Origin of the sequence: Mucilaginibacter polytrichastri (assembly GCF_001911425.1) — a bacterium.
Taxonomy (GTDB): Bacteria; Bacteroidota; Bacteroidia; order Sphingobacteriales; family Sphingobacteriaceae; genus Mucilaginibacter; species Mucilaginibacter polytrichastri.
This window is the reverse complement of record NZ_MPPL01000001.1, coordinates 982,131-1,035,868: the sequence shown is the minus strand read 5'-3', so window position 1 is coordinate 1,035,868 and position 53,738 is coordinate 982,131. Positions and strand designations below refer to the sequence as shown.

Below are 53,738 nucleotides of genomic sequence, written 5' to 3'. Positions count from 1 at the left end.
TCCGCACCGTGCCACGGTGATTGGGCTGGACAATCAGGTTAAATTGCGTGGCATCTCCATGACTTCGCCAGATATCCGTGCAGGAGTATCATTATTAATTGCTGCGCTGTCGGCACAAGGCCAATCAACCATCTACAACATCGAACAAATAGAACGTGGCTATCAGCATATCGATACCCGCTTAAAGGCATTAGGTGCAGATATTACACGCATTTAAGAAATCATATTATAAATAAGAAAAGCGTCCCGATGCAAGCCGGGACGCTTTTCTTATTTAAAGAACTCTCTGTTACATCATACTGGCCAGCATTAAGCCGCTCATCACAATCATTAAACCATCTTCAATAATGGTAACAGTGCTCATCGGCAAGTTAAATACCGAGCCTAGGCAAGCACAGCGGATAACCTTTTTATTAAGCACACTTTGCAGCACACCGATAATGCTTACCGTCATCACCACAATAGTAACCAAATTGGTAATAACAGGGTTTAAATCCATTGCGTAGGCCAAACCCAATGCCAATTCTATTAGTGCATAAATGTAACCCCAGCTTTTAAACTTGCGGGCAACCACATCGTACATGGCGTAGCTTTCGGCAAAACCGTCCAAGTCAAGCATTTTAAAGAAAGAGAAGATCAAAAAGAAGCCGGCCATAAATACCCGCATGGCCAGTAACTCATCAAAACCCAATACGGTTGAACCCGCTATCAGTGAAATTGTCAGGATATACCCAAAAATCAGCAGGATTGGCTTGTAAGTAGCGGCCCAGCTTTTGAGCTGTTCTTCTGCTATACCCGGGGCAGGCATGGCAACATTTGATTCTGTTAGCTGGTATTTTTGATAATCCTTGAGCGCACTTTGCAATGCAGAAGTTGTTACATGCTGATCCATCGCAATGCGGGCCTCTCCTGCCATTAAGTCGACATCTACTGTAGTTACACCGGGAACGCCCGAAAGTAGTGTTTGTACTTTATATTGGCAGCCGGCGCAAGTCATGCCAGTTACGTTATAGGTATGTTCCATTGTTAAATTTTAATTTGATTACAAATTTAAGCTACACGCAGTCCCGTAGTATTATAAAATTTGTGGATTGATTTATAACATTTACAGTTCTTCGATATTGCGCCGCTTGTTTGATCTGATAGCTTTGAAATAGCCCGGCGTCAGTCCGGTCACTTTTTTAAACTGGCTCGAGAGGTAGGCGGTACTGCTATAACCCATCCGGTGCGCAATATCGTTGATCGAAAGTTCATCATAGATCAACAGTTCTTTAATCTTTTCTATCTTTTGATTAATATAGAATTTCTCAATAGTACTACCCACTGCTTCAGAGAACAGATTGCTGAGGTAATTATATTCATAGGGCAGTTCGCGCGTGAGATGGTCAGACAAATTAATTTCCAGCGGCCCCTCACTGTAATGCACCAACTGAACAATGAGGTTTTTAACCTTCTCTACCAGTCGGCCTTTGCGATCGTCTATCAGTTCGAATCCTAAGTGGTGCAAGTGTTTATCCAACGAGGCTAATTTATCAGCATCCGGCTTTTCTGCTATTTCTACCTCACCTAATTCGATATGGGTAACATGGTAACCTTCGGTTTGAAGTAAATTATTGACTGCCGTAATGCAGCGTTTACAAACCATATTCTTAATATGCAGCGTACTCATAAATCTTAGTAAAGGTACAATTATCTAAATACGGATTTCTTATTTAACTTTAGCTCGAACCAATAACACCAGATGCCATATAGAAACCGCAAGCCTACCTACGGAAATTTTATTTTAATTTTTGTGGGGATCAAGATCCTCTTCAACCTGCTTGCTATTTCGCACTTTGGCTTTCACCGGGATGAGCTGCTGCACCTTGCTCTGGGCGACCACCTGGCCTGGGGTTACAAAGAGGTTCCGCCTTTCATTGCTTTCCTGGCGGGCATCATCAACCATGTATTCGGCAGTTCTGTAGCGGCTACACGTATTTTTCCTACCCTGTTTGCCGCCATGATGGTTTGGTTTACCGGCAAATTGGTGGTAGAGTTTGGCGGCCGGCGGTTAGCCATTACTATAGCTTGTTTAACATTGATCTTCTCTCCCGCCTTTGCAGGCAGTGATTATTTGTTTCAGCCGGTTGTATTTGATCAGTTTTGGTGGCTGGTAACCGTATGCTTGCTGGTTAAATATTTAAACACCCGTAATGTAAACTACATGTATTTGGTGGGGGCGGCGGTTGGCCTGGGTATACTAACTAAATACACCATGCTGTTTTTTGTAGTGGCCTTAGTTATTGGTTTACTGATTAGCAAGCAACGTAAAGTACTTTGGAGCAAACCATTTTTAATTAGTGCGCTAATAGCCTTTGTAATTGTACTGCCTAACTTTATATGGCAGATAACCCATCACATGCCGGTATTTACCCACATGTCGATGCTACAAAAACAACAGCTTGAGTATAACAATCCGGCTGATTTTATAGAACAGCAATTCTTATTGAATGGTGTAGGATTATTTGTATGGGTTATCGGTTTGATTTTTTTATTTGCATCTTACAAGCTACGCAAATACATTTTTTTAGGAATAGCCTATTTGCTCGTCTTTTTATTTTTATTAAAGATGAATGGAAAAAGCTATTACCTTTTCCCTGCCTACCCCATGTTGTTTGCTGCCGGTGCATATATGTTGGAACGCTGGATAAAAACCAGCTGGCGTTTTCTGCGCGGTGCAATTATTATATTGCTGACGCTGCCTAATCTGGTGTTTTTTCCGTTGGCTTTACCGTTTCTTACATTAACAGAAACACTGGCTTACACCAAATGGACTGTAGAGAAAATGCCTGTCACCAAATTCATTGTTACTTGGGAAGATAAAAAACAACACCCGCTCACCCAAGATTATGCCGACATGCTGAGCTGGGAAGAAATGGTAGCCAAAACTGCCAAAATATACTTCAGCTTATCGCCCGAAGAACAAGCACACACCATAATATTTGCCGATAACTACGGTGAAGCAGGTGCGTTTCAGCACTTTGGACCGAAATATCATTTGCCGGCCATTGTTTGTTTAAGCAGCAGTTTTGCGTTATGGGCTCCTGCTACCATAGCTCCGCAAAACCTGATTTATGTAAGCGATGATAAAGATGTAAGCGACCTAAAACCGGTATCGGCAAGTATTGAGTTGAAAGATGAAATAACCAATCCATTAGCACGCGAATATGGCACTGGTATTTTCCTACTTAGGGGCATGAAACCAGCTATTACTAAAATTTATGAGAAAAGCTTGAAAGAAAAGCTATCGAAATAGATTTGTTAATTAGATAATTTGTTAATTGTTTACCTGCTTGTCATTCTGAGTGCCAACGAAGAATCTTCTTCGCCCTGTTGAGTATTGATGCAAATCGAAGAAGATCCTTCACTACGTTCAGGATGACAAAAAGGGAATTTTGCCGCGTCTTTACGCTCCTTACAGCAATGACACAAAGCATAATAACTCAAAAAAGGTGTCATACTTCCGTATAACACCTTTTCTTAAATCATTTGTACATCTGCACATTCAACAACCTATCCGGCCATTGCGTTAATAATATCATACTGGGTAATAATCTCAATCTTACCGTTGTCATCTTCTACCAGTACGGCTATGTTTTCGCGGTTGATCATGGATGATATTTTATCGATCGATGTATTCAGATCCACAAACGGAAACGGCGTTGTGGTAATGGTTTTTACCGGGGCCGATTTTAATGCTCCGTTTTCTAACAGGGCATCCAAAATATCACTTTCGGTTATCTTACCTATTACCATACCTTGCTGGGTTACCGGAATCTGTGAGATATTGAGCGTTTTAATGGTATTTATAGCCTCCAAAACAGTTTTCTCGGAGTCGATGGTCACAATCTCTGAGGTTTCTTTTTTCTTCAGGATATCGCGTGCAGTCAGCTTTTCGTCTTTCAGGAAACCGCGCTCACGCAACCAGTCTTCATTATACATTTTGCCCAGGTAACGGGTACCATGGTCAGGGAAAATGATGACAACTACATCGCTCTCCTTAAACATATCCTTCATTTGCAATACACCCGCAACTGCCGAACCTGTAGAGTTACCTCCAAAAATACCTTCGCGTAAAGCAATTTCACGGGTCATTAAGGCGGCGTCCTTATCGCTTACTTTCTCAAAGTGATCGATCAGGCTGAAATCAACATTCTGTGGTAAAAAATCTTCGCCAATACCTTCGGTGATGTATGGATAAATCTCGTCTTTATCGAAAATACCGGTCTCTTTGTACTTTTTAAATACCGATCCGTAAGTATCAATACCCAAAACCTTAATATCAGGGTTCTTTTCTTTTAAGTATTTAGCCGTACCGGATATGGTACCTCCTGTACCCACACCTGCTACCAGGTGGGTAATTTTGCCTTCGGTTTGCTCCCAGATCTCGGGGCCGGTTTGCTCGTAATGTGCCTGTGAGTTAGACAAATTATCATATTGATTTGGTTTCCACGAGTTAGGCACCTCACGCTCTAAACGCGACGATACCGAGTAATACGACCGTGGATCTTCGGGCTCAACATTCGTTGGACACACAATAACTTCGGCACCAAAGGCACGCAAGGCATCAAATTTTTCTTTAGATTGCTTATCCGTACTGGTAAAAATACACTTGTAACCCTTAATTACAGCAGCTATAGCCAGGCCCATACCGGTATTGCCGGATGTACCTTCAATAATAGTACCTCCTGGTTTCAGGCGACCATCGCGCTCGGCATCCTCTATCATTTTAAGGGCCATACGGTCCTTAATAGAATTGCCGGGGTTGGTTGTTTCGATTTTAGCCAAAACGGTAGCCGGTATATCCTTTGTAATTCTATTTAGTTTAACCAGCGGCGTATTGCCAATAGTTTCGAGTATATTATTGTACCACATATAAGTGCAAAGGTGCAAATAGGCATTGAATAATCAATACCTATTTGACTAAAAGTATATTAAAATGATAGACTTTTTATCCTAAAATCTAAGGTGTTTAACGGTAAGCCCGTTGTTAATCAGTTGCTTTAATGATTCGATACCAATCTTTAAATGTGTTTCCACATAGCTTTCTGTTACCTTCGAGTCACTCTCGGCAGTCTTAACGCCTTCCGGAATCATCGGTTGGTCTGATACCAGTAACAATGCCCCTGTAGGGATCTTGTTGGCAAAACCCGTAGTAAAAATAGTTGCAGTTTCCATATCCACAGCCATGGCACGCAGGGTTTTCAGGTATTTTTTAAACTCTTTATCATGCTCCCAAACACGGCGATTGGTGGTGTAGCAGGTACCCGTCCAGTAATCCTTACCAAAATCGCGCATGGTGGTTGATATGGCCTTTTGCAATGCAAATGATGGCAGTGCAGGTACTTCTGGCGGCAGATAGTCGTTTGATGTACCTTCGCCCCTGATGGCCGCTATTGGCAAGATCAGGTCACCTACATTGTTCTTCTTTTTCAGGCCGCCGCATTTACCTAAAAATATTACGGCTTTAGGTTTAATGGCGGTTAGCAGATCCATTACTGTAGCTGCTACCGAACTACCCATACCAAAGTTGATAATGGTAATGCCATCGGCAGTTACGCTTTGCATAGGTTTATCTAAACCCATTATCGGCGCATCATTGTGCCAGGTAGAAAATAGTTGTAAGTACTTTGAAAAGTTAGTCAGGATAATGTACTGACCAAAGTTATCCAGCGTACGGCCGGTGTAGCGCGGTAGCCAGTTGACCACAATTGCTTCCTTAGTTTTTAGTCCGGATTTAACGGGTGATTGAACTTCTTTAACCTGGTTGGTTTGTTCAACAATTGGATTCTTTTTTGCTTCGATTTCTTCGTTCATAATGCCTCTTTTAACGTTGCCTCTCACCATGAGAGGGCTTTTAACCTACAATGCCCTCTCTGGGTAGAGAAGGCTATTTATCAATAAAGATAAGTTTATTTTGAGCGCCCTAAGGGCCTTGTTTGAAAAGTTAATTTGTGGGAAACACAAACTTTTTATACAACAAACCCCGGTGTCTTGCGGCACCAGGGCTATTTTTGAATGAGACAAATATACTAAATATATTCGATATTTTTTAGCTTAAGCTACTTTTAACTTTTTAAGATCTGATTTTTCAAACTGCTCATGCGCATAATCTAACGTTACGTTCAGGCGTTTCACATCCTTTTGAGACGGGAACTCGAACATGGCATCAATCATTATCGCTTCGCAAATTGAACGTAAGCCACGTGCGCCTAATTTAAACTCCATTGCTTTATCAACAATAAAATCCAGCACATCTGCTTCAAAATCCAGCTTTACGCCTTCGTAATCAAACAGCTTTTTATATTGTTTTAACAACGAGTTTTTAGGCTCAGTTAAAATATTATGCAATGCTTCGCGATCAAGCGGATTTAAATAAGTAAGGATAGGCAAACGGCCAATCAGCTCGGGTATCAAACCAAAAGATTTAAGATCCTGTGGGGTGATATACTTATAAAGGTTTTTCATATCAACCTCACCGCCATCGTGCTTCAACTTGTAACCCACTGTTTGGGTACGCAAACGGTTAGCAATTTTCCGGTCGATACCATCAAAAGCGCCACCGCATATAAACAAGATGTTGCTGGTATTCACCGTAATCATTTTCTGATCCGGGTGTTTACGGCCACCTTGCGGCGGTACGTTAACCATAGTACCTTCCAATATCTTTAGAAGCGCCTGTTGTACGCCTTCTCCAGATACATCACGGGTAATAGAGGCATTATCGCTTTTGCGTGCAATTTTATCAACCTCATCTATATATACAATGCCTTTTTCGGCAGCGGTAACGTCATAATCTGCAGCTTGCAGTAAACGGGTAAGGATGCTTTCTACATCTTCGCCAACGTAACCTGCTTCTGTTAATACGGTAGCATCACAAATACAAAACGGAACGTTTAATACTTTGGCTATAGTTTTTGCAAGTAAGGTTTTACCTGTACCGGTTTCACCAACCATAATGATGTTTGATTTTTCAATCTCAACTTCATCTTTTTCTACGCGTTGGTTTAAGCGTTTGTAGTGGTTATAAACCGCTACTGCTAATATCTTTTTAGCATCGTCCTGCCCTATTACATACTCGTCCAGGTGCGATTTTAACTCGGCTGGTTTAAGCATGGTTGGTGCCGAAGGAGATGCCTTTACTTTACGTACTTTCAGTTCCTCGGCTAAAATCTCATTGGCCTGGTTAACGCATTTATCACAAATGTGTGCATCAAGCCCCGCTATCAGCATCAGGGAATCCTGTTTACCGGCGCCACAAAATGAACACCTGATTTCCTTGCTGTTCTTATTCATCTGAAAATGGTTTTATATCAAAAATAATAATTCTGCGCTACAAACGCAACTTCACATATCAATAACAATAAACTGCAAAAGCAGCTTATTGTTATTGTTTATTTGATTTTATTTTTCGTGTGCGCCACGTAAAATCTCATCAACCATACCAAATTCTTTTGCTTCTTCAGCAATCATCCAATGGTCACGGTCTGATGCATCCCAAACTTTTTGGTAAGGTGCGCCACTGTGTTTAGAGATAATTTCATACAATTCAACCTTCAGTTTCTGGATCTCACGTGCAGTGATCTCGATATCTGAAGCTTGGCCTTGTGCGCCACCCAACGGTTGGTGAATCATTACGCGTGAGTGTGGTAATGCTGCACGTTTGCCATCGGCACCGGCACATAATAATACAGCTGCCATAGAAGCTGCCATACCTGTACAAATGGTAGCTACATCGTTAGATACAAATTGCATGGTATCATAGATACCTAAACCTGCATATACCGAGCCACCCGGAGAGTTAATGTAGATCTGGATATCGCGTTTAGCATCGGCCGATTGTAAAAACAGTAATTGCGCCTGGATAATGTTGGCAATGTTTTCATAAATGGCATCACCTAAAAAGATGATACGGTCCATCATTAAACGAGAGAAAACGTCCATTTGTGCTACGTTTAACTGGCGCTCCTCGATAATGTAAGGCGTCATATCAACCGGGCGATGAATAGCGGTGGGCATCATTTTGTGCTCAACACTCGAAATAAATTTATCTACAAACAGGCTGTTTATGCGGTGATGTTTAACGGCATATTTTCTGAACTCGTCTTTATTAATATTATTCATAAAATCTGTGATTAAGTAATTACTGTTAATAGTGGTAAATATAGTTTTTAGGCTGACAGTTTTTTAACTCCCGGCCTATTTTTACATAATTGTTAAGTGCCTGTTTGTATTTGTGCCACTCGGGCTAAATCGAACTATTAACGCGGCGCTTATAACTAAGTTTTTTATAAAAAATAAAAGCAACCAGATTGCTCTGGTTGCTTTTATGGTGTTTAGCTATTTTTTAACGTTTGCTTATGCTTCTGCAAGCTCAGAAAACGCTTTAAAAGTGATCTCTTTTTTGTTTAGCGTAATTATTCCTTTCAGATAATCTAACACTTTAATAGCTTTTGCTTCTTCGAACATGCGGTTAGCATTTTCTTTATCCTGCAAAAACTGTACAGTGTATTGTGCTAATTGCTCCTCGGCCAAAGGCTGAGGGCTATACATACGGAACTGTGCATCAAGCTGACGTTTTGCTTGTTCAAAAACTTCTTTGTACTCAATCTTTAGATCGTTGTTGGTTACCACTTTATTGGTAATCAAAGTCCATTTCAGGTTTTTAGCAAAATCATCGTAACCACCGGCTAATTCTTCGTCGGTTAGTTTTTCGTTGGTTGCTTTCAACCAGCGTTTTAAAAACTCGTCTGGCAATTCGAACTTAATTTTTTCAACACTGTAATTATAAAGGTCGTTCTGCAGTTTACGATCTGCATCCTGTACCATCATGCTTTCCAGCTCTTCGGTAATTTTAGTCCTAAACTGCTCTTCGGTAGTTACATCAGTACCTTCACCAAATATTTTATCAAAGAACGCCTGATCAAGGTCGCTTTCGTCTAAACGGTTAACATTTTTAACAGTTAAACGGAAGTTAGATTTAAGATCAGCAGCTGCATCTTCTTCGATCTTTAACAGACCGGCAATTTTAGCAGCATCATTGTTGTATGCTTTTTGAATATCAAATTCAACAACATCATCTTTCTTTAAACCGATTAATGATGCTTTTATTTTTTCATCCAGAATCTGCTCTATCCGAACAGAAGCCGTCTGCGTAATACCATCTTCAAAAACAGAACCATCTGGCGAAAGTTGAACTAATTCGCCATAAAGAACGTCACCATCTGCCGATACGTCAGGGTTTGTCATTTTTCCGTAGCTGCGACGCAGATTTTTAATACGAGAGGCTAACGTTTCGTCATCTACCTTAATCACGTACTGGTCTAGCTTATCATCTTTAGAAAACTCAACACTAAACTCGGGAGCCAAGCCTACTTCGTAGTTAAACTCAAAATTATCGTTAAAATCCCAATTGTATTGCGGGGTACCATCTACTTTAGGTAGCGGCTGGCCTAATACTTCCAGTTTTTCTTCGGCAAGGTATTTATTTAATGTATCTGATAACAGGTTGTTAACTTCATCAAGCAAAATGCTTTTACCATACATCCTTTTTACGTGAGAGGTTGGTACCATACCCGGGCGGAAACCAGGCACTTTAGCCTTCTTGGCCTGTTCTTTTATCGCTTTATCAACACGTGGCTGGTAATCTTCAGGATTAAGGTTAATGGAGATAATAGCATTAAGCTTACCTGTTTTTTCCTGTGAGATGTTCATCTTATTTAACGGAGTTATGTTTTTAATTTATTGCCAACTGCCAAATGCAGCCAGATTTTCGAGGCGCAAAAATAAGGATTTTTTTTGATAGATGGGATTGTGGAAAATATTTCGATTTTGGATTTACTTACCGTTTGTCATATTGAGCGGCAGCGAAATATCTTATTCGGTTTGTAAGCCGAATAAGATATTTAAGAAAATTCTTCCTTCGTCAGCATGACAATCTACAAACCAGTGCTAAAAAAGCATTCTCTCATTCGTGCCATCACTTCTTCGTGAGGTCTTCCTTGCCCTTTAGCTTTTTCAATGGCTTGCTTTACTTCATCAGGGAGTTGGTTCCAAAAGTCTTCTTAAGTAGTCGTTAACATAAGGCAGTTTTTACTATAACTTAAGATGGAATGATAATGGTTAAATATGCATATACACTATATAAGATCAACATGGCCGCACACAACAAAAAAATCAAATGTATAATAGTATCAGCTCCTTTAATTTTGAACTGAGTGTGATCTTCTAATGAATATTGAATTTTAACTTCCTTTTTAACAGCATATTTTTGAGGATAATAGCCATCACGACTTTTAGAAGTAATCCATTCTCCTTCTGTAGTTTTAAATTTTACTACAGGGTAATAATATTCATTCCCTTCAATTCCTTTCTCCAATTCTTCGTCAATAACTAATCCGTTTGTTTCTACAGAAATAGAAAACATTTTATTGTCATTCCATTTTCTGGCCAACACAAACACAATTAGAAAAACCCCACCTAAAAAGGAATACAAAATGTTAGAATCAACGTTAAATTTCATCAGTTAGTTTGTCATCCGATTTTAATCAACCTTAGTCACCTTCGAAGCACCCGATTTATCATTCTGAATATTGGCTGGATTACCTTTGTATTTAACGTCTGACGCACCCATTGTATTAATTTTAAGATCTTTCAACACGTTAATTTCACTATGGCTGGCGCCTGCGGTTTTGATGCTGTAATCGCCTACCACAAAATCAAAAGCGTGGAGTTTGCTGCTACCCGTTAGCGATACCTTGTAAGCTGCAGCCTGGCCCGATATAAACAACTCGTTAGCGCCGCTTGCATCTGTAGACACATTGGCTGCACTCAAATCTAGTGTTACTTTATTAGCACCGGCCAGGTTTAATTTAAGGTCTTTTACATTTAAGCGGCCTTCGCTTTGCAGTTCAACAGCGCCATCTGCTTCAATAGCACTTAGGTCACGCACGCCAACATTGACAATTATGGCCGCACTGGCGCAAAAATTCTTTTTAGCATAAATATGCAAACTGCCATCACTTACACCCACCTTAATATACTTAAGCAGGTTATCATCAGCCGTAACGGTAACGCCCATGCTGCTATCCTGTTTAAGGTTTACTTTAAAAGCGCCTTCTATATTTATTTTACTAAAATCGCCCATTTGGCGGGTTTCTGTTTTTTGGTTACCCGAGCCTTGTATACACCTGTTCATGCATGATTGCAATACGCATGTTAAAGCAAGTACGGCTATAAATGAGGAGGTGATTAATATCTTTTTCATGATTGATTGTTTTATATGTTTTAGACCACTGATTGCAAGCCTAAGTTACACCAAAAATAAAAAAAGCCATCAATAATTGATGGCTATGAACATATATGATGAACTTTTTGCAAAGTGTGTTAGCTTATAAACCGGCTACCTGTTCTGCTTTTGCAAAACCATCGTAGCTAACTTTACGGCTTAAGTTGGTAGCTACCAAATTGGCGCTGTTAACTGTGGCAGATTGATTATATTTTAAGTTAAAATCGTTAACGGTACCTGTTAAGTTGGCAGTTGCCTGGTCGTTTACATTAATATTGGCGCTGTAAGCTTCCATATTAAGGTTAGCTGCTGCGTGGTTGTAAAGATTTACATCCAGGTTAATGCCAGATAATTTACCGAATGATTTAATTGATGCATTATCGTAAGCGCTGATGCTTTGTAATTCTGCTGCGGTTACCCAAACTACTAGTTTTTCGTTTTTGTAAGACGAAATGCGCAATACACCATTTTGGTTTTGTACCAAAGCGCTTTCGCTGTAATATTTATCGTATACCTTAACGTTGTCTGTTGCGCCGTCTGATACGTATAGTTCAACGTTACCGCGAACTTCAATTTTGCTGATGTGTTTTACATCTGTTAATACGGTACTAACGTTGTTGCTGTGGTTGGCGGCGAATGTGTTGGTGCTGGTTGCTAATGCTAATGATAACACTGTTGCAATGGTTAAAATTTGAGTTTTCATATGATTGTAATGTTTTGATGATCTTTTAATTTGTAATAGCCTCTGTGCTAATTACGATAATAAGACGTGCTCACTCTCAAAACGTTACAGCCAATTTATCCAAAAGGGCGTATAATATGTAAACGGGCAGATTTACCCGGTGAACGGGTTAAATTTATCGGCGAAATCCCCTATAAATAATACACATCGCCGTTGGTTTTTACCTTTCCGGCATCTAAGAGCAGCCTAACGGCATCTAATTTTTCGTTTGGATGGTTCCCGCTGATGGCATTAATGAGTTGATCGAGGGTTAAGGGGGCCGAACTTAATTGCTGAATGATCTCTGTGGTGAGTTTTTCGGCTATTTCCTGTTTGTTGTTCTGGCGTTTCTCTTGCAGGCAAATATCACACAGGCCGCATTTTGGGGCATCATCCTCATCAAAATAGATTAAAAGCATTTGGCTTCGGCACTTTTTAGCTTCGGTATAATTAAATACGGCCTCCATTTTTTCGCGGTACAATTGTTTACGCTCATTAATATAGTTAATGCTGATGAGCATATTGGCGCCGTTTTGCCTTGGTTTTAAATAGGTGATCTGTGGCTTATCTGTTTGGGGCAAATAATTAAGTATGCCAAACTCCTGTAGTTGATTTAAATTATCGATGATCATTTGCACAGTTGTACCCGTTCGTTTGGCAAGATCAAATTCGCGGATATTAATATAGTGATCAAACGCTCCGCCGTACGAGCGCAGTAATACTTTGATAAAGGGATCCCAGCCCGGGTTCTGGATCTGGAAATTATATAACTGCTCGTTCATTACCTCGAACCTGAAACGCGAGGGCAAAAATACACTCTCGTTAACAGACAGGTATTCGTCCTGCTCTAAAAACTTCAGGGCATTCAAAGTTTTAATCGCATCCAGTTTAAAGCGGGTGCAAAAATCCTTCAAATCAAAATCGAAGCTTAAGCCTGCCCCTGCCCCGTAGGCCAGCTGAAAGTAATTGGCCAGGTAATGGTACACCTGCTTCATTTCTTCGAGGGTTGGGTAGCTGGCCTCGAATTTCTTTTCCATCAATATCCGGTCGGCTATATTATATAGGAGTACCGCATAGGCTCGCTTTTCGTCTCTACCGGCACGCCCGGCTTCCTGGTAATAGGCTTCTAGGCTCTCAGGCAAATCGCGGTGAATCACAAACCTAACGTCCGGCTTATCAATCCCCATCCCGAAGGCATTGGTGGCTACCATAATATCGGTGACATTGTTTTTCCAGTTCTCTTGCTTGGACGACCGCAAATCGGACGACAATCCGGCATGATAGTAATCGGCCCGCAAACCGTTTTCGTTTAAAAACCTGGCCAGCTCGAAGGTATCCTTGCGGCTGCGTACATAGATAATACCACTGCCCCTGGCACCGCGCGCCACCTGTAACATGCGGCGAAGTTTGTTTTCCTCGTACTCTACCAGGTAGCTGATGTTTTTACGCTCGAAACTTTGCAGAAATACCTGTGGCTGTTTCAGTTGCAGCTTTTCGATAATATCAACCCGTACATTGGCAGTAGCTGTAGCCGTTAACGCCAGGATAGGCACCTGTGGATGCAGATTACGCAGTTCGGCAATGTGCAGGTACGACGGGCGAAAATCATATCCCCATTGAGAGATACAGTGCGCCTCATCAACCGCAATCAAATTTACCTTCATGTATTTGATACGCTCCTGTACCAATTCGGACAGTAAACGCTCGGGAGACATATACAGAAACTTCACCTCACCGTAGATACAATTATCTAAAGCAATATCTATTTCGCGCCTGCTCATACCCGATACGATCGACATGGCGTTGATCCCTTTAGCCTGCAGGTTCTCCACCTGGTCTTTCATCAGGGCAATTAATGGCGAAATAACCAAACATATGCCCGGCATAGCTAAAGCCGGCACCTGGAAACAAACCGACTTACCGCCGCCGGTAGGTAACAATGCCAGTGCATCTTTCCCCTCCAATACAGCAGAGATGATCTCCTCCTGCAACGGGCGAAAGTATTGATGGTTCCAGTATTGTTTTAAAATTTCTTGTATGGTCATTAAGCAGGGTCAGCGGCAAAGCTACCAATAGGTGCTAATATCGCAATTTATCGGGTCTTAATTAAAGCCTTTGATAAACCAGCTACAAAACGCCGGAAAATCACCATTCTAATGCTTCTTATTATGCTGTTGTTACTTGTTTGTTAAGTATTGTGATTAATGATGCATCTGTAATGTTCTAATGGTTAAAGCGGTTGCTAAATCAAGGCCTTCTGCCCTTCCATTTTTACTAGCAGTAACATGTATTTTAAATACCACTTTTGGCTGCGCCATATCCAAATAAATTTGAACAAAAAGCAAAAACGCGCAGAAAAAATATTTTTTTTTCATTATTAATTGTCTATTACACATTTAATGTATCGGGAACGTTCCCGGTAACGTTTACGTAAAAGTAAAAATATTAAATGTGTAATTTTTACACCAGTTTTTTTCATAATCCTTATTCTACTGAAACTAAGCGACAAAATGATAGCCTATCTACTCAACTTAGCACATACTGCATGTTTCCTTAAAGTTAAATTTGAATCATAAAATGCATTGATAATTATCTTATATATAAAATTTGCAAATATTAGTTCTTGCTGTAAATTAGTCGCATGCTGTTTAAGCATAAAATAAATAAACCAATTACGGCAATCAATAGCCTTAATTTTTAACAGAAAAAACTAAATTAAATGGGAAAAACCTACTCAAAAAAGTATGTGCTTCTTTGTGCGTTCCTAATGCTTTCAATTATGGCATTTGCACAATCCGGAAGCATTAGCGGTAAGATTGTAGATGAACACAATCAGCCCCTACCCGGTGCAACAGTAACTATTAATGGTACCACCATTGGAGCAGCTACAGACGCCGACGGTAATTACGTAATTAAAAACGTTAAACCCGGTTCATATACTTTAACAGCAAAATTTGTTGGTTATGAAGTTTTATCAAAAACAGTATCGGTAAACGGTACTTTAACACTGTCGTTTAATTTATTGCCCAGCACCAAATCTTTAAACGAGGTTGTGGTTATTGGTTACGGTACACAAACCCGTAAAGAAGTAACAGGCGCTATCTCAACAGTAGGTGCTAAAGATTTCCAGAAAGGAACAGTTACCTCGCCCGAGCAATTAATACAAGGTAAGGTAGCGGGTGTGTCTATCACAACCAACGGCGGCCAGCCAGGCTCTGGTAGTACTATCCGCGTACGCCAGGGTGCTTCATTAAACGCCAGCAACGAGCCATTGATCGTAATTGACGGTGTACCATTAGCACCGGGCAGAAACCCCGACGGTACTTCTAAAATATCAGGCGTGGGCGACCCGATCAGCTTAATTAACCCCGATGATATCGAAAGCTTTACCATCCTTAAGGATGCGGCTTCAACAGCTATCTATGGTTCGCGTGCTTCTAACGGTGTAATTATCATTACCACCAAAAAAGGCACCAGCGGCACACCTACAGTAAACTTCAGTTCACAAAACTCGGTTGCTACGGTGGCCAGTAAATTAGATCTGCTGTCTGCAGACCAGGTTAGGGCTTATGTAAATGCAAATGGCAACGCCACACAAAAAGCGCTTTTAGGTACAGCAAGTACCAACTGGCAAGACGAAATTTACCACAATGCCCTGGCCAGTAACAATAACTTAAGCATCTCTGGTTCTACCAAACACATGCCTTACCGCGTTTCTGTTGGTTACCTTAGCCAGGATGGTACTTTAAAAACAGACCACATTAACCGTACCTCTGGTGCATTGAGGTTAAGCCCACGTTTTTTTAACGATGATCTGAAAATTGACCTGAATTTAAACGGTACCTACCAGGCCAGTCGTTTTGCTAACCAGGATGCCATATACGCAGCTGCACAGTTCGATCCAACACATCCTGTTTATAATACAGCATCAAAATACAACGGTTACACCGAATATTATGACCCTACAACCTTAAACCTAAACCCAAATGCCCCGCGCAACCCGGTTGGTTTATTAGAAGATAAACATAACGAAGGTGATGCATACAGAAGCTATGGCAACTTTACTGCAGATTACCGTTTCCATTTTTTACCGCAGTTGCATGCTAACGCTAACTTAGGTTATGACCTGGCAAAAGGTGGCGGCAGTACTTTTGTACCTGCCAATGCAGCACAATCTTTTACCAACGGTAACCCAAATAATCTTTTTGATACCGGCGGTACTAACACAGAGTATCACCAAAAAACTTATAATACCGTAGGTGAGTTCTATTTAAACTACAACAATACTTTTAAAGATATTAAGAGTAATATTAATGCTACCGCCGGTTATGGTTATTACGATTTCCGTACGGTTAACCGTGGTGCTACAAATTATGCAAATTATACAGCTAATGGTACTTTAGTAGCAGGCTCTATTCCAGCTTATCCTTATGGCGAAAATCGCTATACACTGGAGTCTGTGTACGGTCGTTTAATTTACACTTTCGATAGCAAATACATTTTAGCAGGTTCCATCCGTAGAGATGGGTCCTCGAGATTTGCCGAAAAAAACCGTTATGGTGTATTCCCTTCTGCCGCGTTTACCTGGCGCATGAGCGATGAAGACTTTTTGAAAGGTTCAAAAACTTTGTCTGACTTAAAAATGCGCTTAAGCTATGGTGTAACAGGCCAGCAAGATGGTATTGATTATTACCGCTACATCGCTTCTTATTACCTGAGCGACAATACATCTAAATATCAGTTTGGCAATGGTGCTAACAATTTTTACAACATGTACACGCCAAACGCCTATGATACTACCTTAAAGTGGGAACAAACCAGTTCTTATAACGCAGGTTTTGATTATGGTTTCTTAAACCAGCGCATTAGCGGTAGCATCGATGTATACTACAAAAAAACTAAAAATCTGCTTTCAACAGTGTTTCTGCCTGTAGGTACCAACTTTACCAACCAGCTTGTTACCAACGTGGGTAATACAGAAACAAAAGGTGTTGAGTTTACTTTGAATGCTATACCAATTAAAACAAAAGATTTTAGCTGGAGCTTTAATTATAACGTTGCTTATAATAATAACAAGATCACTAACCTAAGCTTAGTACCGGGTGTGCAAAATGTAACCGTTGCTGTTGGTAATATTACAGGCGCTACAGGTACGACCATACAAGAACATGCTGTTGGTTACGCACCTTACTCTTTTTATGTTTACAAACAAGTATACGGTGCTAATGGCAAACCACTGGAAGGTGTTTATGCCGACTTAAACCACGATGGTATTATTAATGATAATGACCGCTACCTGTACAAAAGCCCTGCGCCTAAAGTAACCATGGGTTTCTCCACACAGTTTGATTATAAAAAATGGAGCTTAAGTACGGTATTACGTGCCAACCTGGGCAATTACGTATACAACAATACCGCAGCTAACCTGGGTACCAGCCGTAATATTATTACCACAGTGGGTACTATTGGTAATGCAAGCTCAGATTATTTAAATACTTCATTTACCAACAACCAGTTTCAATCAGATTATTACGTGCAAAATGCATCGTTTTTACGTATGGATAATGCAGGCCTGGGTTACAACTTCGGCCACATTACCAGCAATAAGCATTTAACATTACGTGTAAATGCCAACGTACAAAACGTTTTTGTGATCACTAAATACAAAGGCATAGATCCTGAGATCTACAGCGGTATTGACAATAAATTCTATCCACGCCCACGTACCTACACTTTAGGCTTTAACCTGGGCTTTTAATTTAACGACATAAGAGAGATGAAAAATAATCTGATTAAAACTTTTATACTCGCAGCTCTGCTTACAGGTGGCCTGGCTTCCTGCAAAAAAGAGCTGAACCGTAACCCCATCAACACGGCTACTGCCGATGTTGTTTACAGCACTGCTGTGGGTTACAAAGAGGCTTTAGCTAAAGTGTATGGCGCTTATGCCTTAACAGGAAGCACCGGTTCTTCAAGCTCCGATTTGGGTGGCATTGATGCCGGTACGTCCGACTTTTTACGCTTGTACTGGAACGCACAGGAATTACCTACTGACGAGGCTATTTGTGCCTGGGGCGATGTAGGCCTGCATGATTTCCATGACATGAACTGGACATCGAGCAACACCTTCCTGAATGGTTTATATACCCGTTGTGTGTACCAGATCACGGTTGCCAACTCGTTTATTGCCCAATCTACCGATGATAAACTGGCCAGCCGTGGTATTACAGGAGCCGACGCAGATAATGTACGCCATTACCGTGCAGAAGCCCGTTTTTTACGTGCTTACCAATATTGGGTGCTGATGGACCTTTTTGCTTCTCCCCCGTTTGTTGACGAGAATTCGCCGATTGGTAAAGTTTACCCTACACAAATAAGCCGTGCTGATTTGTTCGCTTATGTTGAATCTGAATTAAAAGCGATAGACGCATCATTAGTTGCGCCAAGAGCTAATGAATACGGTCGTGCCGACCAGGCCGCAGACTGGGCTTTATTATCACGTTTGTACCTAAACGCCGAAGTTTACCTGGGTTCTGGCAAAGGCCGTTACACCGATGCTGCAACTTACGCCGCAAAAGTTATTGGCTCTGGTTATACTTTAAATACCAGCTACGCCAACCTGTTTAAGGGTGATAACAACTTAAACAACCCCGAAACAATTCTGTCTATCAATTACGATGGTGTTAACTCGCAAACCTATGGTGGTACAACCTTCCTTATCAACTCCTGCTTAAACTCGGCGTTAAACCCTGCAGCTTATGGCGTTGCCAGCGGTGGCTGGGGTGGTAACCGTGCGGTAAGCACATTACCTGCAACCATATTTGGCGACTATAGCGGTAATACCGATAAACGCGCCATGTTTGCCGGACCAAAGATTACGAATGATGACGAGTCGACCTTTACAGATGGGCTTGCTGTGGTTAAGTTTACCAACATGACCTCTGCCGGTGTAGCCGCAGCATCACCTAATGGTGTATTCTGCTCAACCGATTTCCCTATTTTCCGCCTGGCAGAAATGTATTTAACGTACTCTGAAGCCCTTTTACGTGGCGGTACAGGTACCGCAGGCAGTGCATTACAATATTTTAATCTGATACGCACACGTGCTTATGGCAACACAAGCGGTAACGTTAGCTCTATTACATTAAATGATATATTGAACGAGCGCGGCCGTGAGTTTTATTTTGAGGCAGCCAGGCGTACAGACCTGATCCGTTTCGGTCTGTTTAATAGCAGCAGCTATGTTTGGCCATGGAAAGGTGGTGTTATTGCCGGTAAAGGTGTCGAATCTTTCCGTACCATATACCCTATCCCGGCACCAGATTTAAGTGCTAACCCTAACTTAAAACAAAATACAGGATATTAATTATTGCAGGCCCTGCGGTTTAAACTGCAGGGCTGCTAAATGATAAATAAGTAATTATGAAAAAACTTTTAAACATTATAGCTGCCTTTAGTGCCCTTGCCATTATGGTACTAACATCATGTAAAAAGGATGAAACACGCCTTACTGCATCAATGGGGAGCCCCGGCACACTTACGGCCTCAACTACCGCCCCTGCCCTGTCTTTAAGCACAGCAAGTAGCACAGCAGTAACCTTTACATGGCCTGCAACACCAGTTACAGGTTACAACGCGCCTATAACCTATACCATACAAGTTGCGGTTAAAGGCACAAATTTCGCCAATGTACAGGAAATTGCGACAAGCTCACTTAGCCAGGCGGTAACCGGAAGCGACTTTAATAAAGCATTATTAGCTTTAAACTTAACTACAGGCACATCTGCGCAGGTTGATGTAAGAATCAAATCTTATATTGCACCAAATGCTGCTGTAGCTTATTCTAACACGCTTACCTTAACAGTTACCCCGTTCTCATTAACATCTTATATTTATGTACCGGGCGACTACCAAGGCTGGGACCCAACAACAGCCCCTACTTTAAGTTCGCCTACAAGCAATGGCGTTTATGAAGGTAAAATAACTTTTATAAGCACTAAAAGCTTTGAATTTAAAATTACACCTGCCCCAAGCTGGGCTGTAAGCTATGGTGGTGCAAACGGCGTGCTTAGTACAAGCGGCGCCAATTTGGTAGCTCCTTCAGCAGGTACATATTTAATTCATGTTGATATGAATGCCCTCACTTATACCCTAACTAAACAATAGAGATATTGATTTAGCTTGTTGATTTATTGATTGATTTTAAAACCGCCTCCTTAAAAGAGGCGGTTTTTTTATGGGGATATTTCCAGTCACAAGCGGACACTTACGTCAGATCGGATATCTTGTACGTCTTGTACACCGTCGTGCCGAACTTGTTTCGGCATCCCACTTGCTAAGCATAAACGATATGTACACATAAATGTAAGACCTATTCTGTGAGATGCCGAAACAAGTTCGGCAAGACGAGGATAATAAAAAGCACAAAAAAAACCCGCTTAAAGCGAGTTCCTATATTTTATCAATCAACAGCTAATTATCTGCTGCTGATTTCTTTATAATCTCTGTCACTTGCACCAACGTAAATTTGACGGGGACGACCGATTGGCTCTTTGTTAGCCTTCATCTCTTTCCACTGTGCAATCCAGCCCGGTAAGCGGCCCAAGGCAAATAGTACGGTAAACATTTCTGTTGGGAAACCTAAAGCGCGGTAAATGATCCCTGAGTAAAAATCTACGTTAGGGTAAAGTTTGCGCTCAACAAAATAAGGGTCTTGCAGGGCTACTTCTTCCAATTTTTTGGCTATCTCCAGCACCTCATCGTTAACACCTAATTTCTCTAAAATATCATCACATGCTTTTTTAATGATTTTGGCACGTGGATCGAAGTTCTTGTAAACGCGGTGACCAAATCCCATTAAACGGAACGGATCGTTTTTATCTTTCGCTTTGGCTATCCATTTATCGGTATCGCCGCCATCAGCTTTAATTTTTTCCAGCATCTCTATCACAGCCTGGTTGGCACCGCCATGCAGCGGGCCCCAAAGTGCAGAGATCCCTGCAGAGATAGAAGCATATAAATTAGCGTCTGACGAACCTACGATACGTACTGTAGATGTAGAGCAGTTTTGCTCATGGTCTGCATGCAGGATTAGCAACTTATTCATAGCATCAACCACAACCGGGTCTACCACATACTCTTCGGTAAGTTCACCAAAGGTCATCTGCATAAAGTTGGTTACGTAGTCGAGCTTATTTTGCGGGTAAATTACCGGGTGGCCCAATGATTTTTTGTGAATCCACGAAACCAGGGTACTCATTTTAGCAATCAGCTTAATGATCTCCAGGTTTACTTCTTCAGTAGTCAGTCCTTGCTTAAGCGATTCGGGGTTAAAAGCCGCTAAAGCACCAATTAATGAAGATAGCTGACCCATTGGGTGAGATTTTGATGGGAAACCATCAAAAAACTTCTTCATATCCTCATGCACCAACGTGTGGCGGTTAATCTGGTACTGAAAATCAGAAAGTTGCTCTTTGGTAGGCAATTCACCGTAAATCAATAAATAAGCTACTTCAATAAAGGTTGATTTTTCGGCTAATTGCTCAATCGGGTAACCACGGTATTTAAGTATCCCCAGTTCACCATCTAAAAAAGTAATAGCGCTTTTGGTAGCACCAGTATTTTTATAACCAATATCTAATGTAACATAACCTGTTTGGTCCCTAAGCTTCGAAATATCAATCCCCTTTTCGTGCTCGGTACCTTCTATAACAGGTAGATCAATAACCTGATCACCAATTTTTAGCTGTGCGTTTTCTGACATAGAAGTATAATTGTATCTACGCAAATGTAATTAAATCTGCGTATTCTAAGCCGCTAAGGTAAGGCGTGTTTGTAAATTGTTTATGTATTTAACAACATTTTTTTACATACAGTTGGCGGTTGTGTGTTATCTGTTGTGAGCAATGCTGTTTAAACATAGATTTTGATCATCTGTTATCCAATTTTAAAAAATCAGACAACAGATAACGGACATGCGCCAAATTAATTTGACCGTATTGCCTCTACAGGATCGAGCCTTGATGCAAAGTATGCCGGCACAATGCCCGAAATGATACCAATAGCTACCGAAGTACCAATACCAACGATGATATTTTTCATATCGAGCACTATTTTCATCCCTATAATAGCCTTAATAGCCAGCGTGCCCAGGTAAACAAGGCCCAGCCCTATGATGCCCCCAAGTAAACAAAGCACAATAGCCTCTATTAAAAACTGAAGTAAGATGAAGTAATTTTTAGCACCCAGCGATTTTTGGATACCAATGATGGGTGTGCGCTCTTTAACAGATACGAACATAATATTGGCAATACCGAAGCCGCCAACCAGTATAGAAAAGCTACCGATAATTATCCCGGCAATATTCACCACTGCAAAAAGGGTATCGAGCTGATTTGATAAAATAGTGGTTTTGTTAAGCGAAAAATTATCTTCCTGCTGTGGCTGTAAGCGATGTATCGAGCGCATTAAACCTTTCAGTTCACTCTCTACCTCTACGTCTGTAAGACCTTCTTTGCCCTTTACAACAATTTGCGGATTATACTTATCGTTTTGAATATCAATTACATTGCGGGCAAAGTTTAGGGGCACCAGAATCACTTTATCATCCGAGATGCCTAGAATATCATCTCCCTCTTTACTAAACACGCCAATTACGGTAACAAAGCGGCCCATAATCTTAATCTTTTTACCCAAGCCATTACCACCGGGGAAAAGGTTATCGGCCACATCTGCGCCAATTAAAGCAACAGGTGCGCCCGTTTTCGATTCCATATCGGTAAAATAACGCCCACCGGCAAAATCAAAGTTCCAGGTTTTGTCGTGGTCTTGCGATGCTGCAGAGATACTGACACCCTGTATGGTATTACTACCGTATTTAACAGTGCGGCCATCAACACTCACTTCGTATGATATGCCGTATGCTGTTTGGCTACGCCTTTGCAGTTCGGCAAAATCGCGCAGGTTAGGCACAGGGCGTTGTAAATACTTCCACCAGGGGAAATCTTCGCCGCCTATCCAAGGCCACTTTTGTATATAGATACTATTGCTGCCCAGCTTATTAACACTCTGCTGCAAATTATTACGCAGGGTATCAACAGCAGAAAACACGGCAATAATGGTAAAAATACCAATTGTTACCCCCAGCAACGAGAGCAGGGTGCGCAGTTTATTTTGCCTGAGTGCATCAAAAGCAAATAAAAAGCTTTCTCTTAAAAGTTTTAAAAATATCATACTTTGTAACATTTAGACGGTGGCGCTGTTGATAGGTTACAAACTTTAAAAAATTTATTATCAGGCCTAAATCCTTGTAAAACAATGCTTTTTTTTAACATATAATATTAGTTAATTATTTGTAAATTTGCGCGCTTAATTTATACCCGTATAAAATGAAATTATCCCAGTTTAAATTTAATTTACCAGAATCATTAATTGCACATACACCCGCAAGCACTCGCGATGAGGCTCGCTTAATGGTTTTACACCGCGATTCTGGAAAAATTGAACATAAAATATTTAAAGACGTTCTGGATTACTTCGATAACAAAGACGTAATGATTTTGAACAACACCAAGGTTTTCCCTGCCCGTATGTATGGTAACAAGGAAAAAACAGGTGCCACTATCGAAGTTTTCTTATTACGTGAACTAAACAAAGAGCTGAGGTTATGGGATGTATTGGTTGACCCGGCACGTAAAATACGTGTAGGCAACAAACTTTACTTTGGCGAAGATGACCTTTTAGTTGCCGAAGTTGTTGATAACACCACATCTCGTGGCCGTACCATCCGTTTCTTATTTGATGGTACAGACGAAGAATTCCGTCGTAATATTGAGATCCTGGGCGAAACCCCGCTTCCAAAGTACATTAAACGTAAAGCTACTGCCGAAGATAAAGAGCGCTACCAAACTATTTTCGCTAAAAACGAAGGTGCGGTTGCTGCTCCTACCGCTGGTTTACACTTTAGCCGCGAGCTGATGAAACGCCTTGAATTAAAAGGTATTGAATTTGCCGAAGTTACGCTGCACGTTGGTTTAGGTACCTTCCGCCCGGTAGAGGTTGAAGATTTAACCAAACACAAAATGGATTCTGAGCAATTCATTATCGAAGAAAAACAAGCTGCCATTGTAAATAGGGCCATTGAAAGCAAACATCGTGTTTGCGCTGTAGGTACAACATCTATGCGTACTATCGAATCTGCAGTATCAGCTAACAAAACGCTAAAATCTGCTAACGATTGGACTAGCAAGTTCATATTCCCTCCTTACGAGTTTAGCATTGCCAATTCCATGATCACTAACTTCCACACACCAGAATCAACCCTGTTGATGATGGTTTCGGCATTTGGTGGTTACGAACATATCATGAACGCATACGAAGTTGCTGTAAAAGAGAAATACCGTTTCTACAGCTATGGTGATGCCATGCTGATCATCTAAGTTGATTTGAGATATTAGATGTGAGATTTAAGAACCTTGCATTTTTGAAACCGCCATTGTGAATGCAATGGCGGTTTTTTGTTTACTATTAATTCTACCTCCGTCATGCCGAACTTGTTTCGGCACCCCACAGGACAGGTGTAAATCTTGCAAAGTTCGCCTTGCATATGGGTTCCCGAAACAAGTTCGGGATGACGGTAGTGTTAGATGAAAGTAGATTTTCCTAAATTAGCACCCTAATGCCGACAACAGACAACTCACAACAGATAGCTGAAAATGCCTACGCCATTATTGTAGCCGGTGGCACCGGTTCGCGCATGCAAAGCAGTTTACCCAAGCAATTCCTGTTACTTAATGGCAAGCCGGTAATGATGCATACAATAGAGGCATTTTACAACAGTACTTATCATCCTAAAATAATCATAATACTACATGCAGATTTTCATGAATACTGGAAAACGCTTTGTACCAAACATCAATTTAATATCCCTCATCAATTAGTTAATGGTGGCGAAACCCGCTTCCATTCTGTAAAAAACGGATTGGATACTATAAAGGATAATGATGCACTGGTTGCTGTACAGGACGCCGTGCGCCCGCTTACCCCTATAGAGGTTATTAACAAAGCCTACAGCCAAGCCAATGCACATGGCAACGCAATTGTCGCCGTTAAAAGCCGCGACTCTATCAGGCAGCTTAAAAACGGTATTTCACAACACCTGCACCGCGAAGAGATTTACCTGGTGCAAACCCCGCAAACATTTAAGATGGCTTTACTGCAAAAAGCCTATGAACAACCTTTTGATGATACCTTTACAGATGATGCCAGCGTGGTTGAACGCTCTGGTGTTAAAATAAACCTGGTTGAGGGCAGCCACGCTAATATTAAAATAACCTTTCCCGAAGATATTGCCATAGCCGAACTGATACAAAAAAAGCCGCTTAATACTAAGCAGCTTTAACTATTAATCAGTTTTAAAAGTTTATCAGGCCCTGCGGATAACGCCTAGTAGTAATGCTATAATTGCAATAACAAGCAATACGTGGATTAATCCTGTTGCCGAATAAATAAATACGCCTAATGCCCATCCTATAATCAGGATCACGGCGATGATGTAAAGTAAGCCTCTCATGGGTTAAAGTTTTAGTTTGACAGATAAAATGTTACCTCATCATAACCAAAACCATTCCAAAAGGTTGTCACAAAATAAAAAAACCTTGCTTTCACAAGGTTTTTTATCTAAAGGCAATTAATATTCGTCTTCGTTAAAAAAGAAGTCATCTTTTGTTGGGTAATCAGGCCATATTTCTTCTATATTTTCATACGGCTCGCCATCGTCTTCAAGTGCCTGTAAGTTTTCAATAACTTCCACAGGTGCTCCCGAGCGGATAGCATAATCAATTAATTCGTCTTTGGTTGCAGGCCATGGTGCATCTTCTAAATGTGATGCTAGTTCGAGTGTCCAATACATATGCTATATTTTAGGTATCTATTTGAATTTTAATTTTTCGCAAAAGTATAATAATTTCGTTGGGATTATCAAATTATTTTTACAGTAATTTTTAAACCCTTGGTATCCACTTGTTTTCGGGTATTTTATGTTCGTATCCTACCTTGCGGGCCAGCGTAAACAGGTAATCACTCAGCCTGTTTAAATAAATGGTCACCTTTTCATCTACCGGGCTGTCTGCTGCCAGTTGCACCGTCAATCTTTCGGCTCTGCGGCATACACAACGGGCCAAATGGCAAAAGGATACGGCATTACTACCACCGGGGAGTATAAAATGTTTAAGCTCGGGCAAAATTTTATTCATTTCATCCATTTCATGTTCCAAAAGCTCCACATCTGCCATATCAAGATCGGGTATCACCATTTTAGACCGCTCCGGGTCTGCAGCTAATGAGGAGCCAATGGTAAACAACCTGTCCTGTATTTCCTTCAGTATGTCTATATCATGCTGCGCAATATCCTGGTCGCGTATTAAACCGATGTAAGAGTTTAATTCATCAACCGTGCCATAGCTCTCTATGCGGATATGATGCTTGGGTACCCGGGTACCTCCTATCAATGATGTAAAACCTTTATCGCCGGTTTTAGTATATATCTTCATAGTGTATGCAATTAAATAATTTTAATGCTGTTTTTAGCAGATGTGAATAATTATTTAAATGTTTACACTTTAAACTTAACACCGGGACTACCATCCTACTTAAAACTATTAGTTATGAAACCATTTGCTTTAGCTGTTAAATTTAATTCGCTGGTTATAGGCGCCCTGTTAGTTACAATCGTAAGCTGTGGCTACACGGATAAAAAAGACAAGGCTTCAAACTCGGCACCGGCCACTGTGCAGGCAAGGCCATCCATTTCAACCATAATCTCCGAGAAACAATTTAATGATCTTTTTCCGCAGCGTGATAAATTTTATAGCTATGCTGCATTTATTAAAGCGGCCAATGAGCTGGCCAATATTAAAGTAAAGGTAACCCGCCGTGCCGTATCGGTTTATCAACTAATGCGTACCGATAAGGCAACGGGTAAAACCACCACCGTACGCCAGGACCCCGACTGGAATGAAGCCTGGGCCAAAGTAAAACCCGATAGTACTTACACCATTGATTATGGTGCCTTTTGCAGCGAAAAAGATATAGCAACCAATAAAAAAGAGTTAGCAGCCTTTTTTGCCCAGATAGGTCACGAAACACGCCACGGCGAAACAGGGGCTTTTAATGATGGCTTAATGCTGATACATGAAAACAATACAACACTGCCATACATTGCAGAAAACGACGAATATCCGCCAGCAAAAGGGCAGAAATATTACGGCCGGGGCCCTTTACAAATAAGTTACAACGGTAATTATGGCTACGCATCAGACTGTATTTTTGGAGACCATAAAATATTGCTCAATAACCCCGCACTGGTAGAAACAGACCCGGTAATTGCTTTTAAAACGGCTATTTATTTTTGGATGACACCACAAACCAAAAAACCATCGGCCCATGATGTTATGGCCGGTAAATGGCAGCCCAATGCTGCTGATATAGCTAAAGGCCGTAAACCGGGCTTTGGCATGGTGATTAATATTGTAAACGGTGAAATAGAGTGTAACCATGGCGACAACATGTATAACATGACCGACCGGATAGGCTTCTACCAGTTTTTTTTAAAGAAATTGGGTGTAACAGATGCTAATTGCGTTTGCTCTTGCGCTACCATGCAGCCGTACCAGTAAAATATCTAATACATAATTGGCCATTGCGGTACAAAGCGATAACCAATTATTAATTCTAAATAAGCCTGCTAAAATTTATAAGCCTTTGTAAACAGCACTTTATAATCGCTACTGCTGTTGTAAAGCTGAAACGTAACGTCTGCAGCATCATAAGCGCTAATAGTAGTTGTTGCAAATGTGCTAAATGCTGTTTGGTTTACATGAAACCCTTTATAATCGGCCGTTTTAAGAACTACGTTGGCAAATTTAGCCACATACTTTACACTATCTGATGTAGTATACACATTGCGGCCGATGTAAAAATACTTGTAAGCCGGCGTTGTTGGCATATTTATTTCGAAATACGGATCGCCGGGTGTTTTGGCTACAGCAAAAGTAATGTTGTAAGTTTTGTCGTAAAAATATAAACTGGGCGACCATTGATCGTATATTTTATTGGTAGGGCCGGTTAATGAAGTAGTACTTGTTGTAACTATACTGGTTGAGTAACGGAACATATATTGGCTGCCTGCTGTATCAGCAGTAGTTTTAAGTTGGCTGGTATAAATTTTAGATAATGCCTGGTAAGTCCCGGCCGGAAGCCCGGTAAAGGGCACACTGTAAAAAGCGCCGATCTTTACTCCTTTTTTACGAATAGTATCCGCGCCGCTGGTAAAATAGGTGATCATAGAATCTACTGAACCAATGGCGATACCTGCGCTTGAAAAAGAAACGATCAACTGATTTTCATTAGCTGAAGGGCTGGGCTCGTCCCGTTTTGCACAGGAAGAAAATAAACTAACTAATAATAACAGCAAAAAAGAATAATTAATCCGGGTACACGTGTTCATATCAATATTTGGGCGCCTAATAGTATCTGTAACAAGCTTATACCACAAAAATATATAAAATTACAGAGATTTTAATGAATGATGAGGGCAGAAATTAGCCCTTTATTAAGGCTACCCATAACAGATTTGGTTTTCCTCCGCTCGTTATTGCGCGGAGGTACGACAAAGCAATTCCCGGTTGTGCAGTTCTAAATCTACAGAGCGGCTCTGCATATTAGGGATTGTCGCGCTATCACAATCACGGGCTTTTATGCTTCAGTTGGGTCTTTCGGAGAGTACCCTGCATTGCGAGCGGACTAAATGATGTACTGATCTATTCTCGATTCTTGGCTCTTGATTCTTTCTAAACTACCGCCCGCTCTACCTTCGCAATATGCTCATTCAGGTAATCTTTCTCAATTAAACCATCGCGCATACGTACAATACGGTGAGCGTGCAGGGCAATATCCTCTTCGTGGGTTACCAGGATAATGGTATTGCCCTTGGAGTGGATATCTTCTAACAGGCCCATAATTTCTACCGAAGTTTTGGTATCCAGGTTACCCGTGGGTTCATCGGCCAATATGATGGATGGATTATTAATCAGTGCACGGGCAACAGCCACACGCTGGCGCTGGCCGCCCGAAAGCTCATTGGGTTTATGATCTACACGGTGGCCAAGGCCTACATTTTCTAACGCCTGCTTAGCCCGCAATTCGCGGTTTGCTTTGTTTACGCCCGAATATACCAGCGGCAAAGCCACATTATCCAGCGCACTGTTACGGGGCAATAAATTAAAAGTTTGAAAAACGAAACCAATCTCTTTGTTACGCACCTCAGCCAGGTCATCATCGGTCATGTGGCTTACATCGATATTGTTAAGCACATATTTACCTTTGGTTGGGGTATCCAAACAGCCTAAAATATTCATCAGGGTTGATTTACCCGAGCCAGATGGGCCCATTAAAGCCACAAATTCGCCCTTATTAATGGTTAATGATACCGACTTTAACGCATGAATTACTTCTGCGCCTATAACATATTTACGTCCGATATCATCAATAGTAATTAGTGGCTCCATGTATGGTTTTTTGTTTTTGGACTGTGTATGGCTACCAAATGTTACAACGGTTATACACTTTTATCTGCTTTGCCATCTGCATGGCTGCGGGTTTCAATTACTTTGGGTATCATAAAGTAATTTTCGTCGTGCTCGGGCGCATTTTGCAAAGCCTCTTCATGCGTTATCACTTCTTTAATTACATCCTCGCGAAAGGTATTCACCTCATCGGTCATGTAAACAAGCGGCTCTACATTACTGGTGTCAACCTCGTTCAGCTTGTCCATAAAAGAAAGAATGCGGCTCATATCGGCCATCAATTGTTCCTTTTCCTCAGCGTTAACTTCCAGTCGTGCCAGGTGCGCTATCTTATCTACGGTATCTTCGGTAATTTTCATTGTTGTTCAAACTTTTGTTGCATCAGGCTATACACTTCCTCGCGCAGTATATCGGCGTCATCCAATGTTAAATGGGCAGTTTCTATCGGCTTATGTACAAATACATGGCTTATACCAGGTTTACTGCCATATTTAAAGCCGGTATCCCAAAGCATCTGCCATGTGTTTAACGAAGTTACGGGAATAATCGGTATTTTAAATTCAATAGCCAGCCTGAAGGGGCCGTTTTTAAATTCGTGCAAACGGGGCGGATAATCGTCGGCTATCTTTCCTTCCGGGAAAATAACGAGGCTCATCCCGTCTTGTAAGCGCTCCGAAGCTTTTTTAAACGCCCTGAACGACGACATTTTGCTGTCGCGATTTACCGGAATATCTATCGTTTTAAAAAACAGTTTAGTTACAAAACCATCCAGCAATTCCTCTTTCCCCATAAAGCAGTAGTTGTTATTTTTAATGAGGAGATTTGCGCTGGTAATATCAAGATTTGAGGTATGGTTGGGGCAAATGATATAGGTTCTGCTCCAGTCAATCGGCGCTTCATAGTTGATATCATAAATAAAGCCAGCCAGTAAAGAAGATGTATACGCCCACATTTTGCGAAAAAAATTAATGCGCCCATAAAGCGATGGTTTACGTGAGCAGAAATATACAAAAGGCCATATTAAGCAATAAACAAAAGCTACAATAGCTACATAAAAGCAGGTATGGGCTTTCTTCAATATCAATTTCATCAACACCAAAAATAGAAAAATTCCTTACTTTCGCAGCCTATGGAAACTGTTGTTAGCGGTATTCGGTCTACAGGTAAATTACACCTGGGCAATTATTACGGAGCCATCCAAAACTTCGTAAAAATGCAGCACGAATACAATTGTTATTTTTTTATTGCCGATTTGCACTCTTTAACCACACACCCTACACCCGGCGATTTGCACGGCAATGTAAAAAGTGTGCTGGTTGAATATTTAGCATCAGGCATCGATCCTGAAAAATCTACCATATACATCCAGAGCGATGTACCCGAGGTTGCCGAGCTATACCTTTATTTAAACATGAACGCTTATTTAGGCGAGCTGGAGCGTGCCACATCTTTTAAAGATAAGGTACGCGCCAACCCCGATAACGTTAATGCGGGCCTGCTTACCTACCCGGTATTAATGGCTGCTGATATATTAATACACCGTGCTACTAAAGTGCCTGTGGGTAAAGACCAGGAGCAACACCTAGAAATGGCGCGCACCTTTGGCAACCGCTTTAACCGTTTATACAATAACGAATATTTCCCCGAGCCATATGCGTTTAGCTTTACAGAAAGCCTGGTAAAAATACCCGGACTGGATGGCAAGGGCAAAATGGGTAAATCTGAAGGTGAAGCCAACGCAGTTTACCTGGCAGATTCGCCGGAAGTGATCCGTAAGAAGGTAATGAAGGCAGTGACCGATGCCGGCCCAACTGCAGAACACCAGGCAAAAGCACCGGAAATTCAGAATTTATTTGATTTGATGAAAGTGGTATCAACCCCGGATACTTACCAGCATTTCGACGATCTGTTTAACAAAATGCAGATCCGCTATGGTGACTTTAAAAAGCAAATTGCCGAAGATATGATCATTGCCACTGCACCTATGCGAGACAGAATCAACGATATTGCAGCCGATAGCGATTACCTGCGCAAGGTAGCCCGCCACGGCGCAGATAAAGCCCGCGAAAGCGCACAGCGTACCATTAAAGAGGTAAGAGAAATTATAGGGTTCAGGAATTTTTAAAAAGTTCATAGTTGATAGATCATCGTTCATGGTGTATATTAGCTGAAGTTGATATGCGGTTAAAAGAAGAACTATGATCTATAAACCATGAACTATTAACTACATAAACATGCACATTGCCGTTGTTGGAAATATAGGAGCCGGAAAAACCACTTTAACCGAGTTACTGGCTAAAAATTATGGTTGGGACCCACTTTACGAGGCTGTTGATAACAACCCCTATCTGGAAGATTTTTACAGCGATATGAAACGCTGGAGCTTTAATCTCCAGATCTATTTTCTGAACAGCCGCTTCCGCCAGATCGTTGATATCCAAAATAGCGGCAAGGACGTAATACAGGATCGTACCATTTATGAGGATGCCTTTATCTTCGCCGAAAACCTGCACGATATGGGCCTGATGGCTGGCCGCGATTTTGAGAATTACAACAATATTTTCGAAAACATTACCTCATTCATCAAACCGCCAGATCTGCTAATTTATCTCAAAGCTTCGGTACCTACACTGGTGAACAACATCCAGCGTCGTGGCCGTGAATATGAGATCGGTATCCGCCTGGATTATTTATCCAAACTGAACGAGAAGTACCAGAAATGGATAGAAGGTTACAATTTAGGCAAACTGCTTATCATCGATAAAGACAATCTCGACTTTGCCAACAAAACCGAAGACCTGGCCAGCATCATAGACAAAATAGAACGCGAAATACACGGATTGTTTTAGTTATCGGCTGTCAGTTGTGAGTTGTCAGTAAACTCCAACCAAACAAACAACCGATACTCACAACTGATAACACTCATCCCATGCAAATACTTGGTATCATCCCTGCTCGCTACGCTTCTACCCGCTTTCCGGGCAAACCGCTAGTTGATATTGGCGGTAAAAGCATGATACAGCGGGTATATGAGCAGGCTAAAAAATGTGTGTCCATTAGTGAAGTTGTGGTTGCTACTGATGATGACCGCATATTCGACCACGTACATGCCTTTGGCGGTAAAGCGGTAATGACTTCTGCAGAGCACCAAAGCGGTACCGACCGTTGTGCCGAAGTTGCCATCTTACATCCCGAATATGATGTGATCATCAATATACAGGGCGATGAACCTTATATCGACCCCGAACAGCTAACCAAAGTGGCAACTTGCTTCACCGACCCGGAAACTCAGCTGGCTACGCTGATTAAAAAGGTTTTAACGGAAGAAGAATTGCATAACGTAAATTCGCCCAAGGTAATCATCAATCGTTTTGCGGAGGCTATCTATTTTTCGCGCTCGCCCCTGCCCCACATTCGCGGACAGCAACCTGCCAACTGGCTGCAGCACTTTACTTACTTTAAACATATTGGGGTTTACGGCTACCGTGCCGACATTTTGCAGCAGATCACTAAACTCCCAATATCATCACTGGAAAAAGCCGAAAGCCTGGAGCAGCTCCGCTGGATAGAGAACGGCTACCGCATTAAAGTGGCAGAAACAGAGCTGGAAACCCATGCTATTGATACGCCGGAAGATTTGCTGAAGCTGAAGGTTTAATGAAGATTTAATGAACTCATTATTAGTAACTTGAGAAAATACTTCCAAGTGCTTAATATTGTATCATCAACCTTACAAACATCTTATGGCAGGCCCATCCATATTAATTAAAATTGCAATCGCTAGCGCACTTGTTATCGAAACTGTTGTTTTACTTAATTTGCATTCAAAGGGTTATGTAATTACTACCAAAGGTGATACCATTGCCTGCACCTTTAAAATAGCCCTAAATAAATACAAGCCCGAGGGCGATGCTACATTTCATCTTCTGCAACCCGAAGAGGTTAAAGAGTACCACCTCAACAAAAGAAATGAAACCCTACGCGATGTGCCTTTTCCAAACCGGGAAAAAACTTACTATATGACCGTATTAGACACGGGTAAAATTACATTGTACAAGTATTATGAACGGCATGGCAAAAGTGGTACCCTTTATATTTTTGCTCAAAAAGCAGGGCAACCATTGCTGGAAATTAAAGGCAGTAGCAACACAGCTGCTTACAAAATAGCTTTCGCAAATTTAATTAGCCACAGCCAGCCAGCAACCAACAGCTTTACAAAAGCCTCCGTTTATGATGAAAAAAATATTGTCAATGTCGTTAAAATTTATAATGACCATGCCACTCCATGACAACAATTTATACATAACTAATTGTATTTAATTGAAGTACGTGTTTCGTCGCACAAAGTCTTTCGGATAGTATCCTGCGTTGCTTGCTTAGCCTGCTTACGGATGCACCGCAAAAAATAATCAGTTCACAATCAGTCATTTTCTCCACACCTATCCCAAACACCGCAAATTTTCTTACTTTTGTATCCCGTACACAAGAAATCATGACTAAATATATATTTGTTACGGGCGGCGTTACCTCGTCGTTAGGGAAGGGGATTATATCTGCTTCTTTAGCCAAACTCCTTCAATCGCGCGGGTATCGCGTAACCATCCAAAAGTTTGATCCTTACATTAACATCGACCCGGGTACGCTAAATCCGTACGAGCATGGCGAGTGTTATGTAACAGAAGATGGCGCCGAAACCGACCTTGACTTAGGCCATTACGAGCGTTTCTTAAACACGCCAACATCGCAGGCTAACAATATTACCACAGGCCGTATTTACCAAAATGTAATCAGCAAAGAACGCGAAGGTGCATTTTTAGGTAAAACAGTACAGGTTGTTCCGCACATTACAGATGAGATCAAACGCAACTTCCGTATCCTGGGCGAAACCGGTAATTACGATATTGTAATCACCGAAATTGGTGGTACCGTGGGCGATATCGAGTCGTTGCCATTTGTTGAGGCTGTACGCCAGTTTCGTTGGGAGTCGGGCACGCACGATTCATTGGTGATCCATTTAACCCTCATCCCTTTCCTGGCTGCTGCCGGTGAGTTAAAAACAAAACCTACCCAGCACTCGGTTAAAATGCTGCTGGAGTATGGTATCCAGCCAGATATTTTGGTTTGCCGCACCGAGCATCATATTAACCAGGATATCCGTAAAAAAATTGCCCTGTTTTGTAACGTAAATGTAAATGCGGTTATCGAATCTATCGATGCTTCAACCATTTACGATGTGCCTTTGCTAATGCTGAAAGAGCAATTAGACAAAACCGTACTAAGCAAATTAAAACTACCTGCTAAAAATGAACCGGATCTGGATAGTTGGAAAGACTTTTTAGGCAGGTTAAAAAATCCTACTGCCGAGATAAGAGTTGGTTTGGTAGGTAAATATGTAGAGCTGCCCGATGCTTACAAATCTATTACCGAAGCATTTATACATGCTGGCGCTAAAAACGAATGTAAGGTTAAGGTAGAATACATTCACTCCGAGCAATTGACTGTGGGTAACGCTATCGACCGTTTACAAGGCTTACATGGCGTACTGGTTGCACCAGGTTTTGGAGAACGTGGATTTGAAGGTAAAATTGAAGCCATCCGCTATGTACGCGAGAATAATATTCCGTTTTTTGGGATCTGTTTGGGCATGCAATGTGCAGTTGTTGAGTATGGCCGTAATGTTTTAGGCTTAAAAGAGGCCAATAGTACCGAGATGAACCCCGGCACACCATTCCCGGTTATCGGCATGATGGAAGATCAGAAAAACATCACTGCCAAAGGCGGCACCATGCGTTTAGGCGCACAGGATTGTGATTTAAAGAAAGGCACAAAAGCCGCGTCAATATATGGAAAAACGCGTATTTCGGAGCGTCACCGCCACCGTTACGAGTTTAATAACGAGTATTTGAAAAAGTATGAAGAGGCAGGTATGATACCATCGGGCATTAACCCCGAAAACAATCTGGTAGAGATAATTGAGCTTAAAAATCACCCTTATTTTGTGGGCGCACAATTTCACCCAGAATTAAAATCAACGGTAGCAAATCCTCACCCACTTTTTGTTAACTTTGTCGCCGCTTCGCTGGCTTTTGCCCGCAAAAAATAATTGTACGATAAATAAGTAATGGATAGAAATACGTTCACAGGATTATTCCTGATCATGCTGATTATGGTTGGCTCATTCTTTTTGCTAAAGCCATCAGCAGACGAAGTAAAAAAAGAGCAGCAACGGGCACATGCCGACTCGCTTAAGCGTGCAGGTATAATTACCAAAGCCCCAAAAACAGATACCGCTGCTGCAACCGCTGCAAAAGCCGGGGTGGTTGACTCTGCCCTGTTAAAAACACCATTTGGTGCTGCAACTATAGGTACAGAACAATTAATTACCTTAGAAAACAAAGACGTTAAGTTAAAAGTGAGCACCATTGGTGGTCGCATTTACTCGGTTCAGCTTAAAGAATTTAAAACATTTGACGGTAAACCATTAATACTGTTTGACGGTGCTGATAACCATTTTGGTTTTAAATTTACTGCAGGCGGCAAAGCCATCAATACAGATGAGCTGCATTTTACGCCTACTACCGCACAGCCTGCCAACGGCGCATTAACCATGCGTTTAAGCTATAGCCCTACCCAGTACATTGATTATGTGTACACCATGGGTACAGATTACAAGGTTAGCCTGCAAATTAAACCGGTAGGCTTAGCAGCGGTGATCAATAACGGCAATACGCTAAACCTTAACTGGTCGGCCAGTTTGCACCAGTTAGAGAAAGCCATTAAAATAGAGCGCCAGTATTCTACCGTTTACCATCACAATACCGATGGTGATGTTGATTTCCTGAGCGAATCGAAAGACGAAACAAAAGATTTCGGTTCGGATGTGAAGAAACTCGATTGGGTAGCCTTTAAACAGCATTTCTTTTCAAGTGTATTATCATCTAAAACAGGTTTTGCCAAAAGCTCACTTGGTGTTGCTACAGACTTAGCATCGAAAGATGTGAAGCAAATGAAAGCCGATGTAGTTTTATCTGCAGATGCATCAGGCGCTTACCCGGTTGAATTTTACTTCGGCCCTAATAAGTTCAAAACTTTACAGGCGCAGGGAAACGATTTCGAAAAGATCATCAACTTAGGTTGGGGTCCGTTGAAATACATTAACCGTTTTGCGGTATTGCCTGTATTTAACTTCTTACAACAGTTTGGCTGGAACTATGGTATCATCATCCTGGTGCTTACCCTGCTGCTTAAGCTGGTACTTTCTCCGCTTACCTATAAATCATACCTTTCAATGGCTAAAATGCGTGTGCTGAAGCCGGAGATGGATGAAATTAAAGGCAAGGTTGGAGAAGATAACCCTACCCTGCTACAACAGGAATATTTGAAGCTATACCGCAAAGCCGGCGTTAACCCGCTGGGTGGTTGTTTGCCTTTATTGCTGCAAATGCCTATCGTTATTGCTTTCTTCCGCTTTTTCCCGGGCCTATTTGAGCTGCGCGGACAAAGTTTCTTGTGGATGCATGATTTATCGACTTATGATACTATCCTTAACTTCCCGCCATTACCACTATTAGGATGGGACCACATCAGTGCCATGTGTTTACTGATGACCATCTCTACGCTGATCTATACCTACTTTAATAATCAAATCTCGGGTGCTACAGGCCAGATGAAATATATCGGATACATTTCTCCGCTTATTTTCTTCGGTGTACTGAACGTTTACCCTGCAGGTTTAAACTACTATTACTTCCTGGCTAACATGTTAACCTTCTTACAACAATACCTCATCCGCTTAATGGTTGATGATAAGAAGATCCACAGCCAGATTCAGGAAAACAAAAAGAAACCTGATGATACCAAGAAAAAGAAAAGTGGTTTCCAGGCCCGTTTAGAAGAAATGATGCGTAACCAAAACCAGGCTCAGGCCCAATTACCGAAGAAAAAGTAATTGGTTGATTGAGTTCTGCTAAAATATAAAGAGCCTTCAGATTATATCTGGAGGCTCTTTTAGTTATACTCCCGTCGTGCCGAACTTGTTTCGGCATCCCATAGGACAAGTCTGCGCCTTGTAGAATAGATAAACATTAACGAAATACCAAGCATGTGGGATACCGAAACAAGTTCGGCACGACAGGCGGTAATGTTCTAGCACCAATCACCTGGTCAATAAATGATATAAATCAGTCAATTTAAGTTCCCTATCATCCCGCCACTACTAATATATTTGCAACATGGAGCTTCACCTATTTAACAAACAGGTTTACACAAACCGCAGAGATATATTAAAGAACGCTATCGGTAACGACGGGCTCATCCTGTTACTGGGCAACGAGGATAGCAGCATGAACTACAAAGATAACTGTTACCCTTTTAGGCAGGATAGCAGCTTCCTTTACTATTTCGGGTTAAGCTTACCCACACTTGCCGCTATTATTGATACAGCAACCGGCGAAGAGGTAATTTTTGGCAACGAGTTAACCATCGATGACATTGTTTGGACAGGCACCCTGCCTTCTGTAAGTGAAATGGCAGCGCAGGTTGGCGTTACTAAAACAAACCCATACGGCCAGGTATTACTTTACGTACACAAAGCACTGGCTGCCGGCAGGCAAATACATATTTTACCGCCCTATCGTCCCGAAAACAAGATCAAACTGGCAGCATGGTTTAACACCAGCCTGAATGATGTAGCAGACCGGATATCCTTAAAATTAGTTAAGGCTGTTATTGCCCAAAGGCTTATCAAGTCGGACCTTGAAGTAGCTGAGCTTGAAAAAGCGGTTTCTATCAGTGTGGATATGCAATTGGCCGTTATTAAACATACCATTCCGGGTATTAAAGAGTATGAGTTGGTGGCTAAAGCGCATGAAGTTGCTATTGCCAATAATTCGCGTTTGGGTTACCCTGCCATTATTACTACCCACGGCCAAACCCTGCATACCCATTACTACGGCAATACCTTACAGGAAGGCCGCATGGTGCTTTGCGATATCGGTGCAGAAAATAGCATGTATTACGGCGGAGACCTTACCCGCACGTTCCCGGTTGGGCGCAGTTTTACCAGCAGGCAAAAAGAGTTGTATGAAGTAGTATTGGCTTCTATGGATCATGCCATTAGCATGCTTAAACCAGGTGTAAGGTATAAAGACATTCACCTGGCTGCTTGCGAAAAACTGGCCGAAGGCCTGGTGCAGGTAAACCTGATGAAAGGCGACCCTGCCGAAATTGTGGCTGCAGGCGCACATACCATGTTTTTTCAATGCGGCTTAGGCCACATGCTGGGCATGGATACCCATGATATGGAGGATCTGGGCGAACAATATGTAGGCTATACCGATACCCTACTAAAAGAAACCAAAACCTTCGGACTTAAATCCCTTCGCCTGGGCCGTGAGCTGGAAAAAGGGTTTGTAGTTACTGTTGAACCCGGCATCTATATCATCCCCGAACTGATAGACCGCTGGCAGGCAGAGAAAAAATACCAGGACTTTATTAATTACGATGTATTAAACACCTATCGTGATTTCGGCGGCATCCGTATTGAAGATAATTTTTTAATTACCGATACCGGCAGCCATTTGCTGGGCAAGTACCTGCCCAAGACATTGAAAGAGATTGAAGGATTAAAAGGGTAAGAAATAGTATAAATATGAACTAAACAATCCGTCATGCTGAACTTGTTTCAGCATCCCATTTGCTAAGTGTAAACCATATAGGTTTGCTACTTGTCCTGTGGGATGCTGAAACAAGTTCAGCAAGACGGTTTAGTTTTTATTTACAATTGAAACCCGTACGCTACTCTCAAGCCAACAGTACCATAATTGTTCTTGTCGCCAGAGAAGCTATCGTAACGTACACCAACATCCCAATGCTGATTAGCCCAACCTGCAGATGGCGCCAGGATCAGCTTGGTTTGTCCGTCTTTAAACAAGCCGTGCTCTAATACCTCGAAACCTGCACCAGCTTCGCCTGCAAGATAAATATGTGGTGCGATGAAGCCCTTAACACCTGCTTTAAGCGGTATTACACCATAACTACCATATCTAACATCGGTACCCGGAATTTTTTTGCTAAAAAAGTGATCGCCACCGGTTTCAAACAAAACCGCGAAGTTATTGGTGATACCATATTGTAAACGGCCCGTACCGCCCAAGTTAAATGTGGAATAGTTATGTGCATTCCCTGTAGGCACGCCTACTGCTGCACCCAAACTAAAAGTAAAAGCATTAGCAGGGGTAGTTTGCGCCTTTACCTGGGTTGTAATAAATAAAGCTGCGGCTGCAAACACTACGGCTATTAGTTTTGTAAGTCTTTTCATCTGTAATTGTGGTTTTAGTAATATTCTTTTTATTGATATTACTGCAAGGGTTACAGATAGGTTGCCTTGGGTAGGATTTATTTTTGATACCGCCCGTCATGCTTGTTTCGGCACCCCACTTGCTAAGTATACGAAATAAAAAGTTTAAGACCTGTCCTGTGGGATGCCGAAACAAGTTCGGCATGACGGGCGGAGAAAGCCAATCACCCTAAACCCGGGTGAAGCGGATACCGGCCACGCGCCTAATGCCTGTGCAGTATAAGCGCAACACGGGAACAAACGTTAATAGTAGCACTAACAATGCTTTTCAATATCTAAATTTCATTACAACCCAATTGATAAATCGCAAAATTACTGCGTCAACAAATTAAATATTTTCACTAAAATTATTAGCAAATACCTTACATTTGTATACAAGGGGAATAAAAGATGTATGCAATAGTTGATATAGAGACCACGGGGGGGCATGCGAGCGCAAATGGCATTACCGAAGTTGCCATTTGCATACACGATGGCGAAAAGGTGGTTAAACGCTACCAAACACTGGTTAACCCCGGCCGGGAGATCCCGATCTATATTAGCGCGCTTACGGGCATCACCAATGAGATGGTAGAAAATGCGCCTTACTTTAAAAAGGTAGCGCACGAGATCTTCGAGCTGGTGCATGATAAAATCTTCGTTGCACATAACGTCAATTTCGATTACTCTTTCCTGAAACATCACTTAGCCTCTGCCGGGTACGATTTGCAATGTAACAAGCTGTGTACCGTAAGGCTGAGCCGCAAAATTATTCCCGGGTTGCCTTCTTACAGCCTGGGCAAGGTTTGCATGCACCTGAGTATCCCTAATGCAGCCCGCCACCGTGCTGCGGGTGATGCCGAGGCTACATCTGCCCTATTCGGCATATTGTTGCAAAGCGATAAGGAGAAGCACATTGCACTGGCCCTTAAGCAAAAATCGAAAGAGCAGGTATTACCTGCCAATCTGCCTAAAAGCGACATCGACCGCTTGCCTTCAACCGCTGGTGTCTATTATTTTCACGACCATAAAGGCAAAGTAATTTATGTTGGCAAGGCCGTAAACATCAAAAAACGGGTTTGCAGCCACTTTACAGGTAATAACCCCGGCCATCAGCGGCAGGAGTTTATGCGTAATATCCACCGCATTACCCACCAGGAATGTGGTAACGAACTGATGGCCTTTATCCATGAAACCATTGAAATTAAACGCCTTTGGCCGGCTTATAACCGGTCGCAAAAAAGTCTGGACTTTGCCTTCGGTTTGTATACTTATGAAGACCAGCGAGGCTATATCCGCATAGCGGTTGATAAACGCCGCAAATACAGCGCCCCGGTACATACCTGCGGTTCGATGGTAGAAGGTCGAAATCTATTATTGAACCTGATAGAGCAATTCGGCCTTTGCCCTAAGCTGTGCTTTATTCAGAAGAATGACGAGCCCTGCATGGGCACCAATGGTTTACAATGCGCCTGCGAAGGCCATGAAACCGCAGATGATTACAATAACAAAGTGGCTGCTGCCATAGCAGAACTTAAACAAACCCTGCCTACTTTTGCTATACGCGATGCCGGCAGAACAGATGATGAGCATAGCTGTATACTGATAGAAGACGGCCGTTTTTATGGCATGGGTTATGTTTCGCATTACTTTGATGCCGATAATATTCATCAGCTAAAAAACACTTTAACCCCCTACCCGGGTAACGATTATATCCGCAACCTGGTGATTAATTACGCCGAACGCTACCCGCATAAAAAAGTAGTATTTGGCGCAGAGGCCATTGCGGTGTAATTTCATCCTTCGAACTATTTATTTCAAAATAATTAATTTTATTTCCACACAATATAGTTTTTACTTGGTTATGGTTGTATATCATTTACCGAGATAAACAATATTATGGACAGTATTAATCAAAACCAGCCCGAGGATAACTTTAAGAATCTGGAAGGCGAAGACGCTAATAAAAAAATCAAAGAACTTGCAGAAAGTGCAGAGTCTTGTTTTTTTATCACCAATATAAAAACGGGAATTCCTTTATCGGTTAGGCCAATGTCAATCCAAAAAATTGACGATGAAGGTAACTTCTGGTTCCTGAGTGCTAACGACAGCCACAAGAATGCTGAAATAAGTACAGATCCTTTTGTACACCTGTTGTTTCAGGAATCAAAATACGCCGGTTTTCTGAATATTTATGGTATTGCCGAAATTAGCCAGGATAAAGAAAAAATCAAAGAACTTTGGGAGCCCATACTAAAAACTTGGTTTACCGAAGGCGAAGATGACCCACGTATTAGCGTGGTAAAGGTAGAACCATCAGAAGGTTATTACTGGGATAACAAGCATGGTGCTGTAGTAGCTTTTGCAAAACAAGCTATTGGTGCCATTTTAGGTAAAACACTTGATGATTCTATAGAAGGCCAGTTGACCGTATAGCATTAAACATTTTTAAATCCAATAAAAAGGGTGTTATGCAATTGCATAACACCCTTTTTAGTTAGCTTTACGTATATCATTAAAAACGTATTACGTACCACGTAAAAAATGAAGCGCATTATCAATAAGCACCCCCTGGCTATCCGCTGGTTCCACTGGATCAATTTTCCATTGCTGGCCATCATGATCTGGAGTGGCTTATTGATCTACTGGGCTTATGATCCTTATGCCATTAAATTATTTGGCGTAACGGCATTCAAATTTTTCCCCGAATGGTTTTACCATAAACTGAACATCGTGCATCGCCTATCTGAAGGTATGGCCTTTCACTTTTTATTTATGTGGTTGTTTGCACTTAATGGGTTAATATACGTGCTCTACACCTTCATATCGGGCGAATGGCGATATCTGCTGCCCGAAAAGAAATCGTGGCGCGAAGCCTGGTTAGTAGTACTGCACGATCTGCATATTCGTAAATCGGCTCCCGAACAATTGAAATATAATGCGGCACAGCGCATCGCCTACACGGGTATTATCATTATGGGGATAGGGTCGTTAATTACAGGCCTGTCTATCTATAAACCCGCCCAGTTTAACTGGCTGGTGTTTTTATGCGGCGGATACCACACCGCCCGGCTAATTCATTTTACATTAACTATAGGCTATTGCTTATTTTTTGTGCTCCATATTTTGCAGGTAATTATTGCCGGGTGGAATAACTTTAGGGCCATTGTAACCGGCTTTGAAATTAAGGCAGAAAAACCTGCTAAGCCACAGATGCCCCATGCTCCTATAACCCCAATTAAAGATGTTAAAGCCAAATAAAGAAAACCCACAGCGCTTTACCGAAGGCGAATTGGTGAGTGAGAAATCCATAAAAAGGCGTACTTTTTTATCTTTCTTTGGCTTTGGTATAGCAGGAGTTGCTGCCTATTTTGGTTGGAGCGATCTGTATCATGAGCCGCTTGAAACTAAAGGCGTAACCGCAGGAGCGCGCCAAACGTTACGCGGTGTGCTAAACGCCAACGAACAGGTTTTTAATAAAACCCTGCCTGCAGGGCATCTGGCTAAAACGTATCCGCTATCTGCTGCTGCTAAAGTGCCCAGGGTTAATGGAGATATTGGTTTAGCGGGTAGCGATATTAACAACTGGATAGATGTGATCATATCGCCCGGCCAAACTATAAAAGTGACACTGGAAGAACTTAAATCCCTACCCAAAACCGAGCACGTAGTGGATTTTAGATGTGTAGAAGGCTGGGACCAGATTATGCATTGGGGTGGTGTTAAGTTCAGCGATTTTATAAAACACTACCAGCTTGATAAACAGGCTGCCATGGAATACGTAGGGCTACACACCCCCGACAATAAATACTATGTAGGCATCGACATGGCCAGCGCACTGCACCCGCAAACGCTGCTTTGTTATGAACTGAATGGTAAACCACTATCACAAGATCATGGTTACCCGCTGCGACTTATTATCCCGGTTAAATACGGCATTAAAAATCTCAAGCGTATCGGAACGCTCTACTTCAGCAACCAGCGCCCGCCTGATTATTGGGCCGAAAATGGATATGACTATTATTCCGGGTTGTAATTTAGTTGTGAATGGTGAAGAGTGAGATAAAAATCATTTGAACAGCCATGATCTATCAACTATATCCCATCAACTAAACTAAAGTATTTTATATTTGTACAACATCATCGCTTAACCACCCCCTTATTGTTGAGCAGACAAAATTCAATTCATGTCCGCATCTAAAACTCCTATTTATACAGCTTTAGCAGCTAATCTGGGTATTGCCATTGTTAAACTGGCAGCTGCAATTTTTACAGGCAGTTCGGCTATGGTATCAGAAGGGATTCACTCACTGGTTGATACCAGTAACGAGGTTTTACTACTCTTGGGCATCAGCAGAAGCCAGAAACCAGCCGACGAAAAAAGGCCTTTTGGCTATGGCAGAGAGCTTTATTTCTGGTCGTTTGTGGTGTCGCTGCTGTTTTTTGCCATGGGTGGCGGCTTTTCTATTTACGAGGGTATAGAACACCTCTTACATCCCGAACAGGTTAAAAACCCAATATGGAACTACCTGGTATTAGGCATTGCTTTTATATTTGATGGTATATCTTTCGTCACCGCCATGAAAGAGTTTAACCGCCAGCGCGGCAAAACACCTTTTTGGCAAGCCGTAAAAGAAAGTAAAGACCCCACAACTTTTGTAGTACTATTTGAAGATGCTGCCGACGTAATAGGTATTCTGATAGCTTTTACCGGCATTTTTATTGGCCAATTACTCCATAACCCTTATTTTGATGGTATTGCATCCATCCTTATTGGCTTATTGCTTACTGCCGTAGCCATTGTACTGGTACGCGAAAGCCGCAGTTTATTGATGGGCGAAACGCCAAATGCCGAAGAATTAAAGGATGTGGTACAAATTGTAGAAAACAACCCGGCTGTAAATAAGGTGATTAAACACCTCTCCTCTTACCTGGCCCCCGAGGAGGTTATTATGGCTATTAAGGTGAATTTTAAGCCGGATATCAGCAGCCAGGATATTACGAAGTCGATAGAACAATTGCGGGCAGATATACAAAGCAAATACCCGCATTATAAGCAGTTATTTATAGAGCCGGCTTAATTATAAACTATTACCATCATTGCGAGGAACGAAGCAATCCCCGACCTACAGAGTGGCTCTGTATAGTTCGCGATTGCTTCGTTCCAATGACGTACATAGGGCAGCGGCACGCACTCACCACTTATATAACTCCCGCTTTTTCCAACTCTTCCTGCATCTGTAATTGCAGTTTCTGAGCTTCGGAGCGGGCAGCATCGGCAAAATCTTCACCGTTTGATGCATAGATGATACCGCGCGATGAGTTAACCAATAAGCCACAATCTTTAGTCATCCCATATTTACAAACGTCTTCTAGGCTTCCGCCTTGCGCGCCTACACCTGGTACCAGTAAAAAGTTATCGGGTGCAAATTTGCGGATGCTGGTAAATTCTTCGCTTTTGGTAGCGCCTACTACGTACATAATACGATCTGCACCGGCCCAGGTATTCGCTTTTTGGATCACAGCTTCATACAAATGTCCGTGCTCTGTAGTTAAATATTGAAAATCTTTACTACCAGCCGACGAGGTGAGCGCTAAAATGATCACCCATTTACCCTCATATTTTAAATAAGGTGTAACACTATCATTACCCATGTAAGGAGTTACGGTAATGGCATCAAACCCCATACCCGAAGCTTCCTCATTAAAAAAGGCTTGAGCGTATTGGTCAGATGTGTTGCCGATATCACCACGCTTTGCGTCGATGATAGATAAACACTCTTTGGGTAAATATTTATAAGTATCTATTAAACTTTGCAAACCTTTTATGCCCCTGCTCTCGTAAAATGCTGCATTAGGTTTATAAGCCACACACAGATCTTTTGTAGCATCAATAATTCTTTTATTAAATTCGAACACCGGATCGGCATATTGCTGTAAAAAGGCTGGTATTTTTTGAATATCGGGATCAAGGCCTATACATAAAAATGTTTTTTTGCGTTTGATCTGATCTATAAGTTGGAGTCTGGATAGCATAAAGAAGAGAATTGTATTTTTTCAGAGATCAAAAAAACTAAAAATAACCTGAAATGTTATCTGAATGTATATATTTTTCAAAAATTTTGAATTAAATAATATTAATAGTACAATTGTATCGTTTTCCTGACAAAGTTTTCTTGTATCTGAGAGACGATAAAATATCCCGGTTTATACAGATTTACAATAAATACAAATACTTGGTTTTTTGCTAAGCAAATTGCAGGCGAACTTCTTTAATTAAAAATTTCCTTTTTGAACTATAATTCCTCTCATGTCTGATACAATTGAATTGAATGACAAACTCGTGTCTGAGTTACGCCTGATGGCAAAAAGTATGGGTATCACCGAAGCTGACGAATTACGTAAACCACAGCTTATTATCCGTATAGGTGAGCAGCATCAGCTTATTGAGCAAGCACGCGCCCAGCAAAGTGCACTTTCTGATAACTATTCTGAAATTAACCAAGATAATTCTGATAACACATCTGCAGCAGGCGATAATGCCGACGGCGATGACTCGGATAAACCGCGCGGCAAAAGGGCACGCAGCCTGAAAGCTAAAAAAGATGAACCGAAGGATACGCCTGTAGAGTCGACCTTGTTTGACAGCGATGGTAATTCAGAACCACAACGAGACTACAATAACACACCTGTTGAAGCCCCTGTTGCAGAAGCAGCTGCCCCTGCACCGGTAAGTGAACGCGAGTTTGCTGCACCAAGAACAGATGCGCCTGCTCCGCAAGATGGCCGCCAGCCACGTTTCGAAAAACGTGCGCCAAGCAATGGCAACAATAATAATGGCAATGGTGGCAACAACAATGGCAACCAGTCAAGACAGCAGGAACCTGCTATAAACCTTGATTTTGATAATGTTATTGTTAACGAAGGTGTACTGGAAATTATGCCGGATGGCTATGGTTTCCTGCGTTCATCAGATTATAACTACTTAACTTCTCCTGATGATATCTATGTTTCACAGTCGCAGATTAAACTCTTTGGCTTAAAAACAGGCGATACCGTTCGTGGTAGCATACGCCCCCCAAAAGAAGGCGAAAAATATTTCCCTTTGGTACGTGTAGAAGCCATTAATGGCCGTATACCTGCCGAAGTACGTGATCGTGTTCCTTTTGATCACTTAACCCCGCTTTTCCCGCAGGAAAGATTAAACCTGTTCACCGATGCCGGTAACTATTCAACCCGCATCATGGATCTGTTCTCTCCTATTGGTAAAGGCCAGCGTGGTTTAATTGTGGCCCAACCTAAAACAGGTAAAACTATGTTATTAAAGGATGTGGCTAATGCGATTGCTAAAAACCACCCGGAGGTATACTTAATTATCCTGCTAATTGATGAGCGCCCAGAAGAGGTAACTGATATGGCCCGCAGCGTACGCGCCGAAGTAATTTCATCAACTTTTGATGAGCCTGCAGAGCGCCACGTAAAAATTGCCAACATTGTATTAGAGAAAGCAAAACGCATGGTAGAGTGCGGCCACGATGTGGTTATTCTGCTGGATTCTATCACCCGTTTGGCACGAGCTTACAATACTGTAGCACCGGCATCTGGTAAAATATTATCGGGTGGTGTTGATGCAAATGCATTACACAAACCTAAGCGCTTTTTTGGTGCGGCCCGTAACATTGAAGATGGCGGCTCATTAACCATAATTGCTACTGCGTTAACAGAAACAGGCTCTAAAATGGACGAGGTTATCTTTGAAGAATTTAAAGGTACCGGTAACATGGAGCTTCAATTGGATAGAAAACTATCTAACAAACGTATATTCCCGGCTATTGATCTTACGGCATCGAGTACCCGCCGAGACGATCTGTTGCTAGACCGTGATACCCTGCAACGTATCTGGATTTTACGTAACCACCTGGCTGATATGAACTCACAAGAATCAATGGAGTTTTTACAAACCCAGATCCGTGGTACAAAAACCAACGAAGAATTCCTGATTTCGATGAATTCATAAAAATATATAATGGTTTTATGAGGATAAGATTAAAACCCTTAACTTCATAAAACCTTAATATAGGGTTGCTATATTTACACCCAGTAATGAAACGACGAGTTAGAAAACACTTACCCAACGCAATTACCTGTGCTAATTTATTCAGTGGATGCGTAGGTATTGTATTTGCCTTTCAGGACAACCTGGTTGTTGCCTCCTACTGTATTTTTCTGTCTGCCATATTTGATTTTTTTGATGGCCTGGCATCCCGTGTGCTTCAATCCTTCTCTGGTATAGGTAAAGACCTCGATTCGCTTGCAGATATGGTTAGCTTCGGCGTATTACCTTCTGTTATCCTTTACGAACTTTTTTTACAGGCTCCGCAAATAGAGCACATCAGTAACTTCCTTAATTTCATTGCCTTTTTACTGCCCGTATTTTCGGCATTAAGGCTGGCTAAGTTTAATATTGATACCCGGCAGGCCGAAAATTTTATCGGTTTACCTACCCCGGCCAATGCCATATTAATTGCATCGTTCCCATTAATACTTCGCGAGCATAATTTATTTTTTACAGATTATATCCTCAACCCCTACTTTTTATCATGCTTTGTGCTGATAATGTGTGCATTACTGGTAGCAGAGATGCCGCTAATGTCGCTTAAATTTAAGAACCGCGACTTTAATAAAAATATATTCAGGTATTTACTGCTGTTGTTTTCGGCTATTCTGATTCTATTTTTTAAATTTGCCGCAGTTCCGGTAGTTATACTTATGTATATCGCCCTATCAGTAATCCAATTCAGAATAATAGCCAAATGACAAAATTCCAGGCCGAAATAGACGTAATGCCAAAAAAAGAAATTCTTGATCCGCAGGGAAAAGCTGTTTCAGGAAGTATGAAAAATCTTGGCTTGTCTGAGATCGACAATATCCGTATCGGCAAACACATTACTTTAGAGATCGATGCAGAAAATTCAGATGTTGCCCATGCTAAAGTAGAGCAGGCATGCAAAAGTTTATTAGCTAACCTTATTATGGAAAGCTATACCTTTGAATTAAAAGCAATTTAAATTTCTTTTAAGATTTACGAGAGCTCCCGTGTTAACAGGTTTTTATACTTGTTAAACATGGGCGGCAATCTTTTATTATTTAATATTACTAAAGCTGTGATGCAGCTTCTGTTTTTATTTGCTGCAGTTTACGCAGGTTTCCTGTTATTACGCTACGCACTTCATTAAACTTGGTGGTAATCAGGTGTACATCAGGGTCGCCCGTTTTTGCCAGGTGTTCAATCTCCTGCATGGCCGACTGGCTATCCAGCATACCAAAAAAACCAAGGTTAGGTTTAAGCTTATGGGCAGATGATGCAGCAGCCGGCCAGTCGCCTGCTGTAATGGCGGTATCAATAAGGTGTAATAGCTCCGGCGATTGTTGCATAAACATATCTATCGATTCTACAATAAACTCGTTACTGCCGTCGGCTATTTCGTATAAAAAAGTCAGGTCAAGGTCTTGGTTATCAGCCATAAAATGTATTATTAGTTAGTTACCCAAAGTTATAATTTTTTCACAATCAAGCTGTCTGTAAGCTCGTTTTTCAGCTGCAAAATACTCTTTTTTAACACAGGATGGACAAATTGAGGGTCCAACTCTCCTAAAGGCTCTAAAGTAAACCTCCGCTCATGTAATCTGGGGTGCGGCACCATCAGTCCGGGAGCGTCATTTATAACCATTTCTCCAAAAAACAGGATATCAATATCTATTGTTCTCGAGCCCCATTTTTCGTTTCGTTTGCGACCCAGTGATTTCTCAAGGTCAAGCAATTTCTTTAGCATAGCACGTGGCAACAGGTCTGTTTTTACTAATACTACTTGGTTCAGGTAATCTGGCTCCCCCTCTTTTCCCCACGCCTCTGTTTCATAAACAGACGACAGCTTTACAATTTCGGCCATATTTTCGATGCCCGCAATGGCCTGTTTCAGAAAAAGTTGCCGGTCGCCCAGGTTACTGCCTAATAACAAAAAAACATTAATCATGTTGTAACAAATATTATATGCGGCATTCTAAACATTAACATACCGAATTGCTAAGTTTGCATAGATAAAAAGATTTATATCACTTAATGAAACAATTTTTCAAATTTGTATTAGCCACCATCGTCGGTCTCGTTTTTGCAACCATCATCCTTATTCTAATCCTGGTGGGTATTGTAGCATCGGCCAGCAGCGATAAAAGCGTAACTGTAGAGTCTAACTCTGTACTCAACATCTCTATCGATCATGCCATAACTGAGCGCACCCCTAACAACCCGTTGGCAGGCCTCAGCATTTTTGGTTTCGATACCGACAAATCGCTCGGGCTGAACGACATACTTGCCAATATTAAAAAGGCCAAAACAGACGAAAACATTAAAGGTATATATCTGAGCGAAAGCTACATGCTCTCCGGCCAGGCCACTACCGAAGAGATTCGTAAGGCGCTGATCGATTTTAAAAAATCGGGCAAGTTCATTGTCGCTTATGCCGAAGTATACACACAAAGCTTTTATTACCTGGCCTCAGTGGCTGATAAGGTTTACATTAACCCCAAAGGTATTTTTGATTTCAGCGGTTTCAGTTCACAGATCACTTTCCTTAAAGGTGCATTAGATAAACTGGGCGTTGAAGTACAGGTTATTAAGGTAGGTACCTACAAAAGTGCCGTTGAGCCTTACATCCTTACAAAAATGAGCGATGCCAACCGCGAGCAGGTTACCTCTTACATGGGTTCGTTATATGATTACTATTTAAAGGGCATAGCTACCAGCCGCCACCTCAATGCAGATACTTTAAGAGATATTGCCAATAATTTAAAAATTCAATACCCCGAGGATGCGTTGAAATACAAACTGGTTGACGGGCTTAAATATAAAGACGAAATACTGAACGATTTAAAAGACCGTACCGGCATTAGCCATAAAAAAGACGTTAATAGTGTATCCATTGATGATTACACCAAAAGTGAAAGTGCCAACAAAGCAGACGAAGGTTCGTCAGACCGTCGCGTGGCTATTATATATGCATCCGGCGAAATATCTGGTGGCGATGGCGACGACAATAGCATCGGATCTGATAAAATATCTGCCGCTTTACGCAAAGTAAGGTTAGACAGCAAGGTTAAAGCGGTTGTACTGCGCGTTAACTCTCCGGGCGGTAGTTCACTAGCCTCTGCCGTTATATGGCGCGAGGTTGTGTTAACTAAAAAGGCTAAACCCATTATTGTTTCTATGGGCGATTATGCGGCCTCTGGCGGTTATTACATTGCTTGTGCTGCCGATAGTATAATTGCCGAACCAAATACCATTACAGGCTCGATAGGCATCTTTGCTATACTGCCTAATATGCAAAAACTCTTTAATGATAAGTTAGGTGTTACGTTTGATGGTGTAAAAACAGGTAAATATTCTGATCTGGGCGATATTAGCCGCCCGCTTACGCCAGAAGAGCACATGATTTTACAAACACAGATCAACCGTGGTTATGATGAGTTTACCAAAGCCGTAGCAGATGGCCGCCATAAAACACAGCCATATATTAACAGCATTGGCCAGGGCCGCGTTTGGACAGGCACCCAGGCATTAAAACTTGGATTGGTTGACCGCCTTGGTAATATCAATGATGCCATAGTGTGCGCAGCTAAAAAAGCTAACGTAAAAGACTATAAAGTGGTAGCCTATCCCGAGCAAAAAAGCTTATTTAAAAGCTTTGGCAGTGGTATAAGCGCAAAAATGAAAATCCAGGCTATACAAGCAGAACTGGGCGAAAACTTTAAATACTACGAGCAAATTAAAGCAGTGCAAAGCATGATGCGCACCCCGCAGGCACGGATGCCTTACAGCATTACTATTAAATAATTTGATAAATAGTTTTTTTTAGCAAAGCCACCTTTTACGGGTGGCTTTATTATTTTACACCATCGCTGTGACAATTAAATCATTTCTTTTACGCTATTAATACTTAACACAAACAAACACAGCCTCTAATTAATTATTAACTATAGCCGCTCTATTTGGGTGGCTTTTGTATTTTTACAGCAAACCCAATATGGAGAATAAACCAATAGCGCGTACACTAAGATTGCTTTCGCAACTGATGGAATTGCATGACGAAAATCCGTTTAAGATTAAGTCTATTGCCAATGCAGCCTTTAAAGTTGATAAGCTACCCTTCCCGATAGCCGGCAAAAGCCTGGCCGAAATGGAAAAGATTGATGGCTTAGGCAAAAGCACGGCAGCTAAAATTGCTGAGCTGCTCGAAAAAGGCACCATGACTGATCTGGTAGATCTGCTGGCTGCCACTCCTGAAGGTATTGTAGAAATGCTGGGCATTAAAGGCATTGGCCCCAAAAAAATTGGGGTAATATGGCATGATCTGGGTATCGAAAATATTGGCGAACTCTTGTATGCCTGTAACGAAAACCGCTTGATAGAGGCTAAAGGCTTCGGTTTAAAAACTCAGGAAGAGATCCGTAAAGTGTTGGAATTCCGCATGGCCAGCAATGGCAGCTTCTTGTATGCGCAGGTTGAGCCGGAGGCCGAAGAACTAATGGAGCAAATTAAGGCTTTTATGCCGGATGCTTTAATCGAGTTTTCGGGACAGTACCGTCGCCGTAATGAGATCATTAATGAATTATCTATAGTTATTGGTACCCTCGATGCCGAAATTGGCATTAATGCACTCAAAGGATCGACCCTGCTGCAAAACCTGGTTGTTGACGGTTGCCGTTTAAATGGCGAACTGGCTAATGGTTTATTGGTTGAATTGATCTGCGTAGCCAAAATACAGTATTTTAAAGAACTGTTTATCCAGACCGGTACCGAAGAGCATGTAGAAGCGGTATTTGCCCGCATTACAGATGATATTGAGCAACCCGAAAGCGAGGAGATAATCTATCATAAGGCAGGTTTACAATGGATCCACCCGGAGTTGCGTGAAGGGGCTGAAATTTTAGAGGTAACTATAATACCCGAGCTAATTAATATTGGCGACCTAAAAGGCAGCCTGCATAACCACAGTACCTGGAGCGATGGTGTTAACACCCTCGAAGAAATGGCCCTATACTGCCGCGACCAGCTTAAACTGGAATATTTAGGTATCAGCGACCATAGCAAAAGCGCATTTTACGCCAAAGGGCTAAGCATCGAGCGTGTTTTGCAACAACACGAAGAAATTGACAAGCTGAACAAAAAGCTGGATGGCTTCCACATATTCAAAGGTATTGAGGCTGATATATTGTATGACGGTTCACTGGATTACCCGGACGAGATCCTCAAAACATTCGATTTTATTGTGGCTTCTGTGCACTCAAATTTAAAAATGGATGAGAAAAAAGCGACTGAACGTTTAATCGGAGCCATTGAAAATCCATACACTACCATTCTTGGTCACCCTACGGGCAGGCTTTTACTTACCAGAAAGGGATATGACATTGATTACAAAAAGGTGATCGATGCCTGCGCTGCCAATAATGTAATTATCGAGATTAACTCAAATCCGCTGCGTTTGGATCTGGACTGGCGTTGGCAATCATACGCTCTTAATAAGGGTGTGATGTTATCCATCAACCCGGATGCACACCGAAACGAGGGTTTCCATGATATGAAATATGGCGTACTTGTTGCCCGCAAAGGTGGCTTAAGTGCAGCGCATTGTTTAAACGCGCTGGACTTAAAGCAGATTACCGAAGTGTTTAGCAATAAAAAACCGAAAGCATAGTTACAAGTTTAAAAGCTTTAAG

At 41.6% G+C, this 53,738-nt stretch carries 50 protein-coding genes; 25 read left to right on the top strand and 25 right to left on the bottom strand.

The features are described 5' to 3' along the window. Positions 1 to 217 (top strand): carboxyvinyltransferase (locus RG47T_RS26600; RefSeq protein ID WP_494337192.1); only part of this gene is annotated, 217 nt, incomplete at its 5' end. A gap of 72 nt (positions 218 to 289) precedes the next feature. Here RG47T_RS26600 and RG47T_RS04695 read toward each other — a convergent pair. Together RG47T_RS04695 and RG47T_RS04690 are read right to left on the bottom strand one after the other, a co-directional pair. Next, a complete protein-coding gene (locus RG47T_RS04695) occupies positions 290 to 1,024 on the bottom strand; it encodes a heavy-metal-associated domain-containing protein (RefSeq protein WP_074488356.1) in 735 nt (244 codons plus the stop codon). Positions 1,025 to 1,105: 81 nt separating this feature from the next. Then, a complete protein-coding gene (locus RG47T_RS04690; RefSeq protein WP_074488355.1) occupies positions 1,106 to 1,669 on the bottom strand; it encodes a helix-turn-helix domain-containing protein in 564 nt (187 codons plus the stop codon). Positions 1,670 to 1,741: 72 nt separating this feature from the next. Between RG47T_RS04690 and RG47T_RS04685 the strand changes: the two genes are divergently transcribed. Next, positions 1,742 to 3,295 carry an ArnT family glycosyltransferase gene (locus tag RG47T_RS04685; RefSeq protein WP_074488354.1) on the top strand — a complete coding sequence of 518 codons (1,554 nt, stop codon included), beginning with the start codon at positions 1,742 to 1,744 and terminating at the stop codon, positions 3,293 to 3,295. Positions 3,296 to 3,552: 257 nt separating this feature from the next. On the opposite strand, the gene RG47T_RS04680 is transcribed toward RG47T_RS04685, so the two are convergent. The 10 genes from RG47T_RS04680 to RG47T_RS25945 all read right to left on the bottom strand — a co-directional run bounded on the left by RG47T_RS04680 (position 3,553) and on the right by RG47T_RS25945 (position 14,422). Then, positions 3,553 to 4,914, bottom strand: coding sequence for a pyridoxal-phosphate dependent enzyme (locus RG47T_RS04680; RefSeq protein WP_074488353.1), 1,362 nt, complete (start codon positions 4,912 to 4,914; stop codon positions 3,553 to 3,555). An 81-nt stretch (positions 4,915 to 4,995) separates the two neighbouring features. Further along, positions 4,996 to 5,856, bottom strand: coding sequence for an AMP nucleosidase (locus RG47T_RS04675; protein ID WP_074493136.1), 861 nt, complete (start codon positions 5,854 to 5,856; stop codon positions 4,996 to 4,998). A 240-nt stretch (positions 5,857 to 6,096) separates the two neighbouring features. Continuing rightward, entirely contained in the window at positions 6,097 to 7,335 is a 1,239-nt protein-coding gene (gene clpX, locus RG47T_RS04670) for an ATP-dependent Clp protease ATP-binding subunit ClpX (protein WP_074488352.1), read from the bottom strand. Between the two features lie 108 nt (positions 7,336 to 7,443). Further along, the gene (clpP, locus tag RG47T_RS04665) at positions 7,444 to 8,163 is read right to left on the bottom strand and encodes an ATP-dependent Clp endopeptidase proteolytic subunit ClpP (protein WP_074488351.1); all 720 of its coding nucleotides are present in this window, start codon (positions 8,161 to 8,163) and stop codon (positions 7,444 to 7,446) included. Positions 8,164 to 8,397: 234 nt separating this feature from the next. Continuing rightward, the gene (tig, locus tag RG47T_RS04660) at positions 8,398 to 9,753 is read right to left on the bottom strand and encodes a trigger factor (RefSeq protein ID WP_074488350.1); all 1,356 of its coding nucleotides are present in this window, start codon (positions 9,751 to 9,753) and stop codon (positions 8,398 to 8,400) included. Positions 9,754 to 10,141: 388 nt separating this feature from the next. Continuing rightward, entirely contained in the window at positions 10,142 to 10,561 is a 420-nt protein-coding gene (locus RG47T_RS04655) for a DUF3592 domain-containing protein (RefSeq protein ID WP_074488349.1), read from the bottom strand. A gap of 21 nt (positions 10,562 to 10,582) precedes the next feature. Continuing rightward, positions 10,583 to 11,305: a head GIN domain-containing protein gene (locus RG47T_RS04650; RefSeq protein ID WP_083627293.1), complete on the bottom strand. Its 723-nt coding sequence runs from the start codon at positions 11,303 to 11,305 to the stop codon at positions 10,583 to 10,585. Positions 11,306 to 11,429: 124 nt separating this feature from the next. Then, complete coding sequence (locus tag RG47T_RS04645; protein WP_074488347.1) at positions 11,430 to 12,029, bottom strand: GIN domain-containing protein; 600 nt, start codon at positions 12,027 to 12,029, stop codon at positions 11,430 to 11,432. Between the two features lie 170 nt (positions 12,030 to 12,199). Then, positions 12,200 to 14,092 (bottom strand): RecQ family ATP-dependent DNA helicase, encoded by a 1,893-nt coding sequence (locus RG47T_RS04640; RefSeq protein WP_074488346.1) that lies wholly within the window; start codon positions 14,090 to 14,092, stop codon positions 12,200 to 12,202. Positions 14,093 to 14,248: 156 nt separating this feature from the next. Further along, positions 14,249 to 14,422 carry a hypothetical protein gene (locus RG47T_RS25945; RefSeq protein WP_171972472.1) on the bottom strand — a complete coding sequence of 58 codons (174 nt, stop codon included), beginning with the start codon at positions 14,420 to 14,422 and terminating at the stop codon, positions 14,249 to 14,251. A gap of 344 nt (positions 14,423 to 14,766) precedes the next feature. Here RG47T_RS25945 and RG47T_RS04635 point away from each other — a divergent pair, with 344 nt between their 5' ends. Genes RG47T_RS04635 through RG47T_RS04625 form a run of 3 tightly spaced genes read left to right on the top strand, consistent with a single transcriptional unit; the run spans position 14,767 to position 20,213 of the window. Then, positions 14,767 to 17,805 carry a SusC/RagA family TonB-linked outer membrane protein gene (locus RG47T_RS04635; RefSeq protein WP_074488345.1) on the top strand — a complete coding sequence of 1,013 codons (3,039 nt, stop codon included), beginning with the start codon at positions 14,767 to 14,769 and terminating at the stop codon, positions 17,803 to 17,805. Between the two features lie 18 nt (positions 17,806 to 17,823). Then, positions 17,824 to 19,413: a RagB/SusD family nutrient uptake outer membrane protein gene (locus tag RG47T_RS04630; RefSeq protein ID WP_074488344.1), complete on the top strand. Its 1,590-nt coding sequence runs from the start codon at positions 17,824 to 17,826 to the stop codon at positions 19,411 to 19,413. 56 nt (positions 19,414 to 19,469) lie between these two features. Next, complete coding sequence (locus RG47T_RS04625) at positions 19,470 to 20,213, top strand: SusE domain-containing protein (protein WP_074488343.1); 744 nt, start codon at positions 19,470 to 19,472, stop codon at positions 20,211 to 20,213. A gap of 310 nt (positions 20,214 to 20,523) precedes the next feature. Here RG47T_RS04625 and RG47T_RS04620 read toward each other — a convergent pair whose 3' ends face one another. Then, positions 20,524 to 21,810 (bottom strand): citrate synthase, encoded by a 1,287-nt coding sequence (locus RG47T_RS04620; RefSeq protein WP_074488342.1) that lies wholly within the window; start codon positions 21,808 to 21,810, stop codon positions 20,524 to 20,526. Between the two features lie 221 nt (positions 21,811 to 22,031). Then, positions 22,032 to 23,279 carry an ABC transporter permease gene (locus RG47T_RS04615; RefSeq protein ID WP_074493133.1) on the bottom strand — a complete coding sequence of 416 codons (1,248 nt, stop codon included), beginning with the start codon at positions 23,277 to 23,279 and terminating at the stop codon, positions 22,032 to 22,034. 155 nt (positions 23,280 to 23,434) lie between these two features. Here RG47T_RS04615 and queA point away from each other — a divergent pair, with 155 nt between their 5' ends. After that, positions 23,435 to 24,484 carry a tRNA preQ1(34) S-adenosylmethionine ribosyltransferase-isomerase QueA gene (gene queA, locus RG47T_RS04610; RefSeq protein ID WP_074488341.1) on the top strand — a complete coding sequence of 350 codons (1,050 nt, stop codon included), beginning with the start codon at positions 23,435 to 23,437 and terminating at the stop codon, positions 24,482 to 24,484. A gap of 239 nt (positions 24,485 to 24,723) precedes the next feature. Further along, positions 24,724 to 25,446 carry a 2-C-methyl-D-erythritol 4-phosphate cytidylyltransferase gene (locus tag RG47T_RS04605; RefSeq protein WP_074488340.1) on the top strand — a complete coding sequence of 241 codons (723 nt, stop codon included), beginning with the start codon at positions 24,724 to 24,726 and terminating at the stop codon, positions 25,444 to 25,446. A gap of 24 nt (positions 25,447 to 25,470) precedes the next feature. Here RG47T_RS04605 and RG47T_RS25635 read toward each other — a convergent pair whose 3' ends face one another. The 3 genes from RG47T_RS25635 to RG47T_RS04595 all read right to left on the bottom strand — a co-directional run bounded on the left by RG47T_RS25635 (position 25,471) and on the right by RG47T_RS04595 (position 26,596). Beyond that, a complete protein-coding gene (locus tag RG47T_RS25635; RefSeq protein ID WP_139235611.1) occupies positions 25,471 to 25,617 on the bottom strand; it encodes a lmo0937 family membrane protein in 147 nt (48 codons plus the stop codon). Between the two features lie 117 nt (positions 25,618 to 25,734). Continuing rightward, the gene (locus RG47T_RS04600) at positions 25,735 to 25,956 is read right to left on the bottom strand and encodes a DUF2795 domain-containing protein (protein WP_002996718.1); all 222 of its coding nucleotides are present in this window, start codon (positions 25,954 to 25,956) and stop codon (positions 25,735 to 25,737) included. Positions 25,957 to 26,047: 91 nt separating this feature from the next. Beyond that, the gene (locus tag RG47T_RS04595; RefSeq protein ID WP_074488339.1) at positions 26,048 to 26,596 is read right to left on the bottom strand and encodes a cob(I)yrinic acid a,c-diamide adenosyltransferase; all 549 of its coding nucleotides are present in this window, start codon (positions 26,594 to 26,596) and stop codon (positions 26,048 to 26,050) included. 114 nt (positions 26,597 to 26,710) lie between these two features. On the opposite strand from RG47T_RS04595, the gene RG47T_RS04590 reads away from it, so the two are divergent. Continuing rightward, positions 26,711 to 27,721 (top strand): chitinase, encoded by a 1,011-nt coding sequence (locus tag RG47T_RS04590; RefSeq protein WP_171972471.1) that lies wholly within the window; start codon positions 26,711 to 26,713, stop codon positions 27,719 to 27,721. 68 nt (positions 27,722 to 27,789) lie between these two features. On the opposite strand, the gene RG47T_RS04585 is transcribed toward RG47T_RS04590, so the two are convergent. The 4 genes from RG47T_RS04585 to RG47T_RS04570 all read right to left on the bottom strand — a co-directional run bounded on the left by RG47T_RS04585 (position 27,790) and on the right by RG47T_RS04570 (position 30,719). Further along, a complete protein-coding gene (locus tag RG47T_RS04585) occupies positions 27,790 to 28,551 on the bottom strand; it encodes a hypothetical protein (protein WP_139235612.1) in 762 nt (253 codons plus the stop codon). A gap of 343 nt (positions 28,552 to 28,894) precedes the next feature. Continuing rightward, positions 28,895 to 29,611 (bottom strand): ABC transporter ATP-binding protein, encoded by a 717-nt coding sequence (locus tag RG47T_RS04580; protein ID WP_074488336.1) that lies wholly within the window; start codon positions 29,609 to 29,611, stop codon positions 28,895 to 28,897. A gap of 50 nt (positions 29,612 to 29,661) precedes the next feature. Further along, entirely contained in the window at positions 29,662 to 29,988 is a 327-nt protein-coding gene (gene gatC / locus RG47T_RS04575) for an Asp-tRNA(Asn)/Glu-tRNA(Gln) amidotransferase subunit GatC (RefSeq protein WP_074488335.1), read from the bottom strand. Then, on the bottom strand, positions 29,985 to 30,719 hold the full coding sequence (locus RG47T_RS04570; RefSeq protein WP_074488334.1) for a lysophospholipid acyltransferase family protein: 735 nt from the start codon (positions 30,717 to 30,719) through the stop codon (positions 29,985 to 29,987). Before RG47T_RS04570 ends, gatC begins: the two co-directional genes overlap by 4 nt. Positions 30,720 to 30,758: 39 nt before the next feature. Between RG47T_RS04570 and trpS the strand changes: the two genes are divergently transcribed. The 7 genes from trpS to RG47T_RS04535 all read left to right on the top strand — a co-directional run bounded on the left by trpS (position 30,759) and on the right by RG47T_RS04535 (position 39,264). Further along, positions 30,759 to 31,754 carry a tryptophan--tRNA ligase gene (gene trpS, locus RG47T_RS04565; protein ID WP_074488333.1) on the top strand — a complete coding sequence of 332 codons (996 nt, stop codon included), beginning with the start codon at positions 30,759 to 30,761 and terminating at the stop codon, positions 31,752 to 31,754. A gap of 109 nt (positions 31,755 to 31,863) precedes the next feature. Beyond that, positions 31,864 to 32,478: a deoxynucleoside kinase gene (locus tag RG47T_RS04560; RefSeq protein WP_074488332.1), complete on the top strand. Its 615-nt coding sequence runs from the start codon at positions 31,864 to 31,866 to the stop codon at positions 32,476 to 32,478. An 80-nt stretch (positions 32,479 to 32,558) separates the two neighbouring features. Beyond that, positions 32,559 to 33,287 (top strand): 3-deoxy-manno-octulosonate cytidylyltransferase, encoded by a 729-nt coding sequence (gene kdsB, locus RG47T_RS04555; protein WP_074488331.1) that lies wholly within the window; start codon positions 32,559 to 32,561, stop codon positions 33,285 to 33,287. An 85-nt stretch (positions 33,288 to 33,372) separates the two neighbouring features. Then, positions 33,373 to 33,918, top strand: coding sequence for a hypothetical protein (locus RG47T_RS04550; RefSeq protein ID WP_074488330.1), 546 nt, complete (start codon positions 33,373 to 33,375; stop codon positions 33,916 to 33,918). A 203-nt stretch (positions 33,919 to 34,121) separates the two neighbouring features. Next, complete coding sequence (gene pyrG / locus RG47T_RS04545) at positions 34,122 to 35,732, top strand: CTP synthase (protein WP_074488329.1); 1,611 nt, start codon at positions 34,122 to 34,124, stop codon at positions 35,730 to 35,732. A gap of 18 nt (positions 35,733 to 35,750) precedes the next feature. Further along, entirely contained in the window at positions 35,751 to 37,577 is a 1,827-nt protein-coding gene (yidC, locus tag RG47T_RS04540) for a membrane protein insertase YidC (RefSeq protein ID WP_074488328.1), read from the top strand. A 283-nt stretch (positions 37,578 to 37,860) separates the two neighbouring features. Beyond that, positions 37,861 to 39,264: an aminopeptidase P family protein gene (locus RG47T_RS04535; RefSeq protein ID WP_074488327.1), complete on the top strand. Its 1,404-nt coding sequence runs from the start codon at positions 37,861 to 37,863 to the stop codon at positions 39,262 to 39,264. A 140-nt stretch (positions 39,265 to 39,404) separates the two neighbouring features. Here RG47T_RS04535 and RG47T_RS04530 read toward each other — a convergent pair whose 3' ends face one another. After that, the gene (locus RG47T_RS04530; RefSeq protein WP_074488326.1) at positions 39,405 to 39,947 is read right to left on the bottom strand and encodes a hypothetical protein; all 543 of its coding nucleotides are present in this window, start codon (positions 39,945 to 39,947) and stop codon (positions 39,405 to 39,407) included. 429 nt (positions 39,948 to 40,376) lie between these two features. Here RG47T_RS04530 and RG47T_RS04525 point away from each other — a divergent pair, with 429 nt between their 5' ends. The 5 genes from RG47T_RS04525 (at position 40,377) to RG47T_RS04505 (ending at position 45,046) form a co-directional block, all read left to right on the top strand. Beyond that, entirely contained in the window at positions 40,377 to 41,759 is a 1,383-nt protein-coding gene (locus tag RG47T_RS04525; protein WP_074488325.1) for an exonuclease domain-containing protein, read from the top strand. A gap of 105 nt (positions 41,760 to 41,864) precedes the next feature. Next, on the top strand, positions 41,865 to 42,401 hold the full coding sequence (locus RG47T_RS04520; protein ID WP_074488324.1) for a pyridoxamine 5'-phosphate oxidase family protein: 537 nt from the start codon (positions 41,865 to 41,867) through the stop codon (positions 42,399 to 42,401). Positions 42,402 to 42,509: 108 nt separating this feature from the next. Beyond that, on the top strand, positions 42,510 to 43,226 hold the full coding sequence (locus tag RG47T_RS04515) for a cytochrome b/b6 domain-containing protein (protein WP_074488323.1): 717 nt from the start codon (positions 42,510 to 42,512) through the stop codon (positions 43,224 to 43,226). Further along, on the top strand, positions 43,210 to 44,001 hold the full coding sequence (locus RG47T_RS04510; protein WP_074488322.1) for a molybdopterin-dependent oxidoreductase: 792 nt from the start codon (positions 43,210 to 43,212) through the stop codon (positions 43,999 to 44,001). The genes RG47T_RS04515 and RG47T_RS04510 overlap by 17 nt, the downstream gene beginning before the upstream one ends. A gap of 151 nt (positions 44,002 to 44,152) precedes the next feature. Continuing rightward, complete coding sequence (locus RG47T_RS04505) at positions 44,153 to 45,046, top strand: cation diffusion facilitator family transporter (protein WP_074488321.1); 894 nt, start codon at positions 44,153 to 44,155, stop codon at positions 45,044 to 45,046. 121 nt (positions 45,047 to 45,167) lie between these two features. Here RG47T_RS04505 and pyrF read toward each other — a convergent pair whose 3' ends face one another. Continuing rightward, positions 45,168 to 46,001, bottom strand: coding sequence for an orotidine-5'-phosphate decarboxylase (gene pyrF / locus RG47T_RS04500; protein ID WP_074488320.1), 834 nt, complete (start codon positions 45,999 to 46,001; stop codon positions 45,168 to 45,170). A gap of 274 nt (positions 46,002 to 46,275) precedes the next feature. Between pyrF and rho the strand changes: the two genes are divergently transcribed. From rho to purS, 3 genes are all read left to right on the top strand, one after another. Further along, positions 46,276 to 47,982 (top strand): transcription termination factor Rho, encoded by a 1,707-nt coding sequence (gene rho / locus RG47T_RS04495; protein ID WP_074488319.1) that lies wholly within the window; start codon positions 46,276 to 46,278, stop codon positions 47,980 to 47,982. Between the two features lie 86 nt (positions 47,983 to 48,068). Further along, on the top strand, positions 48,069 to 48,782 hold the full coding sequence (gene pssA / locus RG47T_RS04490) for a CDP-diacylglycerol--serine O-phosphatidyltransferase (RefSeq protein ID WP_074488318.1): 714 nt from the start codon (positions 48,069 to 48,071) through the stop codon (positions 48,780 to 48,782). After that, positions 48,779 to 49,033: a phosphoribosylformylglycinamidine synthase subunit PurS gene (gene purS, locus RG47T_RS04485; RefSeq protein ID WP_074488317.1), complete on the top strand. Its 255-nt coding sequence runs from the start codon at positions 48,779 to 48,781 to the stop codon at positions 49,031 to 49,033. Before pssA ends, purS begins: the two co-directional genes overlap by 4 nt. A gap of 88 nt (positions 49,034 to 49,121) precedes the next feature. Here purS and RG47T_RS04480 read toward each other — a convergent pair whose 3' ends face one another. Together RG47T_RS04480 and folK are read right to left on the bottom strand one after the other, a co-directional pair. Next, a complete protein-coding gene (locus RG47T_RS04480) occupies positions 49,122 to 49,490 on the bottom strand; it encodes an Hpt domain-containing protein (RefSeq protein ID WP_074488316.1) in 369 nt (122 codons plus the stop codon). 29 nt (positions 49,491 to 49,519) lie between these two features. Then, positions 49,520 to 49,999 (bottom strand): 2-amino-4-hydroxy-6-hydroxymethyldihydropteridine diphosphokinase, encoded by a 480-nt coding sequence (folK, locus tag RG47T_RS04475; protein WP_074488315.1) that lies wholly within the window; start codon positions 49,997 to 49,999, stop codon positions 49,520 to 49,522. 86 nt (positions 50,000 to 50,085) lie between these two features. On the opposite strand from folK, the gene sppA reads away from it, so the two are divergent. Next, positions 50,086 to 51,855, top strand: coding sequence for a signal peptide peptidase SppA (sppA, locus tag RG47T_RS04470; protein WP_074488314.1), 1,770 nt, complete (start codon positions 50,086 to 50,088; stop codon positions 51,853 to 51,855). Positions 51,856 to 52,045: 190 nt separating this feature from the next. After that, positions 52,046 to 53,716: a DNA polymerase/3'-5' exonuclease PolX gene (locus RG47T_RS04465; protein ID WP_074488313.1), complete on the top strand. Its 1,671-nt coding sequence runs from the start codon at positions 52,046 to 52,048 to the stop codon at positions 53,714 to 53,716. Positions 53,717 to 53,738: the final 22 nt, after the last annotated feature.

What these genes read in the sequence shown, in the direction of transcription:
- purS (WP_074488317.1), top strand. Translation starts at nt 48,779, where the DNA reads ATGACAAAATTCCAGGCCGAAATAGACGTAATGCCAAAAAAAGAAATT.
- RG47T_RS04620 (WP_074488342.1), bottom strand. Translation starts at nt 21,810, where the DNA reads ATGTCAGAAAACGCACAGCTAAAAATTGGTGATCAGGTTATTGATCTA.
- kdsB (WP_074488331.1), top strand. Translation starts at nt 32,559, where the DNA reads ATGCAAATACTTGGTATCATCCCTGCTCGCTACGCTTCTACCCGCTTT.
- RG47T_RS04520 (WP_074488324.1), top strand. Translation starts at nt 41,865, where the DNA reads ATGGACAGTATTAATCAAAACCAGCCCGAGGATAACTTTAAGAATCTG.
- RG47T_RS04515 (WP_074488323.1), top strand. Translation starts at nt 42,510, where the DNA reads ATGAAGCGCATTATCAATAAGCACCCCCTGGCTATCCGCTGGTTCCAC.
- clpP (WP_074488351.1), bottom strand. Translation starts at nt 8,163, where the DNA reads ATGAATAATATTAATAAAGACGAGTTCAGAAAATATGCCGTTAAACAT.
- RG47T_RS04695 (WP_074488356.1), bottom strand. Translation starts at nt 1,024, where the DNA reads ATGGAACATACCTATAACGTAACTGGCATGACTTGCGCCGGCTGCCAA.
- RG47T_RS04550 (WP_074488330.1), top strand. Translation starts at nt 33,373, where the DNA reads ATGGCAGGCCCATCCATATTAATTAAAATTGCAATCGCTAGCGCACTT.
- folK (WP_074488315.1), bottom strand. Translation starts at nt 49,999, where the DNA reads ATGATTAATGTTTTTTTGTTATTAGGCAGTAACCTGGGCGACCGGCAA.
- RG47T_RS04650 (WP_083627293.1), bottom strand. Translation starts at nt 11,305, where the DNA reads ATGAAAAAGATATTAATCACCTCCTCATTTATAGCCGTACTTGCTTTA.
- RG47T_RS04595 (WP_074488339.1), bottom strand. Translation starts at nt 26,596, where the DNA reads ATGAAGATATATACTAAAACCGGCGATAAAGGTTTTACATCATTGATA.
- RG47T_RS04580 (WP_074488336.1), bottom strand. Translation starts at nt 29,611, where the DNA reads ATGGAGCCACTAATTACTATTGATGATATCGGACGTAAATATGTTATA.
- RG47T_RS04685 (WP_074488354.1), top strand. Translation starts at nt 1,742, where the DNA reads ATGCCATATAGAAACCGCAAGCCTACCTACGGAAATTTTATTTTAATT.
- RG47T_RS04585 (WP_139235612.1), bottom strand. Translation starts at nt 28,551, where the DNA reads ATGAACACGTGTACCCGGATTAATTATTCTTTTTTGCTGTTATTATTA.
- RG47T_RS04530 (WP_074488326.1), bottom strand. Translation starts at nt 39,947, where the DNA reads ATGAAAAGACTTACAAAACTAATAGCCGTAGTGTTTGCAGCCGCAGCT.
- RG47T_RS04510 (WP_074488322.1), top strand. Translation starts at nt 43,210, where the DNA reads ATGTTAAAGCCAAATAAAGAAAACCCACAGCGCTTTACCGAAGGCGAA.
- clpX (WP_074488352.1), bottom strand. Translation starts at nt 7,335, where the DNA reads ATGAATAAGAACAGCAAGGAAATCAGGTGTTCATTTTGTGGCGCCGGT.
- RG47T_RS04505 (WP_074488321.1), top strand. Translation starts at nt 44,153, where the DNA reads ATGTCCGCATCTAAAACTCCTATTTATACAGCTTTAGCAGCTAATCTG.
- RG47T_RS04480 (WP_074488316.1), bottom strand. Translation starts at nt 49,490, where the DNA reads ATGGCTGATAACCAAGACCTTGACCTGACTTTTTTATACGAAATAGCC.
- RG47T_RS04525 (WP_074488325.1), top strand. Translation starts at nt 40,377, where the DNA reads ATGTATGCAATAGTTGATATAGAGACCACGGGGGGGCATGCGAGCGCA.
- RG47T_RS04535 (WP_074488327.1), top strand. Translation starts at nt 37,861, where the DNA reads ATGGAGCTTCACCTATTTAACAAACAGGTTTACACAAACCGCAGAGAT.
- queA (WP_074488341.1), top strand. Translation starts at nt 23,435, where the DNA reads ATGAAATTATCCCAGTTTAAATTTAATTTACCAGAATCATTAATTGCA.
- rho (WP_074488319.1), top strand. Translation starts at nt 46,276, where the DNA reads ATGTCTGATACAATTGAATTGAATGACAAACTCGTGTCTGAGTTACGC.
- pyrF (WP_074488320.1), bottom strand. Translation starts at nt 46,001, where the DNA reads ATGCTATCCAGACTCCAACTTATAGATCAGATCAAACGCAAAAAAACA.
- tig (WP_074488350.1), bottom strand. Translation starts at nt 9,753, where the DNA reads ATGAACATCTCACAGGAAAAAACAGGTAAGCTTAATGCTATTATCTCC.
- RG47T_RS04600 (WP_002996718.1), bottom strand. Translation starts at nt 25,956, where the DNA reads ATGTATTGGACACTCGAACTAGCATCACATTTAGAAGATGCACCATGG.
- RG47T_RS04645 (WP_074488347.1), bottom strand. Translation starts at nt 12,029, where the DNA reads ATGAAAACTCAAATTTTAACCATTGCAACAGTGTTATCATTAGCATTA.
- RG47T_RS25635 (WP_139235611.1), bottom strand. Translation starts at nt 25,617, where the DNA reads ATGAGAGGCTTACTTTACATCATCGCCGTGATCCTGATTATAGGATGG.
- RG47T_RS04615 (WP_074493133.1), bottom strand. Translation starts at nt 23,279, where the DNA reads ATGATATTTTTAAAACTTTTAAGAGAAAGCTTTTTATTTGCTTTTGAT.
- RG47T_RS25945 (WP_171972472.1), bottom strand. Translation starts at nt 14,422, where the DNA reads ATGAAAAAAAAATATTTTTTCTGCGCGTTTTTGCTTTTTGTTCAAATT.
- pssA (WP_074488318.1), top strand. Translation starts at nt 48,069, where the DNA reads ATGAAACGACGAGTTAGAAAACACTTACCCAACGCAATTACCTGTGCT.
- RG47T_RS04630 (WP_074488344.1), top strand. Translation starts at nt 17,824, where the DNA reads ATGAAAAATAATCTGATTAAAACTTTTATACTCGCAGCTCTGCTTACA.
- RG47T_RS04675 (WP_074493136.1), bottom strand. Translation starts at nt 5,856, where the DNA reads ATGAACGAAGAAATCGAAGCAAAAAAGAATCCAATTGTTGAACAAACC.
- RG47T_RS04560 (WP_074488332.1), top strand. Translation starts at nt 31,864, where the DNA reads ATGCACATTGCCGTTGTTGGAAATATAGGAGCCGGAAAAACCACTTTA.
- pyrG (WP_074488329.1), top strand. Translation starts at nt 34,122, where the DNA reads ATGACTAAATATATATTTGTTACGGGCGGCGTTACCTCGTCGTTAGGG.
- RG47T_RS04625 (WP_074488343.1), top strand. Translation starts at nt 19,470, where the DNA reads ATGAAAAAACTTTTAAACATTATAGCTGCCTTTAGTGCCCTTGCCATT.
- RG47T_RS04570 (WP_074488334.1), bottom strand. Translation starts at nt 30,719, where the DNA reads ATGAAATTGATATTGAAGAAAGCCCATACCTGCTTTTATGTAGCTATT.
- RG47T_RS04590 (WP_171972471.1), top strand. Translation starts at nt 26,711, where the DNA reads ATGAAACCATTTGCTTTAGCTGTTAAATTTAATTCGCTGGTTATAGGC.
- RG47T_RS04680 (WP_074488353.1), bottom strand. Translation starts at nt 4,914, where the DNA reads ATGTGGTACAATAATATACTCGAAACTATTGGCAATACGCCGCTGGTT.
- RG47T_RS04635 (WP_074488345.1), top strand. Translation starts at nt 14,767, where the DNA reads ATGGGAAAAACCTACTCAAAAAAGTATGTGCTTCTTTGTGCGTTCCTA.
- RG47T_RS04690 (WP_074488355.1), bottom strand. Translation starts at nt 1,669, where the DNA reads ATGAGTACGCTGCATATTAAGAATATGGTTTGTAAACGCTGCATTACG.
- RG47T_RS04605 (WP_074488340.1), top strand. Translation starts at nt 24,724, where the DNA reads ATGCCGACAACAGACAACTCACAACAGATAGCTGAAAATGCCTACGCC.
- RG47T_RS04465 (WP_074488313.1), top strand. Translation starts at nt 52,046, where the DNA reads ATGGAGAATAAACCAATAGCGCGTACACTAAGATTGCTTTCGCAACTG.
- sppA (WP_074488314.1), top strand. Translation starts at nt 50,086, where the DNA reads ATGAAACAATTTTTCAAATTTGTATTAGCCACCATCGTCGGTCTCGTT.
- trpS (WP_074488333.1), top strand. Translation starts at nt 30,759, where the DNA reads ATGGAAACTGTTGTTAGCGGTATTCGGTCTACAGGTAAATTACACCTG.
- RG47T_RS04655 (WP_074488349.1), bottom strand. Translation starts at nt 10,561, where the DNA reads ATGAAATTTAACGTTGATTCTAACATTTTGTATTCCTTTTTAGGTGGG.
- yidC (WP_074488328.1), top strand. Translation starts at nt 35,751, where the DNA reads ATGGATAGAAATACGTTCACAGGATTATTCCTGATCATGCTGATTATG.
- gatC (WP_074488335.1), bottom strand. Translation starts at nt 29,988, where the DNA reads ATGAAAATTACCGAAGATACCGTAGATAAGATAGCGCACCTGGCACGA.
- RG47T_RS04640 (WP_074488346.1), bottom strand. Translation starts at nt 14,092, where the DNA reads ATGACCATACAAGAAATTTTAAAACAATACTGGAACCATCAATACTTT.